This is a genomic window from Microbacterium sp. AK031 (genome assembly GCF_024807145.1).
Lineage (GTDB): Bacteria > Actinomycetota > Actinomycetes > Actinomycetales > Microbacteriaceae > Microbacterium.
In genome coordinates this window covers 452,187-506,702 of the sequence record NZ_JANUCA010000002.1, presented here as the reverse complement: position 1 = coordinate 506,702, position 54,516 = coordinate 452,187, and the positions used below count along the sequence as shown (strand labels likewise).

General features: G+C 67.5%; 60 protein-coding genes and 1 pseudogene (2 of these 61 running past the window's edge). 24 read left to right on the top strand and 37 right to left on the bottom strand.

Translation table 11 applies throughout. The annotated features are described in order from the left end of the window. A protein-coding gene (locus HDC95_RS07765) for an ATP-dependent Clp protease ATP-binding subunit (RefSeq protein WP_259062760.1) crosses the window boundary here: on the top strand, positions 1-1,032 show its final stretch. Its footprint begins 1,122 nt before the window's first position; 1,032 of the gene's 2,154 nt are visible here — the last part of the coding sequence; the start codon falls outside the window, past its left edge; the stop codon is at positions 1,030-1,032. A 9-nt stretch (positions 1,033-1,041) separates the two neighbouring features. On the opposite strand, the gene HDC95_RS07760 is transcribed toward HDC95_RS07765, so the two are convergent. After that, the gene (locus tag HDC95_RS07760) at positions 1,042-1,830 is read right to left on the bottom strand and encodes an alpha/beta fold hydrolase (protein WP_259062758.1); all 789 of its coding nucleotides are present in this window, start codon (positions 1,828-1,830) and stop codon (positions 1,042-1,044) included. Then, positions 1,827-2,114, bottom strand: coding sequence for a DUF1905 domain-containing protein (locus HDC95_RS07755; RefSeq protein ID WP_259062756.1), 288 nt, complete (start codon positions 2,112-2,114; stop codon positions 1,827-1,829). The genes HDC95_RS07760 and HDC95_RS07755 overlap by 4 nt, the downstream gene beginning before the upstream one ends. A gap of 55 nt (positions 2,115-2,169) precedes the next feature. Here HDC95_RS07755 and HDC95_RS07750 point away from each other — a divergent pair, with 55 nt between their 5' ends. The 4 genes from HDC95_RS07750 (at position 2,170) to HDC95_RS07735 (ending at position 6,491) form a co-directional block, all read left to right on the top strand. Continuing rightward, on the top strand, positions 2,170-2,835 hold the full coding sequence (locus tag HDC95_RS07750) for a TetR/AcrR family transcriptional regulator (protein WP_259062754.1): 666 nt from the start codon (positions 2,170-2,172) through the stop codon (positions 2,833-2,835). Positions 2,836-3,002: 167 nt separating this feature from the next. Next, a complete protein-coding gene (locus tag HDC95_RS07745; RefSeq protein ID WP_259062752.1) occupies positions 3,003-4,574 on the top strand; it encodes a Re/Si-specific NAD(P)(+) transhydrogenase subunit alpha in 1,572 nt (523 codons plus the stop codon). After that, positions 4,571-5,983, top strand: coding sequence for a Re/Si-specific NAD(P)(+) transhydrogenase subunit beta (pntB, locus tag HDC95_RS07740; RefSeq protein ID WP_259062751.1), 1,413 nt, complete (start codon positions 4,571-4,573; stop codon positions 5,981-5,983). The genes HDC95_RS07745 and pntB overlap by 4 nt, the downstream gene beginning before the upstream one ends. A gap of 28 nt (positions 5,984-6,011) precedes the next feature. After that, complete coding sequence (locus HDC95_RS07735) at positions 6,012-6,491, top strand: hypothetical protein (RefSeq protein WP_259062750.1); 480 nt, start codon at positions 6,012-6,014, stop codon at positions 6,489-6,491. On the opposite strand, the gene HDC95_RS07730 is transcribed toward HDC95_RS07735, so the two are convergent. The 13 genes from HDC95_RS07730 to HDC95_RS07670 all read right to left on the bottom strand — a co-directional run bounded on the left by HDC95_RS07730 (position 6,478) and on the right by HDC95_RS07670 (position 18,164). After that, complete coding sequence (locus HDC95_RS07730) at positions 6,478-7,248, bottom strand: enoyl-CoA hydratase/isomerase family protein (RefSeq protein WP_259062749.1); 771 nt, start codon at positions 7,246-7,248, stop codon at positions 6,478-6,480. The genes HDC95_RS07735 and HDC95_RS07730 overlap by 14 nt on opposite strands. Positions 7,249-7,269: 21 nt before the next feature. Further along, on the bottom strand, positions 7,270-8,370 hold the full coding sequence (gene paaE / locus HDC95_RS07725; RefSeq protein ID WP_259062748.1) for a 1,2-phenylacetyl-CoA epoxidase subunit PaaE: 1,101 nt from the start codon (positions 8,368-8,370) through the stop codon (positions 7,270-7,272). Continuing rightward, entirely contained in the window at positions 8,370-8,870 is a 501-nt protein-coding gene (gene paaD, locus HDC95_RS07720) for a 1,2-phenylacetyl-CoA epoxidase subunit PaaD (protein ID WP_259062747.1), read from the bottom strand. The genes paaE and paaD overlap by 1 nt, the downstream gene beginning before the upstream one ends. Continuing rightward, positions 8,864-9,688, bottom strand: coding sequence for a 1,2-phenylacetyl-CoA epoxidase subunit PaaC (gene paaC / locus HDC95_RS07715; RefSeq protein WP_259062746.1), 825 nt, complete (start codon positions 9,686-9,688; stop codon positions 8,864-8,866). The genes paaD and paaC overlap by 7 nt, the downstream gene beginning before the upstream one ends. Next, positions 9,685-9,987 (bottom strand): 1,2-phenylacetyl-CoA epoxidase subunit PaaB, encoded by a 303-nt coding sequence (gene paaB / locus HDC95_RS07710; RefSeq protein WP_259062745.1) that lies wholly within the window; start codon positions 9,985-9,987, stop codon positions 9,685-9,687. Before paaB ends, paaC begins: the two co-directional genes overlap by 4 nt. Continuing rightward, complete coding sequence (paaA, locus tag HDC95_RS07705; protein WP_259062744.1) at positions 9,987-10,964, bottom strand: 1,2-phenylacetyl-CoA epoxidase subunit PaaA; 978 nt, start codon at positions 10,962-10,964, stop codon at positions 9,987-9,989. Before paaA ends, paaB begins: the two co-directional genes overlap by 1 nt. Before the next feature lie 99 nt (positions 10,965-11,063). Beyond that, a complete protein-coding gene (locus HDC95_RS07700; protein ID WP_259062743.1) occupies positions 11,064-12,524 on the bottom strand; it encodes an HNH endonuclease signature motif containing protein in 1,461 nt (486 codons plus the stop codon). Positions 12,525-12,900: 376 nt separating this feature from the next. Continuing rightward, positions 12,901-14,328 carry a PepSY domain-containing protein gene (locus tag HDC95_RS07695; protein ID WP_259062742.1) on the bottom strand — a complete coding sequence of 476 codons (1,428 nt, stop codon included), beginning with the start codon at positions 14,326-14,328 and terminating at the stop codon, positions 12,901-12,903. A 9-nt stretch (positions 14,329-14,337) separates the two neighbouring features. Continuing rightward, the gene (locus HDC95_RS07690) at positions 14,338-15,567 is read right to left on the bottom strand and encodes a Dyp-type peroxidase (protein WP_259062741.1); all 1,230 of its coding nucleotides are present in this window, start codon (positions 15,565-15,567) and stop codon (positions 14,338-14,340) included. Beyond that, complete coding sequence (locus tag HDC95_RS07685; protein WP_259062740.1) at positions 15,567-16,097, bottom strand: copper chaperone PCu(A)C; 531 nt, start codon at positions 16,095-16,097, stop codon at positions 15,567-15,569. Before HDC95_RS07685 ends, HDC95_RS07690 begins: the two co-directional genes overlap by 1 nt. A gap of 13 nt (positions 16,098-16,110) precedes the next feature. Next, entirely contained in the window at positions 16,111-16,725 is a 615-nt protein-coding gene (locus HDC95_RS07680; protein ID WP_259062739.1) for a copper resistance CopC family protein, read from the bottom strand. Positions 16,726-16,838: 113 nt separating this feature from the next. Next, on the bottom strand, positions 16,839-17,444 hold the full coding sequence (locus tag HDC95_RS07675; RefSeq protein ID WP_259062738.1) for a hypothetical protein: 606 nt from the start codon (positions 17,442-17,444) through the stop codon (positions 16,839-16,841). 294 nt (positions 17,445-17,738) lie between these two features. Then, complete coding sequence (locus HDC95_RS07670; RefSeq protein ID WP_259062737.1) at positions 17,739-18,164, bottom strand: pilus assembly protein CpaE; 426 nt, start codon at positions 18,162-18,164, stop codon at positions 17,739-17,741. A gap of 91 nt (positions 18,165-18,255) precedes the next feature. On the opposite strand from HDC95_RS07670, the gene HDC95_RS07665 reads away from it, so the two are divergent. After that, the gene (locus HDC95_RS07665) at positions 18,256-20,379 is read left to right on the top strand and encodes an ATP-dependent DNA helicase RecQ (RefSeq protein WP_259062735.1); all 2,124 of its coding nucleotides are present in this window, start codon (positions 18,256-18,258) and stop codon (positions 20,377-20,379) included. Here the strand turns inward: HDC95_RS07665 and paaZ are convergent. From paaZ to HDC95_RS07650, 3 genes are read right to left on the bottom strand one after another with little or no spacing between them, the layout of a single operon-like run. Further along, positions 20,368-22,443 (bottom strand): phenylacetic acid degradation bifunctional protein PaaZ, encoded by a 2,076-nt coding sequence (gene paaZ, locus HDC95_RS07660; RefSeq protein WP_396652678.1) that lies wholly within the window; start codon positions 22,441-22,443, stop codon positions 20,368-20,370. The two genes, HDC95_RS07665 and paaZ, sit on opposite strands and share 12 nt — an antisense overlap. Further along, entirely contained in the window at positions 22,428-23,285 is an 858-nt protein-coding gene (locus tag HDC95_RS07655; RefSeq protein ID WP_259062733.1) for a 3-hydroxyacyl-CoA dehydrogenase family protein, read from the bottom strand. Before HDC95_RS07655 ends, paaZ begins: the two co-directional genes overlap by 16 nt. After that, positions 23,282-24,025: an enoyl-CoA hydratase/isomerase family protein gene (locus HDC95_RS07650; protein WP_259062731.1), complete on the bottom strand. Its 744-nt coding sequence runs from the start codon at positions 24,023-24,025 to the stop codon at positions 23,282-23,284. Before HDC95_RS07650 ends, HDC95_RS07655 begins: the two co-directional genes overlap by 4 nt. 120 nt (positions 24,026-24,145) lie before the next feature. Between HDC95_RS07650 and HDC95_RS07645 the strand changes: the two genes are divergently transcribed. Beyond that, on the top strand, positions 24,146-24,766 hold the full coding sequence (locus tag HDC95_RS07645) for a TetR/AcrR family transcriptional regulator (RefSeq protein WP_259062844.1): 621 nt from the start codon (positions 24,146-24,148) through the stop codon (positions 24,764-24,766). A gap of 51 nt (positions 24,767-24,817) precedes the next feature. Here HDC95_RS07645 and HDC95_RS07640 read toward each other — a convergent pair whose 3' ends face one another. From HDC95_RS07640 to HDC95_RS07625, 4 genes are all read right to left on the bottom strand, one after another. Further along, complete coding sequence (locus tag HDC95_RS07640) at positions 24,818-25,405, bottom strand: nitroreductase family protein (protein ID WP_259062729.1); 588 nt, start codon at positions 25,403-25,405, stop codon at positions 24,818-24,820. Between the two features lie 161 nt (positions 25,406-25,566). Continuing rightward, positions 25,567-26,664: an ABC transporter permease gene (locus tag HDC95_RS07635; protein ID WP_259062728.1), complete on the bottom strand. Its 1,098-nt coding sequence runs from the start codon at positions 26,662-26,664 to the stop codon at positions 25,567-25,569. Further along, entirely contained in the window at positions 26,661-27,557 is an 897-nt protein-coding gene (locus HDC95_RS07630; protein ID WP_259062727.1) for an ABC transporter ATP-binding protein, read from the bottom strand. Before HDC95_RS07630 ends, HDC95_RS07635 begins: the two co-directional genes overlap by 4 nt. A 59-nt stretch (positions 27,558-27,616) precedes the next feature. Continuing rightward, entirely contained in the window at positions 27,617-28,807 is a 1,191-nt protein-coding gene (locus HDC95_RS07625) for a benzoate/H(+) symporter BenE family transporter (RefSeq protein WP_259062726.1), read from the bottom strand. 135 nt (positions 28,808-28,942) lie between these two features. On the opposite strand from HDC95_RS07625, the gene HDC95_RS07620 reads away from it, so the two are divergent. Further along, positions 28,943-29,515 carry an NADPH-dependent FMN reductase gene (locus HDC95_RS07620; protein ID WP_259062725.1) on the top strand — a complete coding sequence of 191 codons (573 nt, stop codon included), beginning with the start codon at positions 28,943-28,945 and terminating at the stop codon, positions 29,513-29,515. A gap of 109 nt (positions 29,516-29,624) precedes the next feature. Here the strand turns inward: HDC95_RS07620 and HDC95_RS07615 are convergent, their stop codons facing one another. Continuing rightward, positions 29,625-30,293 (bottom strand): response regulator transcription factor, encoded by a 669-nt coding sequence (locus HDC95_RS07615; RefSeq protein ID WP_259062724.1) that lies wholly within the window; start codon positions 30,291-30,293, stop codon positions 29,625-29,627. After that, the gene (locus HDC95_RS07610) at positions 30,290-31,552 is read right to left on the bottom strand and encodes a sensor histidine kinase (RefSeq protein WP_259062723.1); all 1,263 of its coding nucleotides are present in this window, start codon (positions 31,550-31,552) and stop codon (positions 30,290-30,292) included. The genes HDC95_RS07615 and HDC95_RS07610 overlap by 4 nt, the downstream gene beginning before the upstream one ends. Between HDC95_RS07610 and HDC95_RS07605 the strand changes: the two genes are divergently transcribed. Both HDC95_RS07605 and HDC95_RS07600 read left to right on the top strand, forming a co-directional pair. After that, a complete protein-coding gene (locus tag HDC95_RS07605) occupies positions 31,551-31,817 on the top strand; it encodes a hypothetical protein (protein WP_259062722.1) in 267 nt (88 codons plus the stop codon). The genes HDC95_RS07610 and HDC95_RS07605 overlap by 2 nt on opposite strands. Then, the gene (locus HDC95_RS07600) at positions 31,814-32,437 is read left to right on the top strand and encodes a dihydrofolate reductase family protein (protein WP_259062721.1); all 624 of its coding nucleotides are present in this window, start codon (positions 31,814-31,816) and stop codon (positions 32,435-32,437) included. Before HDC95_RS07605 ends, HDC95_RS07600 begins: the two co-directional genes overlap by 4 nt. 244 nt (positions 32,438-32,681) lie before the next feature. On the opposite strand, the gene HDC95_RS07595 is transcribed toward HDC95_RS07600, so the two are convergent. Both HDC95_RS07595 and HDC95_RS07590 read right to left on the bottom strand, forming a co-directional pair. Continuing rightward, positions 32,682-33,491, bottom strand: a complete 810-nt coding sequence (locus HDC95_RS07595) for an HAD family hydrolase (protein ID WP_259062720.1) — start codon at positions 33,489-33,491, stop codon at positions 32,682-32,684. A gap of 62 nt (positions 33,492-33,553) precedes the next feature. After that, on the bottom strand, positions 33,554-34,399 hold the full coding sequence (locus tag HDC95_RS07590) for an exodeoxyribonuclease III (RefSeq protein ID WP_259062719.1): 846 nt from the start codon (positions 34,397-34,399) through the stop codon (positions 33,554-33,556). A gap of 67 nt (positions 34,400-34,466) precedes the next feature. Between HDC95_RS07590 and pyrE the strand changes: the two genes are divergently transcribed. The 3 genes from pyrE to HDC95_RS07575 all read left to right on the top strand — a co-directional run bounded on the left by pyrE (position 34,467) and on the right by HDC95_RS07575 (position 37,169). After that, positions 34,467-35,027: an orotate phosphoribosyltransferase gene (gene pyrE / locus HDC95_RS07585; RefSeq protein WP_259062718.1), complete on the top strand. Its 561-nt coding sequence runs from the start codon at positions 34,467-34,469 to the stop codon at positions 35,025-35,027. A 10-nt stretch (positions 35,028-35,037) separates the two neighbouring features. Next, positions 35,038-35,940, top strand: coding sequence for an ROK family protein (locus tag HDC95_RS07580; protein WP_259062717.1), 903 nt, complete (start codon positions 35,038-35,040; stop codon positions 35,938-35,940). A gap of 71 nt (positions 35,941-36,011) precedes the next feature. After that, positions 36,012-37,169 carry an anhydro-N-acetylmuramic acid kinase gene (locus tag HDC95_RS07575; RefSeq protein WP_259062716.1) on the top strand — a complete coding sequence of 386 codons (1,158 nt, stop codon included), beginning with the start codon at positions 36,012-36,014 and terminating at the stop codon, positions 37,167-37,169. 2 nt (positions 37,170-37,171) lie between these two features. Here the strand turns inward: HDC95_RS07575 and HDC95_RS07570 are convergent, their stop codons facing one another. From HDC95_RS07570 to HDC95_RS07560, 3 genes are read right to left on the bottom strand one after another with little or no spacing between them, the layout of a single operon-like run. Then, positions 37,172-37,336, bottom strand: a complete 165-nt coding sequence (locus HDC95_RS07570; RefSeq protein WP_259062715.1) for a hypothetical protein — start codon at positions 37,334-37,336, stop codon at positions 37,172-37,174. A 4-nt stretch (positions 37,337-37,340) separates the two neighbouring features. Continuing rightward, positions 37,341-38,132: an HAD-IIA family hydrolase gene (locus tag HDC95_RS07565; RefSeq protein ID WP_259062713.1), complete on the bottom strand. Its 792-nt coding sequence runs from the start codon at positions 38,130-38,132 to the stop codon at positions 37,341-37,343. A gap of 25 nt (positions 38,133-38,157) precedes the next feature. After that, positions 38,158-38,763 (bottom strand): bifunctional 4-hydroxy-2-oxoglutarate aldolase/2-dehydro-3-deoxy-phosphogluconate aldolase, encoded by a 606-nt coding sequence (locus tag HDC95_RS07560; RefSeq protein ID WP_259062711.1) that lies wholly within the window; start codon positions 38,761-38,763, stop codon positions 38,158-38,160. Between the two features lie 149 nt (positions 38,764-38,912). Here HDC95_RS07560 and HDC95_RS07555 point away from each other — a divergent pair, with 149 nt between their 5' ends. The 6 genes from HDC95_RS07555 to HDC95_RS07530 all read left to right on the top strand — a co-directional run bounded on the left by HDC95_RS07555 (position 38,913) and on the right by HDC95_RS07530 (position 45,242). Further along, positions 38,913-40,190: an alanine racemase gene (locus tag HDC95_RS07555; RefSeq protein WP_259062709.1), complete on the top strand. Its 1,278-nt coding sequence runs from the start codon at positions 38,913-38,915 to the stop codon at positions 40,188-40,190. Next, complete coding sequence (locus tag HDC95_RS07550; protein WP_259062708.1) at positions 40,190-41,803, top strand: amidohydrolase family protein; 1,614 nt, start codon at positions 40,190-40,192, stop codon at positions 41,801-41,803. Before HDC95_RS07555 ends, HDC95_RS07550 begins: the two co-directional genes overlap by 1 nt. Next, positions 41,804-42,535 (top strand): IclR family transcriptional regulator, encoded by a 732-nt coding sequence (locus HDC95_RS07545; RefSeq protein WP_259062707.1) that lies wholly within the window; start codon positions 41,804-41,806, stop codon positions 42,533-42,535. 44 nt (positions 42,536-42,579) lie between these two features. Further along, positions 42,580-42,960 (top strand): RidA family protein, encoded by a 381-nt coding sequence (locus tag HDC95_RS07540; RefSeq protein ID WP_259062706.1) that lies wholly within the window; start codon positions 42,580-42,582, stop codon positions 42,958-42,960. 117 nt (positions 42,961-43,077) lie between these two features. Further along, positions 43,078-43,776: a transcriptional regulator gene (locus tag HDC95_RS07535; RefSeq protein ID WP_259062705.1), complete on the top strand. Its 699-nt coding sequence runs from the start codon at positions 43,078-43,080 to the stop codon at positions 43,774-43,776. A gap of 143 nt (positions 43,777-43,919) precedes the next feature. Continuing rightward, on the top strand, positions 43,920-45,242 hold the full coding sequence (locus tag HDC95_RS07530; protein WP_259062704.1) for an MFS transporter: 1,323 nt from the start codon (positions 43,920-43,922) through the stop codon (positions 45,240-45,242). Positions 45,243-45,346: 104 nt separating this feature from the next. Here HDC95_RS07530 and HDC95_RS16900 read toward each other — a convergent pair whose 3' ends face one another. Together HDC95_RS16900 and HDC95_RS16895 are read right to left on the bottom strand one after the other, a co-directional pair. Then, positions 45,347-45,511 carry a hypothetical protein gene (locus tag HDC95_RS16900; RefSeq protein WP_396652683.1) on the bottom strand — a complete coding sequence of 55 codons (165 nt, stop codon included), beginning with the start codon at positions 45,509-45,511 and terminating at the stop codon, positions 45,347-45,349. Between the two features lie 158 nt (positions 45,512-45,669). After that, positions 45,670-45,978, bottom strand: a pseudogene (locus HDC95_RS16895) (metal-dependent transcriptional regulator); the annotation flags it as partial. Between the two features lie 22 nt (positions 45,979-46,000). Here HDC95_RS16895 and HDC95_RS07520 point away from each other — a divergent pair. Then, positions 46,001-46,618 (top strand): TrmH family RNA methyltransferase, encoded by a 618-nt coding sequence (locus HDC95_RS07520; RefSeq protein WP_259062703.1) that lies wholly within the window; start codon positions 46,001-46,003, stop codon positions 46,616-46,618. Here HDC95_RS07520 and HDC95_RS07515 read toward each other — a convergent pair. From HDC95_RS07515 to HDC95_RS07505, 3 genes are all read right to left on the bottom strand, one after another. Continuing rightward, positions 46,584-47,129 (bottom strand): hypothetical protein, encoded by a 546-nt coding sequence (locus HDC95_RS07515; protein WP_259062702.1) that lies wholly within the window; start codon positions 47,127-47,129, stop codon positions 46,584-46,586. The two genes, HDC95_RS07520 and HDC95_RS07515, sit on opposite strands and share 35 nt — an antisense overlap. Positions 47,130-47,159: 30 nt before the next feature. Then, entirely contained in the window at positions 47,160-47,351 is a 192-nt protein-coding gene (locus HDC95_RS07510) for a hypothetical protein (RefSeq protein WP_259062701.1), read from the bottom strand. A 114-nt stretch (positions 47,352-47,465) separates the two neighbouring features. Further along, positions 47,466-48,788, bottom strand: coding sequence for an MATE family efflux transporter (locus tag HDC95_RS07505; protein ID WP_259062700.1), 1,323 nt, complete (start codon positions 48,786-48,788; stop codon positions 47,466-47,468). Between the two features lie 241 nt (positions 48,789-49,029). Here HDC95_RS07505 and HDC95_RS07500 point away from each other — a divergent pair, with 241 nt between their 5' ends. The 3 genes from HDC95_RS07500 (at position 49,030) to HDC95_RS07490 (ending at position 52,651) form a co-directional block, all read left to right on the top strand. Next, complete coding sequence (locus HDC95_RS07500) at positions 49,030-49,611, top strand: DUF1992 domain-containing protein (RefSeq protein ID WP_259062699.1); 582 nt, start codon at positions 49,030-49,032, stop codon at positions 49,609-49,611. Between the two features lie 38 nt (positions 49,612-49,649). Next, positions 49,650-51,632 (top strand): M13 family metallopeptidase, encoded by a 1,983-nt coding sequence (locus tag HDC95_RS07495; protein WP_259062698.1) that lies wholly within the window; start codon positions 49,650-49,652, stop codon positions 51,630-51,632. 101 nt (positions 51,633-51,733) lie between these two features. Beyond that, positions 51,734-52,651 carry a serine hydrolase gene (locus tag HDC95_RS07490; protein ID WP_396652677.1) on the top strand — a complete coding sequence of 306 codons (918 nt, stop codon included), beginning with the start codon at positions 51,734-51,736 and terminating at the stop codon, positions 52,649-52,651. Positions 52,652-52,666: 15 nt separating this feature from the next. Here the strand turns inward: HDC95_RS07490 and HDC95_RS07485 are convergent, their stop codons facing one another. After that, the gene (locus HDC95_RS07485) at positions 52,667-52,789 is read right to left on the bottom strand and encodes a hypothetical protein (protein ID WP_259062697.1); all 123 of its coding nucleotides are present in this window, start codon (positions 52,787-52,789) and stop codon (positions 52,667-52,669) included. A gap of 77 nt (positions 52,790-52,866) precedes the next feature. Then, the gene (locus tag HDC95_RS07480) at positions 52,867-53,340 is read right to left on the bottom strand and encodes a MarR family winged helix-turn-helix transcriptional regulator (protein WP_259062696.1); all 474 of its coding nucleotides are present in this window, start codon (positions 53,338-53,340) and stop codon (positions 52,867-52,869) included. A 52-nt stretch (positions 53,341-53,392) separates the two neighbouring features. Here HDC95_RS07480 and HDC95_RS07475 point away from each other — a divergent pair, with 52 nt between their 5' ends. Next, a complete protein-coding gene (locus HDC95_RS07475) occupies positions 53,393-53,785 on the top strand; it encodes a hypothetical protein (protein ID WP_259062695.1) in 393 nt (130 codons plus the stop codon). Positions 53,786-53,818: 33 nt separating this feature from the next. On the opposite strand, the gene HDC95_RS07470 is transcribed toward HDC95_RS07475, so the two are convergent. Beyond that, positions 53,819-54,516 carry the final stretch of an MFS transporter gene (locus HDC95_RS07470; RefSeq protein ID WP_259062694.1) on the bottom strand. The gene runs 745 nt beyond the window's last position, so 698 of the gene's 1,443 nt are visible here — the last part of the coding sequence; its start codon lies off the right edge, out of view; it ends in the stop codon at positions 53,819-53,821.

Genomic DNA, 54,516 nt, shown 5'->3' with positions numbered 1-54,516 from the left:
GAGGAATCCGAAGACGGCGAAGGCCGCATGGTGGGTGACCAGGTGACCGAAGAGGACATCGCCGGTGTCATCGCCGCGTGGACCGGCATCCCTGTCGGGCGCCTGCTCCAGGGCGAGACCGAGAAGCTCCTGCACCTGGAGGCCGAACTCGGCAAGCGCCTGATCGGTCAGAAGGATGCTGTGCAGGCCGTGTCGGATGCTGTGCGCCGCTCGCGTGCGGGCATCAGTGACCCAGGGCGCCCGACCGGATCGTTCCTGTTCCTCGGGCCGACCGGTGTGGGCAAGACCGAGCTCGCCAAAGCCCTCGCCGAGTTCCTGTTCGACGACGAGCACGCCATGGTGCGCATCGACATGTCGGAGTACGGCGAGAAGCACACCGTGTCGCGGCTGGTCGGCGCCCCTCCCGGCTACGTCGGCTACGAGCAGGGCGGACAGCTCACCGAGGCCGTCCGACGCCGTCCGTACAGCGTCGTGCTGCTGGACGAGATCGAGAAGGCGCATCCCGAGGTCTTCGACGTGCTGCTGCAGGTCATGGACGACGGTCGCCTGACGGATGGGCAGGGACGCACGGTCGACTTCTCGAACGTCATCCTGATCCTCACCTCGAACCTCGGCTCGCCGATCCTCATCGATCCGATGCTGTCGATCGACGAGAAGCGCGACAGCGTCATGACGCTCGTGCGTCAGTCGTTCAAGCCGGAGTTCGTGAACCGCCTCGACGACATCGTGATCTTCCAGGCGCTCACGGAGGACGACCTGGCCCAGATCGTCGAGCTCGCGATCGATCAGTTGCACACCCGACTGCGTGAACGGCGGCTCACCCTCGCCGTCACGCCCGATGCGCGTTCGTGGCTCGCCGAGCGCGGGTACGACCCCGTGTACGGGGCGCGTCCGCTGCGCAGGCTCATCACGAACGAGGTGCAGAACAAGCTCGCCACCGCGCTGCTCTCGGGTGGGGTGCGCGACGGGGATTCGGTTCGAGTGGACATGGCTGCGGACGGCTCGGGGTTGGTGCTCACCAGCGAGTCGTGATGGCGTGCGTCAGGGCCTGAGCGCCTCGTGCACTGCGCGCGCGAGGCGCTCGGCCATGGCGTCCGGATCCCAGGAATGCCCTGAGCCGAGCAGCTGCTCGGCAGAGCCCTGTGCTGCCGAGTCGGCTATCTCCGCAGCGGTCTCCCGCATGCCGGGGAAGGTCTCGCTGCCGGTGAGGGCCAGCACCGGAGCGGATACTTCGGCGAGCGTCGCACGGCTTCCTCTCTGCTCCACGAGCGCCAGGGCCTCGCCGTCGGGCACCCAGCCGAGAACGATCTCCGGATAGGCGGGGGATGCCTTCAGCTCCTCGAGCCATTCGGGCGGCATCCCGACCATGTACCGCTCGACAGCCGTCTCGAGCGCGCCCTGGGCGATGGCGGTGCTGACGCCGCTCCACCACGCCGGGGCGCCCTCGGGGAAGAGTCCCAACGGAGCCTCCCACAGCACCAGGCCGACGAGATCAGGCACCCGATGTGCCGCGAGCATCGCGATCGCGCATCCCGAGGAGTGGCCGACGAGGATGACACCGGCCCGCGCAGTCGCGGCGAGCTCCACGATCGCGTCGAGCTGGGCGCCGAGCCCGATCTCGCCGGCCGAAGTGCTCTCGCCTCGGCCCAGTCGATCAGCGAAGAGCGAGCGCACACCGAGAGGTGCGAGCTTCTCGGCGGTGTCGAGGGTGATCGGATCCTCCGCGCGCGCGGGACCGGCGCCGCTGATGAACACGACGCTCGGTGCGCCGGCCGGTCCGAGGTCGTCGTACGCGATTCGGTCGCCGCGGGTGGTCGCGAGGATCGTCACGATGCCGCCTCGTTCCGCGCCGCCTCGATCCGCACGATGACGCGGTCGCCCGCACCCTTTCCGAGCAGCTTGCGGGTGGCGGCCTTGACGGGGCCGAAATGGTGTCCACGACCAGACGGCAGCAGTGTGAGGGCGATGGGGATGTCGTCGAGTGTGCCGACGACCCGCACGGGTTTGCCGGTGCCGAACGCCTCGACGGATCCAGGTGCCTCGAAGACGGTCCAACCGGCGGCTTCTTGAGGATGCAGGAGATCGGCTTCGAACTGCATGACGGGGGTGGCCATTGTCATCTCGTTTCAAGACTCGTCGGTATGATTTCTCTAAACTAGACTGCTGAGTATGAAGACGTCAAGCGGGGAGCGCGTACTGCGGCCGAGCTCCGTCGCCAAACGTGAGGCCATCCTCGATGCCGCGCAGGCCGCGTTCCTCGCGAACGGCTACGACGCTGTCACGATGGACACCATCGCCCGCGACTCCGAAGTCGCGAAGCAAACCCTCTACGGCCATTTCGGCAGCAAGGAGGCGCTCTTCTTGGAACTGGTCCGCTCGCAGACGCGGGCGGCGAGCGAGCGGGTGCTCAGCGAGCCGCCGGCGATCGTGCGCGGCACCGACGCCCGTTCCATGCTCGGCCCCGTGCTCAGAGAGCAACTGGCGATAGTGCTGGCTCCGAACCTGCTGGCGCTGAGGCGCCTGGTGATCGGCCTTCTCCCGCAGTTCCCCGATCTCGCGCGCGAGCTTTACGAGCATGGCGCTCAGCGTGCCATCCGGTCGCTCGCCGAAGTGATCGGCCGCCTTGACGCAGCTGATCTGCTCAGCGTGGCCGATGCGGAACTCGCCGCGACCCAGCTCAACTGGCTCGTGATGGGTGAGCCGGTCAACCGCGCCATGCTGCTCGGCGATGCGGCGGCGCGGGATGGGCTCGACATCGCTGCGCACGTCGACGCGGCTCTCGACGTCTTCCTCGCCGCCTACAGGCGTCCCGCTGGGGCGACGCCACCGGAGTGAGGTTGCATCGGTCGACCGTCTTCGCGAGTTGACAAGAAGCAGAGTTCTTTCCATCTGATCGAACGAAACATCGTCTTGCGCTTCGGGTTGCCGTCGATAGAGTCTCGTCTCATGCACGTCGATGGCTGACCGTTCCGTCTGTCGCCGGCGCGAGAGGGGAGCAGTGGATGATGCGCATCGGCATCGTGCGTGAGCAGGACGGCGAGGCGCGGGTCGCCGCGACGCCGCAGACAGTCGGAGCCCTGCGCAAGCTCGGGTACGAGATCGCCGTGGAGACGGGCGCGGGTACGGCCTCTGCCTACCCCGATGATGCGTTCGCAGCCGCGGGCGCCGCGATCGTCTCCGCCGATGAGGCGTGGTCGTCGCCGATCGTGCTGAAGGTGAACGCACCGACGGATGCGGAGATCGCGAGGATCGCGGACGGCGCGACGCTGATCGCGCTGTTGAGCCCGAATCTGCGCCCGGAGCTGCGGCAGGCGCTGGCGACGCGCGGTATCACCGCACTGGCGCTGGATGCCGTGCCACGCATCTCGCGCGCGCAGTCGATGGATGTGCTGAGCTCGATGTCGAACATCTCCGGCTACCGCGCGGTCGTCGAGGCGGCGAACGAGTTCGGCCGGTTCTTCACCGGTCAGGTGACGGCCGCGGGCAAGGTGCCGCCGGCGAAGGTGCTCGTCGCGGGTGCCGGTGTCGCCGGTCTTGCGGCGATCGGCGCCGCGTCGAGCCTCGGTGCGATCGTGCGGGCGACCGATCCGCGCCCAGAGGTCGCCGACCAGGTGAAGTCGATCGGCGGCAGCTACCTCGAGGTGATCGTTCCCGAGGAGCAGAAGCAGGTCTCGAGCGATGGCTACGCCAAAGCCACCAGTGAGGCGTACGATCGCCGCGCCGCGGAGCTCTACTCCGAACAGGCCGCCGATGTCGACATCATCATCACCACCGCTCTTATCCCGGGCCGTGCCGCCCCGCGCCTCATCACGGCGGCTGATGTCGCCAGCATGAAGCCGGGCAGTGTCATCGTCGACATGGCCGCAGCCCAGGGCGGCAACGTCGAGGGCTCGGTCGCCGACGAGCGTGTCGTCACCGACAACGGCGTGATCATCCTCGGCTACACGGATCTCGCGGGGCGCCTGCCCACCCAGGCGTCGCAGCTGTACGGCACGAACCTCGTCAATCTGCTGAAGCTGCTGACGCCTGCCAAAGACGGCCGGCTCACGCTCGACTTCGACGATGTGGTGCAGCGATCGGTGACGGTCGTGCGCGACGGTGAGGAGACTTGGCCGCCACCTCCGGTGCAGGTCTCGGCGGCGCCGGTGGCGATGACGCCGGATGCCGCCCCCGCAGAACCCGAGAAGAAGAAGGGCCTCTCCGCCGGCCGAAAGGTCGCGCTGATCGCGGCCGGCATCGCCGCGCTGTTCCTCATCAACGTCTTCGCTCCGGCACCGCTGCCGCAGCACTTCACTGTGCTGATGCTGTCGGTCGTGGTCGGCTTCTACGTCATCGGCAAGGTGTCGCACGCGCTGCACACCCCGCTGATGAGCGTCACCAACGCCATCTCGGGAATCATCATCGTCGGTGCGATCGTGCAGATCACGACCCAGAACATCGTGGTTCAGATCCTGTCCGCGGTCGCCGTGCTCGTGGCATCCGTCAATATCTTCGGAGGCTTCGCGGTCACTCGCCGCATGCTGAAGATGTTCTCGAAGGGCTCCATCTCCGCCGAGAAGGAGGCGCGCCGATGAGCGCCGTGGAACTCTCCGCATCTGTCGCGGGAGCGGCGTACATCGTCGCCGCGCTGCTGTTCATCATGAGCCTCGCAGGGCTCAGCCGACACGAGTCGTCGCGCGCTGGTGTCACGTACGGCATGGTCGGCATGGCGATCGCGCTGGTCGCCACGATCTGGGTCACGCTGCAGGGAGCCTGGGGGCAGCCGCAGGCGATCGTCGGGCTCGTTCTGCTGCTCGTCGCGATGCTCGTCGGTGCCGTGATCGGCCTGTGGCGCGCACGCAGCGTCGAGATGACCGGCATTCCGGAACTCATCGCCCTGCTGCACAGCTTCGTCGGTCTCGCCGCCGTGCTCGTCGGCTGGAACGGCCACCTGCACGCGCCCGGGCTCACCGGTGCGCTCGCCGACATCCACCATGCCGAGGTCTTCATCGGCATCTTCATCGGTGGAGTGACCTTCACCGGATCGATCGTCGCGTTCCTGAAACTCTCGGGTCGCATGTCGTCGAAGCCGCTCATGCTGCCGGGCAAGAACGTGCTGAATCTCGGCGCGATCGTCGGGTTCGTGGCGCTGACGGTCTGGTACGTGATCGCGCCGTCGCTCGTACTGCTGATCGTGGTGACGCTGCTCGCGCTGGCGCTCGGCTGGCACCTCGTCGCCTCGATCGGCGGCGGCGACATGCCCGTCGTCGTCTCGATGCTCAACAGCTACTCGGGCTGGGCTGCCGCCGCGGCGGGTTTCCTGCTGAACAACGATCTGCTGATCGTGACCGGCGCCCTGGTCGGATCGTCCGGTGCGTACCTGTCGTACATCATGTGCAAGGCCATGAACCGCTCGTTCATCTCGGTGATCGCCGGCGGCTTCGGTATCGCGGCACCCGCGAAGGATGCTGTGGACCACGGTGAACATCGCGAGATCGACGCCGCGTCGGTGGCCGACATGCTCGCCGGCGCGTCGACCGTCGTGATCACGCCCGGGTACGGCATGGCCGTGGCACAGGCGCAGTACCCGGTCGCCGAGTTGACCCAGAAGCTGCGCGATCGCGGCGTGGACGTCCGTTTCGGCATCCACCCCGTCGCCGGTCGCCTGCCAGGCCACATGAACGTGCTTCTCGCCGAGGCGAAGGTGCCGTACGACATCGTGCTCGAGATGGACGAGATCAACGACGACCTGGCATCCACCGAAGTCGTGCTCGTCATCGGGGCGAACGACACTGTGAACCCCGCGGCCGCCGAGGACCCGTCGAGCCCCATCGCAGGGATGCCGGTGCTGCGTGTCTGGGAGGCCGAGAACGTCATCGTGTTCAAGCGCTCGATGGCGTCCGGCTACGCGGGTGTGCAGAACCCGCTGTTCTTCCGCGAGAACGCGCAGATGCTGTTCGGCGATGCGAAGGAGCGGGTGGACGACATCCTCCGCGCGCTCTGAGCGGTCGGCATCCGCTACTCTCGAGGCCATGAGACTCTCCGGTCGGTTCGTGCGCGTCTTCCACTGGATCGCCCCGGTGCTGCTGCCGGCGCTGGTGGTGTTCGGACGAGGGCTCCTCGGTGCGCCGCTGGGGTGGATGATGCTGGTCGCCATGATCATCGGCCCACTCGTCGTCATAGCGATGTACATCGCCCCGATCATCGTCCTCTTCGACCGCGACGCGAAGGCGGCCCGCAGTACCCGGCTGCTCTACGACGTCGCGAGCTGGGTGACCTGGGGTGCGCTGCTGGTGATGATGTTCACGCTCGTCGACGGTGGGGATTCGCCGCCGTTCGGTTCGGTGCTCTCGACCTGGGGCGTCATGAGCAGCGACGCGTCATCGAACATCTTCGCCGTCGCCCTGATCATCGCCATCATCGGCTGGGCCGGGACTCTCGCCACCGCGATCGTCGGGGTGGTGCAGTCGCGCAGCACCGGCCGGGCGGCGCAGACGCTCAGCGCCCCGTGAACTCGGGCCTGCGCTTCTGCTGGAACGCCGCGAAACCTTCGCGGTAGTCGGCGGTGTCGCGCAGCGACGCCTGATTCGCGTTCTCCTCTGCCACGGCATCCCACAGCGCGAGACGCTCGTCGCGCAGTCGGGCGATAAGGCGCTTGCTCGCGAGGAACGCCTGCGTCGCGCCGGTGGCGGCGCGGGATGCTGCGGCATCCGTCGCCGCGACGACCTCGCCGGCAGGGAACACCTGCGAGAACAGACCGGACTGCACGGCCTCGGCGCCGCTCATGAGGCGTCCGGTGTAGATCAGGTCGAGCGTCTTGTGCGCGCCGAGCCGTTCGAAGAACAGCGCGTGACCACCGGAGTCGAGCGTCGCGCCGAGTGCGGCGAATGGCGACCCGACCTTCGCGGTGTCGGCGATGTAGACGACATCCGTGGCGATCAGCAGGCCGAGTCCGACGCCGAGGCACGCGCCGTGCGCCGCGGCGAACGTCGGCGCGGGAAACGACGACATCTTCTGCAGCAGCGGGGTGACGCGGCTGTCGAGATAGTCGGTCACATCATCGGTGGACGGGTCGACGCCGGCGATGTCGCGCCCGGCGCAGAATCCGGCGCCCTCGCCGCGCAATATGAGTGCGCGGACACCTGCGGCTTCGGCGGCGTCGTACGCGTCACCGAGGTCGGTCAACGCTTCGACGTCGAGCGCGTTGCGCTTCTCGGGAGCGTTCAGGACCACGTGGGCGACCCCGTCGGCGATGGTCAGATCGATCATGAGGCTCCTTCGTCGGGATGATCAGGTGTCGTAGTCGACGACGACCCGCTCGGTCGTCGGGTGGGACTGGCAGGTCAGAACATATCCGCGCTCGATCTCGTCGGGCTCGAGCGCGAAGTTCTGCGTCATGCGCACCTCGCCCTCCATCAGCCGCGCGCGGCACGTGCCGCAGACCCCACCGGCACACGCGAACGGCACATCGCCGCGCACGCGCAGCGCGGCATCCAGGATCGCCTCGTTCGCCGGAACCGGAGACTCCACCGTCGATGACAGGCCATCGAGGGTGAATTCGATCGTTCGCACCTCGTCGCCCTCATTGATGGCGACGGGTCGTCCTCGATCGATGCGCGGGCCGTCGGCGTCGCTCGTGAACAGTTCGAATCGGATGCTGTCATGCCGCACCCCACGGCGCTCGAGCGTCTCGCGGCAGAGGGCGACGAGGTCGAACGGTCCGCACAGGAACCACTCGGTCACTGTGCTCGGCGGCAGCAGGCCGTCGAGGATCGCATTCAGCTTCTCTGCGTCGATGCGCCCGGACAGCAGCGGCGCAGTGCGCTGCTCGCGGGAGAGCACGTGGTGCAGCGCCAGCCGCGCCGGGTAGCGGTCCTTGAGGTCGGCGAGGTCGTCGAGGAACATGACGTCCTGCGTAGCGCGGTTCGTGTAGACCAGGCTGAACTGCGCGGTCGGCGACGATGCCAGCACATGGGAGGCAAGTGCCATCATGGGCGTGACACCGGACCCCGCGGCGATCCCGGCGATGTGCGCATGGTCGAGGTCGGGCAGGTTCGTGGTGAAGGTGCCCTCCGGGCTCATCACCTCGATACGGTCGCCGGGCTTCAGGTTCTCGTGCGCCCAGACCGAGAACAGTCCGCCTCGGTCGCGCTTGATGCCGACGCTGATGCTGCCGGCGACCGGTGAACGGCAGATCGAGTAGCTGCGCCTGACCTCATGTCCTTCGACGTGCGCGCGCAGCGCGACGTACTGCCCAGGAAGATAGTCGTACTCTCCCTGCAGCTCGGGAGGAACAGCGAACGTGACCTCGATGCTCTCCGCCGTCAGTGGGCGCACATCGGAGACGGTGAGTTCGTGAAAGCGTCCTCGGCGGCGCGTTGCGGTTCTCATCACAGCACTTTGAAGTGGTCGAAGGGCTCGAGGCATGCGCGGCATTCGAACAGCGCCTTGCACGACGTCGAGCCGAAGCGGGCGATCTCGCGGGTGTCGAGCGACCCGCAGCGCGGGCACTTCACCGCGAGGCGCAGTCTGATCGGTCCTTGGCCGAGTGAGGTACGAGCGTGCGGCGGGGCGATGCCGTAGTCGCGGAGCTTCTGCTTTCCGGCATCCGTCATCCAATCCGTCGTCCACGCCGGCGACAGCGTGGTGCGCACCTCGACGTCGTCGAAGCCTGCCGCGGTGAGCGCGAGGATCACGTCGTCACGCATCGCATCGAGCGCGGGGCAGCCGCTGTATGTCGGAGTCAGTGTCACGATCACCTTCCGCTGATCGAGCGTCACGTTGCGGAGAACTCCGAGGTCTTCGATCGTGAGGACCGGGATCTCGGGGTCGGTCACGGTGGCTGCGACCGCCCAGGCGTGTTCGCGCCGGGTAGGCGTGATGGTCACCATGATGCCCCCGGATGCTGCCTGGCCAAGACCTGCATCTCGGCAAGGAGGTGCCCCATGGCAGGGAAGTGGCTGCCGCGTCGCCCGCCACCCGATGAGGCGTGCACATCGGGGGTCTCGAGTTCTGTCTCGGCGAAGACCGCGGCGATCACGGCGTCGAACCCCGCGCGCAGCGTCGACGGACGCACGGCGATGCCGTCGAGCTCATCGACGAGCGGCTCGTCACGGAAGAGCTCGTCCACGTACGGCCAGATGTCGCGGAGAGCGCGGATCATTCGCCGCCGCGACTCTTCGGTGCCGCCTGCGAGTCGCAGCGTCCACTGCACGGCGTGGTCGCGGTGGTAGTCGACTTCCTTCAGCGCCTTCTCGGCGACCGCGGCGAGCGTCGCGTCCTTCGACGCGCGAAGAGCCGAGTAGAGCTCGAACATGTAGGCGGACGCTGCGAGCTGCCGCGCGATCGTCTGGGCGAAGTCTCCGTTGGGCTGCTCGAAGAGCCAGGCGCTGCGGAACTCCGGCTCATCGCGGAAGTACGCCAGGTCGTCTTCGCTGCGGCCGTCGGCGGTGCCCGCATAGTGAAGCAGCGACCGTGCATGGCCGAGCAGGTCGAGCGCGATGTTGCCGAGCGCCACGTCTTCTTCGAGCTCCGGAGCGTGCGCGATCCAGCCGCCGAGCTGCTGCGCCAGGATGAGGGCATCGTCGCCGAGCCACAGGGCGTACTCGGCGACGGCCTTCGTCGCGGTGGCGTCGGTGTCGCCCGCGAGCTCGGCGGCGAGTTCGAGTTCGTCGACCGTGACATGCGGGAGCGGGCGGGAGCCGGTCATAGGTGCGGCACCCCCTCGGATGCGGTGTAGTACACCGCGTGACGATAGTTCTTGCCCGCCGGGCTCTCGAAGAACGAGCCCTTGGCGTCAGGGTCGCTCGTGGTGATGGCATCCGCCGGCACGACCCAGATCGAGGTGCCCTCTCCACGGCGTGTGTAGAGGTCGCGGGCGTTGCGCACCGCGAGCTCGGCATCCGGCGCGTGCAGGGACCCGGCGTGCACGTGGCTCATCCCGCGGTTCGCGCGGACGAACACCTCCCACAGCGGCCAGGTCTCCGGCGAGGTCTCTGTGCTGACCATCACGCAGCCTCCTTCGCGTTGCGCGCAGCCTGCTTGCGCGCATACTCCACCGCTGCCTCGCGCACCCAGGCGCCTTCCTCGTGCGCTTCGCGCCGCGCCCGCAGGCGCTCGGCGTTCATCGGTCCGTTGCCGCCGAGCACCTCGAAGAACTCGGTCCAGTCGATCTCGCCGCCGAGGTACTGTCCGCTCTCCTCATCGAAGTGCAGCTCGGGGTCCGGGAGAGTGATGCCGAGCGCCTCGGCCTGTGGCACCAACATCCCGATGAATCGCTGGCGCAGTTCGTCGTTCGAGAACCGCTTGATGTTCCAGGCCATCGACTGCGCTGAGTTGGGGGAGTCGCCGTCGGGCGGACCGAACATCATCAGGCTCGGCCAGTACCAGCGGTCGACGGCATCCTGCGCCATTCTGCGCTGCGCATCCGTTCCCTGCATCAGGGCGAGGAGGATCTCGAACCCCTGCCGCTGATGGAACGACTCCTCTTTGCAGATGCGCACCATCGCGCGCCCGTACGGTCCGTAGGACGCCCGGCACAGCGGGACCTGGTTGCAGATCGCGGCGCCGTCGACGAGCCACCCGATCGCGCCCATGTCGGCCCAGGTCGGAGTGGGGTAGTTGAAGATCGACGAATACTTCGCCTTGCCCTCGATGAGCTGGGTCGTCATCTCGTCGCGCGTGATGCCGAGGGTCTGCGCGGCCGCATACAGGTACAGACCGTGGCCGGCCTCATCCTGCACCTTCGCCATCAGGATGGCTTTGCGCTTGAGGCTCGGGGCGCGGGTGATCCAGTTGCCCTCCGGCTGCATGCCGATGATCTCGGAGTGTGCGTGCTGCCCGATCTGCCGGATCAGCGCGCGGCGGTATGCATCCGGCATCCAATCGCGCGGCTCGATGCGCGAATCGGCGGCGATGATCTCGTCGAACTTTCGCTGCTCTTCGCTGATCGTGTCCGGTTGGGGGGTTTCCGGTGCGGTGGTCATCCCGACTCCTTCGTCGCGGCGCGTCATTACTGACCGTACGTTCAGTAATTGTCTCACAAGGTCGCGGCGCGCGCATCATCGGGGAGTAGGGTTCGATCGTCACCCTGCGCGTTCTCGAGCGCGCGGGCTCGGGATTCCGGCCGGATGCCATCTCTGCTCGCGATCCCACCACAGTGGTCCCCTGATCTCGGGGACGCCGCGATTCATGCGGATCCGCCACTCCGAGAGGTGGAGATTGCGGTGGTGCCACCAGCACAGCAGCACACCATTGTCGGTATGGGTGGGACCGCCGTCGGCGTACTCGATCACGTGATGGACCTCGCACCAGGATGCCGGCACCGTGCAGCCAGGGATCACGCAGCCGCCGTCACGAAGGGTGATCGCCCGGCGCTGCAGGGCGTTGAAGATGCGCGCGGAAGTGCCGAGGGTGGCGATCCGACCGTTCTCATCGAACAGCACGCGCTGGATGCCGCCGGAGCACCCGGTCTGCGCGGCCACGCGCGATGGGATTCGGTCGCCGGTGTTCAGCACCGTTGCCCACCCGCTGCCCGCTGCGTAGTCTTCAGCGGTGACGGTGACCACGAGGGTCGGCGACGCCCCACCGATCTGCGGGAACTCGCCCGCACGCGCAGCGCCGTTGATGATCATCGCGAAGGCATCGTGCATCTTCTGCGTTCTGGTCCGCTGGTCGAGGTACATCGAGTCGGTATGCGGATCGCCGTTCGGCGTCGTCTCTTCGTCGGCGCTCTCGGTGAAGTGCACTCCGGTCGTCGGATCATCTGGCCCATCGACTCGAGGATTGAGGATGCTGTCCAGCAGCAATTTCAATTGACCGGCTACTTCGGGGAGAAGATTTCCGCGCAGAGGCACGCTGCCGTCGCGCTCCCGTCCGAGCGTAAGACTCCGGGCGCGCGCGCCGATCTCGTCGGATGGCTCTGCACCATCAGGATCGAGGTAGGCGGCGAGCACTTGCGAGAGTATCCGCAGGTCTTCCGGTGTGGGCAACGGGCCGATGCTCACACCGCCGTCTGCGCTGCGGCTGATCCCGCGAGCGACGTCGGCGAGCTGCCTGTCGGCCTCCAGCCGTTCGTCGTCGAGGATTCGGCGGCGGGATTGCTCCAGCGGCTCCATCGCCGCGAGCAGACCGGCAACGCCGACCGATCCTGTCGCCATCGCCTCGCGCAGTGCGGGGTAACGGGCGGGAAGGAACTCGCCGTTCGAAATCCCCCGAGCCCGGCTCAACAACCTGGCGACCTTCATCACGCGATTCGCGTCGCGTGTCTCACTGCGTGTCAGCACCCGCACGAGGTCGACCGGCCGTGACCATCCGTACTTCGCCGTGAGCTTGTCGTCGCGCATCGGTGCAGACCGTTCGAGCACCTGGACGGCCGCCTCAACCTGCAGACCCTCGATTCGTTTCTGGATGCTGCCGCTCAGTTCAAGAAGCGCGGCGATCTCGGCATCCGCAAGATCGGGAATCTCTTCGCGACCGAACGCGTCACGACTCGCCTCAGCGAGAGACCTGTCGAGGTCTTCGAGGTGAGTGACAACGCTGTTCATAACTCCTATTCAACCGATGGCCACCGACATTCCGAGCCGAAAAACGGGCTGATCAGAAAACTTTTCTGAAGAACTTTGTTCGCGCTCCAGGAAGCGGCATCCGTTGCAGCTTTCGACGCCTACTCCACAATGAAGCCATGGATCAAGCATTCGCCGAGCACGACGAATCCGACTGCAATTTGAGTCACGGGTAGCCCGCGGAAACGATCGTTTACGGCGGGCCGCGGCTAAGCCAGTTTCGAGGCCTGCCGGAAACCCGAGCCACTTCTCGAGCGGTTTCGCGGCGTGAGGAAGCGGCAGGGGGTTTCGGCGGACGCCGTAGCGTCGTCTTCTCCGGGCCCCTTGTTCACGGCAAGGGGCTCGGAGAAGAGGAGTGTTAGCGAGTGCGTGACCCTCGCCGGGCGGTGACGCCGATGACGGTGTCGAGGACGAGGAATGCGAGGAGTGTCCAGCCGACGAGGGGGAGCCACAGCCCGATAAGTAGAGCAGCCGCCCCGGCGGTGGCGATGCCCCACCATGGTGCGTCGCGAAGAGCGCGGCGCGGCGGATTACCCATGAGTTGGCTGGTGTCGCGTGCGGGGCGGCGTTTCCACCACATCAGGTAGCCGAGTATCACCATCGTTGCGAGGCCGATGGCGACGAGGAACAGGACGATCTGGTTGAGGAGTCCGAACATGACTCCCATGTGGATGTTGATGCCCCAGCTGGCGAGTTTCGCGGGTAGGGAGAGGTTGGCGAAGTCGATGCGGTCGACGACCTGCATGGTGGTGCCGTCGATCGCGAGGGAGTCGCCTTCGGCGGGGAAGGTGCTCTTGATCTCCCGGATCGTCCAGGCGGTGCCCGGTTCGGCGGGGGGGTTGATCTCGACCTGACCGGTGTTCACGTTCTCGCGTTTCGCGATGGCGAGGATGGCGTCGAACGTTGCCGGGTTCGCCGCGCCCGTGGGTGCGGTCTCCGCCCCGTGATGGTGGGCGTGGTCGTCCGCTGCCGGTGTTTCGCCACCAAGTGCGGTGTTGATCGAGGGGGTGCCCCAGTCGAGCGCGGCCCGCAGGTTGCTCACGTTTGTGCCGGCGTACTGAGACCAGGTGATGCCGGTGGCCGAGAGGAACAGAGCGCCGAGGATCACCCAGATTCCGATGCTCGTATGCCACCCGAACAGACCGCGGTAGCCCTTGTGGGCGCGGTTCGGGCGAACGAAGTCCTTCTTCGCGCGCGCTTTGCGGATGCGGATGATCCACAGTGCGAGGCCGGCGACGGCAACGATGCCGAGCCAGGAGGCGGCGAGTTCGCTGTAGAGGCGTCCGGCGTCCCCGAGGTGGAGGTTGCGGTGCAGGTTGCTGATCCAGGTGCGCAGCGGTGTGGAGCCGCTGGTGCCGTAAACGACGAGGTCGCCGCGGATCTCGCCGGTCCCGGGGTCGACGAACACGGCCCGTGACTCGCTCGCGCCGAGGCCCTCTTCGGCATACATGATGCGGGTGGTGTCGCCGGGTTCGGGTGCGGGACGCACCGCGAACAGGCCCGAGGCGTCGCCGCGGTAGGCGTCGGCAGCCTCGATCTGCTGTGCGAGGGTCAGGGACGTGTCGGACTTGGGTGCGTGGAGCTGCTCGGCGTAGATGGCCTGCTCGAGCTGCGGGGTGAGGGCGTAGAGGGCGCCGCTGATGGCGGCGATGAGGATGAACGGGCCGACGAGGATGCCTGCGTAGAAGTGCAGGCGGAGCAGCAGCGGGCCGAGCCAGCCCTTCTTCCGGTTGCTGGCTGGGGTAGGTGGAGCGTGCGGGGTTGTTTCGGATGTCGTGAGAGTCATTGTGTGCTTTCAGGAGAGGAGGGTGTCGCCGATGAAGCCGTTCTCGGCGCAGCCGGGAGGGATTGCGAAGACGGCGGAGCCGATGGGCGTGGTCCATTCGTTGAGCAGGTCGAGCTCATCGAGCCGTCGTTGCATCGGGATGAACTGGCGTTCGATGTCGGCCTGATAGGAGACGAAGATGAGCCCCGAGTCGGAGACCTCGGCCCCGAGGGGGCGTTCGTCGTAGTTGAAGGCGCGGCGGAAGATGCGTTCGCTGTCGTCGCCGCGTGCGCGTCGAATGTGCGCGAACTGCGGGATCACCGGGAACCCGATGGCGGTCTTCGCTTCGAAGTCCGGTTCGTCGAACTCGTTGGTTCCGGTCAACGGTGCGCCGTTGGCCATCGTGCGGCCGACGGACGCATCGCGTCCGCTCCGGTCGAGGCGGTCCCATTTGTCGAGATCCATGCGGATGCGGCGGATCACTGCTCCGGTGCCGCCGGCAAGCCACCCGTCTTCTGCCCAGACGACCTGGTCGAAGTCTTTCGTCCCCGGTTGCGGGTTGGTCGTGCCGTCGACCTGGCCGAAGAGGTTGCGCATCGTGGTCCCCGGTCGCACGGTGCTGTGTGCCCGGCGGAACCCTTGCTGTGTCCACCGGATCGTCGTGAATCCGCGTGCGTCTTTCAGGAGCATGCGCGTCGCGTGCGCGACTGTCAGCGGATCGTCACCGTTGACCTGCAGCAGAAGGTCCCCGTCCGAGAACTCCGGCTGCAGCCGGTCGATCCCGAAGGCGGGTAGGGGGGTGAGCCAGGCCGGCCCCGTGCTGCCAGCGCGAGAGACGAGCCCCGGCCCGAACCCGAAGGTGACCGTGAGTCGAGCGGGTGACAGGGCGAGTTCCGGTTCCGAGTCGGCCAACGCGGGTGTCCCCTGGGTGAGGCGAGCCGCATCATCTGTGAGGATCCGCATCAGACGCACGAGAGCTGCCGCATTGACACCGTCGTTCAGATCCAGCGCGACGAAGACCCCGTGCGCCTGAGCCGCCGTGTCGATGCCGGCCTGGTGTGCTCCGAAGAAGGGGACCTTCTCGTCGCCGTTCATCGGCGTTGAGGGCGTGGTGGTCTCGTCCGTGTTGGGACGGTTGAGTGCGAAGTCCGCGCCGATCGCTGCAGCCGCGCCGATCCCGGCGACAGCCCCTCCGAGGAGGAACTGCCGCCGGGTCGAGCGACCGGGACCGGTGGACGCGCCCTCAGCGGGCGCCGGCATCAGTGATCCATGCCTTCGTGCTCGTCGCTCTCCTCGTAGTTCTCATTCGCACCCGAGTAGTCCTTCACCGGAGCAGTGAACTCGTACGTCGAATCGTCGGAGAACGTGAGGGTGAACGTTGCCTCATCGCCCGCGACGAGAGGGTTGGCGAGGCCCATGAGCATGATGTGGTTTGCACCCGGTTCCAGCGCGAGCTCACCCCCGGCTGGGATCACGAATCCCCCCTCGATCTCGCGCATCACCATCTCTCCGGCTTCGTTTTCCACTGTCTCGTGCAGTTCCATCATCGGCGAGACATCTGATTCGACGGAGACGACTGTCACGTCCTCGTCGCCGGTGTTCTCGAGCATCCCGAAGGCGGCGGACATGCCGTCCGGTGCAGCCTTCACCCACGCGTCCTCAATGGTCACGACATCGCCGGCGGGCTTCGGCTCCTCGGCCGGGGCGGCTGTGGCCGCACACCCGGTCAGCGCGAGGAGCGAAACAGCGAGCAGTGCCGCGGCGCGAGGGAGGGTCTTGGAAGTGTTCATCGTGTAGTGCCTTTCAAATGGTTTCTGCCGCGTGATCGCCGGATGCCGGCGGGGCGGCTGTCGCCCGGGAGCAACGAAGGAATCGATAGAGGGCGAAACCGGCTGCAGCGATCGCTGCGCCGCCTGCCCCGATGAGCAGCACCCGAACGGGGCTGCTCGATTCGTCTGCGATCTGATCTTCCGAACCCGCTGCGTTTTGATCTGTGGCGGTATCGCCGGTCGAGGCCGTGACCATGGGCGCGGCGTCGCCGATCGTGAACGGGATCACACCCGAGATGGGGTGTCCGTCCTCGGAGACGACCTGCCATCGCACCTGGTAGCCGGCGACTGGCATTCCGGGCGTGAGCTGCGCGGTTACCCGGTTGCTCTCGACGGTGATTTCTCCGCTCACCCAATCTCGCCCTGCCTCATCGACGACCATCACCACAGCACCCGCCATAGATGAATCAAGGACGATGAGGTCCCCCGAGAACGTCATGGCGATCTCTTCCGGAGCGGTCGCCAATGCTTCACCGTCACTGGGTGTGCTGGAGGTCAGCTGGTCGTGGGCGGACGCCGGGACCGCGATCGCCAGGACAGCGATCAAGGCCAGCGCCAGCCCCGCACCGATACGGCGCAGTGCATGCATGAGAAAGCCTCTCGTCAGGCGCCGCCGAGCGGCGCCAACGGTTGTTCAGAATGCCCGGGGCGCGCAGATGCGCCCGGGCGGGAACACCGGCGACAGACGAGAGCCGGTGCGGATCAGATCGCGCGGACTGCAGGTGGCGCGCGTCCCCGAAGGGTCGCCAGTACCCGAGACTCAAGAGGACGGCTCCGGTCCCACACCTCGCGGAGCCCCCGGAGGTTGAGCACCTCTAGCAGCACCAGCACGGCCTCCACGCGACGGCGCACCCAGACGACAATCTGGACGGCGATCTCACGCAGCCCGAGCAGCATCCGCTCACCACGGTGCGCGATCACAACGGTGACGACCGCGGCCAGAAGGTGACCTGCCCACATCGTGCCATCAGCAACGACGGCCTCAGCCATCCCGGTGCTCGCAGGCAAGACCACGGGAGCGCCGTGAACATGCCCGCCCGTGTGCCCAGAGGGTTCGATCGTGCCGAGAACGAACAGCACGTGGAACAGGATCTGACTGATCGCTACCGAGATGCTCAGACGGATTACCGAGAGCTTCCGCCCCGCGAGCAGCACGCACACCATGAAGGAGAAAATCCACGGAACCAGGATTCCGAGTACGCCCGGCATCTGACCCCCGCCCGTAACGTGCCCCGCGAGAGCAGCGAACGTTGCGAGAGACGCCGCCGCGAAGCCGCGCAGAATGGCAGGCTTCCTCGACGGGGTCATGCCACCATCCTCCCATTCTCCCGGCAACGAAATCGAACGTCGCCGCGCCGACCTGCCTCCACGTCGATTCGATGCCTCGCCAGGTTGTAGGTTTCCTCAATCGACCGAAACTGATCGTTTCTGGCAGGCCTGCGGACACCGCAGACCAGGTGCTCGACACGCCGAAGACGATCCGCCGAAATCGCCCACCGAAACCCATTCGCGCCGAAACGCCGACAGCCCGTTTTCGGCAGGCGCACGCAGTCGGGTGCAGACGGCTCCCAAGCGCGAGCGGAATCCCGGCGCCGCGGAGCATCAGCGGGAGCGGGAGACGAGCTCCAGGAGCGCACGACCGTACGCCTCGGAAGGATCGGGATGCTCGAAGCGCAGCGTCTCACCGCTGATCTCGATCTCCACCAGGAACGAATCCTCCAGGCGCACCAGCCTGCGGAACGTGCCGCGCAACAGGTCACGCAGTTGATCCTCGCGGGGCAGCCACACGGCGTCTGCCAGCTCGACCGCATCCAATGCCCACTCCGTCGTGCCGTTGAACGCGAGGTCGGTGCCGCGCGGCGACTGGCGCGCCTCGATGGTCATCTCGCTGACAGTGAAGATCTCGGCCTCGACATCGAGCTCGAGCTCGACCTCGTCGGGAAGGTCGAGCTGGAAACGGTCGCCGCTCTGGGGGAGCCACACGAGGCCGGCCTGCCGCAGCGCGACCGCGAGTTCGCGGGTGATCACCTTTCCACGCTAGACGATCGGGCGGAGCATGCGGGCGGTCCGCTTCCCGATGCTCGGCCGCTGTGTCGGTCGCCTAAGGCAGAGTGGGGGTATGACCTCTCTGTCTGCCGTCGACACCCGTGCCGCCGCCCTCGCCGCGCTGCGCGAACTCGTCGGACGCCCTGACGCCGACTTCCACGAGGGGCAGTACGAAGCGATCGAGGCGCTGGTCGCCCAGCGTCGGCGGGCGCTCGTGGTGCAGCGCACCGGCTGGGGCAAGTCTGCCGTCTACTTCGTCGCGACCCTGCTCTTGCGTCGGCAGGGCGCCGGACCCACGGTGCTCGTCTCGCCGCTGCTGGCACTGATGCGCGACCAGATCGCGGCGGCCGAACGCGCCGGCGTGCGCGCGGTGGCGATCAACTCGACGAACGCGCACGAATGGGGCGACGTGCTCGCACGGCTCGACCGCGACGAGGTCGACGTGCTGCTGGTGTCGCCGGAGAGGCTGAACAACCCCGCCTTCCGCGAGCAGCAACTACCCGCGCTCGTGCGCCGCATCGGCATGCTCGTCGTCGACGAGGCGCACTGCATCAGCGACTGGGGTCACGACTTCCGCCCTGATTACCGGCGCCTGCGCGACCTCATCACGCAGATGCCGGCGGAGGTGCCGGTGCTCGCCACGACCGCGACGGCGAACAGCCGGGTCGTCGCCGACGTCGAAGAGCAGCTCGGAGTCGCAGGCGCGAGGGGCGATATGGCCGGCGAGGGTGCGCTCACGATCCGCGGCCCGCTCGCCCGCGCATCCCTGCGACTCGGCGTGCTGCGCCTTCCCGATGCGGCCAGCCGGCTGGCCTGGCTGCTCAGCCATGTCGATGACCTGCCCGGATCGGGCATCATCTACACGCTCACCGTCGCCGCGGCCGTCGACACCGCCCGGCTGCTGCGCGAGCGCGGACATGAGGTGCGCGCGTACACAGGGCAGACCGACACCGATGAGCGTGAGGAGTCGGAGGGCATGCTCAGACGCAACGAGGTGAAGGCGCTCGTCGCGACGAGCGCGCTCGGCATGGGCTTCGACAAGCCCGACCTCGGGTTCGTGCTGCACCTCGGAGCGCCGTCGTCGCCGGTGGCCTACTACCAGCAGGTGGGGCGCGCGGGGCGCGCGAGCGAGAGCGCGGACGTTCTGCTGCTGCCCGGGGTGGAGGACCGCGACATCTGGCACTATTTCGCCACGGCATCCATGCCCGATCAGGAGCGCGCCGAGCGTGTGATCGCCGCCCTCGGCGACGTACCGATCTCGACCCCTGCACTCGAGGCGATGGTCGACATCCGTCGCACCCCGCTCGAGCTGCTGCTCAAGGTGCTCGATGTGGACGGCGCCGTACGGCGCGTGCAGGGCGGGTGGGTCGCCACCGGCGAGAGCTGGGTCTACGACCGGGACCGTTACGCGCGCATCGCCGCCGAACGCGTCGCCGAGCAGCAGCACATGCTCGATTACGAGCAGACCGACGGATGCCGCATGGAGTTCCTGCAGCGTGCGCTCGATGACGATACGGCCGCGCCGTGCGGGCGGTGCGACAACTGTGCCGGCGCGTGGTTCCCCCGCGAGATCGGGCACGCGGCGACGTCAGCGGCATCTGAGTCCCTCGACCGGGTCGGCGTCGCGATCGACCCGCGCCGCATGTGGCCCACGGGTGCCGACCGGCTCGGGGTTCCGGCGAAGGGGCGCATTCCTGCGGGCGAGCAGGCCGGCAGCGGACGAGCGCTGGCCCGACTCACCGACCTCGGCTGGGGCGGCACGCTGCGTACGCTGTTCGCAGCGGGTGCGCCTGATGCACAGGTGACCCCGCAGGTGCTCGCCGGCTGCGTGCGGGTCCTCGCAGGGTGGGGATGGGCCGAGCGACCCGTCGCGGTCGTCGCGATGCCGTCGCGATCGCGTCCCCTGCTCGTCGATTCGCTCGCGCACGGGATCGCCGAGATCGGCAAGCTGCCCTTCATCGGCGCACTGACGCCCGTCGATGGCGGGCCCACCGGGCAGCCGGGTGGCAACAGCGCGTTCCGGCTCGCCGGCCTTTGGGAGCGTTTCAGCGCCGACGGACTCGAGATTCCCGACGGGCCGGTGCTGCTCGTCGATGACCAGGCCGACAGTCGCTGGACCCTCACCGTCGCCGCCCGTGCCCTTCGACTGGCGGGAGCGAGCGAAGTGCTCCCGTTCGTGCTCGCGCTACGCGGCTGAGCGCTCCTTCTCCACCAGCGTCAGCACGTCGTAGGTCGCGACCGTGTCGTCGTTCTGGTTGCGGATCACGGCATCCCACCGCACCTCGCCGTACTCGTCGGTCTCGCGCGGCGTGATCTGCTTGGCCGTCAGGTCGACGCGGATGCTGTCGCCGGGTGACACCGGAGTGATGAAGCGCAGGTTCTCCAGCCCGTAGTTGGCGAGCACTGGTCCAGGCTCCGGGTCCACAAACAGGCCCGCGGCCCAGGAGACGAGCAGGTATCCGTGCGCGACGCGTCCGGGGAAGAACGGGTTGGCGGCGGCGGCCTGCTCATCCATATGCGCATAGAAGGTGTCGCCGGTGAAGTGCGCGAAGGTCTCGATGTCGTCGAGAGTGACTTCGCGAGACGCGGAAGCGATGCGGTCACCGATCTGCAGCTGCGCGAGCGACTTCCGGAACGGATGGATGCCGTCGTCGCGAGCGGTCGCCCCAGCATGCCAGACGCCGGTGAGTGCCGTGAGCATGTCGGGCGAGCCCTGCACCGCCGTGCGCTGCATGTGGTGCAGCACTGCCCTGATGCCACCGAGCTCTTCGCCGCCACCGGCACGGCCGGGGCCGCCGTGCACGAGGCCCGGCATTGGCGAACCGTGGCCGGTCGAGGAGCGTGCGTCGTCGCGGTCGAGGAACAGCACGCGGCCGTTCGATGCGGCGATGCCGCCCATCAGCTCTGCCGCGAACGCCCGGTCGTGCGTCGCGACGCTGGTCACGAGCGATCCGCCGCCGCGGGCGACGAGTGCCGCCGCCTCGGAGGGCGTCGAGTACGTCAGCAGCGATGCAACGGGGCCGAACGCCTCGACCTCGTGCACGGCATCCGCATCCGCATCATCGAAGCGCAGCAGCATCGGCGCGATGAAGGCGCCGTCCGTCGACCCCATGGAGTCGTCGGCGCCGCGAGCTGCCGGGACGTCCGGGGAGCCGATCACGATCCGCCCGCCGGCGTCCTGCAGTGCGCGCACCTGCCGCAGCACTTCGTCGCGCTGCGCGAGCGAGACGAGCGGGCCCATCGTCACGCCCTCCGCACGCGGATCGCCGAGCACGACCTTCGCGTCGATACGTGCGCGCACGGCGTCGACCACGGCATCGGCGGATGCAGCCGGCACGATGGCGCGTCGGATCGCCGTGCACTTCTGCCCGGCCTTCGTCGTCATTTCCGTGACGAGCTGGCGCACATAGGCGTCGAACTCGGGAGTGCCGTCGGTCGCATCAGGCCCGAGCACCGAGGCGTTGATCGAGTCGGTCTCGGCGGTGAAGCGCACTCCGGACGGCGTCCGTGACCGCAGCCCGGCCGCGGTCGACGCGCTGCCGGTGAACCCGACGATGTCGCCGAGGCGCAGTTCGTCGAAAAGGGTGGGCACGCTGCCGCTGACCAGCTGCAGTGACCCATCGGGCAGCAGATCCGACTCGACCAGGATGCGCACGAAGGCCTCAGCGAGATAGCCGGTCGGCGTCGCCGGCTTCACAAGGGTCGGCATGCCGGCGAGGAATGCGGGCGCGAACTTCTCGAGAGCTCCCCACACCGGGAAGTTGAACGCATTGATCTGCACCGCAACGCCAGGCAGACGGGTGAAGACGTGGCGGCCGAGGAATGAGCCGTCCTTCGAGAGCGGCTCGACCGGGCCGTCGACGTACACCTGGCTGTTGGGAAGCTCGCGCCGTCCCTTGCCCGAATATGCGAACAGCACTCCGATGCCGCCATCGATGTCGACCCAGGAGTCGGCCTTGGTGGCTCCGGTACGCGCCGAGATCGCGTAGAGCTCGTCCTTGCGCTGCGTGAGCGCGAGCGCGAACTGCTTGAGCAGCACGGCACGCTGGTGGAACGTCAGCGCACCGAGCGATGCGTGACCGACGGTGCGGGCGTACTCGAGTGCGCCCGCGAGATCGAGGCCGTCACTGCTGACGCGGGTGACCTCCTCGCCGGTCGATGCATCGCGGACGATGAGCGCACCGGCACCGGCATCCGATTCCGGCGTCCACCATGCGCCCTGCACGTAGCTGGGCAGAACCTCGGTCATGCGTCGTCCCATCTGTAGAAGCCTTCGCCGCTCTTGCGGCCGAGTCTGCCGTCCGCGACCATCTGCCTGAGCAGCGCGGGTGGTGCGAAGCGCTCGCCGAGAGTCGCGTACAGCTCTTCGGCAATGCCGAGCCGTACGTCGAGTCCGACGACATCGGTCGTGCGCAACGGACCCATCGGATGCCGATAGCCGAGCTCCATTGCCCGATCGATGTCCTCCGCCGAGGCGACTCCGGCATCCAGCATCCTGATCGCCTCGAGTGCGAGAACGAGGCCCAGCCGGCTGGACGCGAACCCGGGGGCATCGCGCACGACGATCGGAGTCTTTCCCAGTGCCTCGACCCAGCCGCGCGCCCGTTCGATGAGTGCGGGATCGGTTGCCGAACCGCTCACGACCTCGACCAGCGACGACGACGGCACCGGGTTGAAGAAGTGCAGCCCGAGGAAGTTCTGCGGACGCATGAGCGACGCGGCCAAGGCCTCGATCGAGATCGAGGAGGTGTTCGAGGCGAGCGCCGCGTCTTCGGACAGCACGCTCTCCACCAGCGCGAGCGCCTCTGACTTGAGCGCACGGTCCTCTGGAACGGCCTCGATCACGAGATCGCAGTCGGCGAAGTCCTGGATATCGGTACTCGCCCGCAGCGTGCTGATCGCTTCTTCGAGACTGCCGTCGATGACACCCCGGTCGATCGAACGCGAGAGGCTCTCGCGAATGCGCTGTGCCGCAGCATCCCTCAGCTCCTCGTCGCGCTCCACGACGACCACATCATGGCGGGATGCCGCATCGGGCGACGTCAGGAACGCATGTGCGATCCCCGCGCCCATGCGGCCTCCGCCGAGAATCCCGACCTTCATCGCCGCCCTCGCCTCTCCAAGAACTCGGTCATCCGCCGCATCTTCTCCGGGCTCTCGAACAGCTCCGCCTGCAGTTCCCCGTCGATGTCAGGGTGCGCCGCGCGGGGTGCGCGCATCGCCCGCTTGGTGTGCTGAGTCGCGAGTGGGTCGTTCGCCGCGATCCGGTCCGCGATCGCATGCGTAGCCGTCATCAGTTCGGGTGCCGGGTGGATGCCGGAGACGAGGCCGGCGCTCAGCGCCTCGTCCGCGGTGAGCAGGCGCCCGGTGAGCAGCATGTCGCTCGCCAGGCCGTCGCCGACGATCTCGCGCAGTCGCCAGGTGCCTCCGGCTGCGGCCATGATGCCGAGTCCCGTCTCCGGGTTGCCGATCTTCAGTGCAGGGGTCGCGATGCGGATGTCTGCCGCATAGGCGAGCTCGGCGCCTCCGCCGAGTGCATAGCCGTCGATCGCGGCGATCACGGGCATCGGCAGGTCGTGGATGCGGATGAATGCCGCGGCGTTGATGCCGCGGCGCGCGTCTTCGGCGCGGCGGGCACGCAGCTGGGTGATGTCGGCGCCGGCGGCGAACACGCCTTCGGCGCCGGTGAGGATCAGGGTGCGCGGCTCGGCTTCGAGTTCGGCGCACAGTGCGTGCAGGGCGTCGACCATCTGGCGGTCGATCGCGTTGCGCTTCTCGGGGCGGTTCAGTCGGGCGACGACGCGGTCGGGGCTGCGATCGATGACGAGAGGTTCCTCGCTCATCTGACCTCCTGACTGCGTCGTCCGGCTCGATCAGCAGTTTCTGACCGATCGTTCAGTAATTCATTATGCCAAGGATCGACTGGGTCGGCAATCGCTGATGTCAGACTGGGACGCGTGTCAGTGTCATCGTCTGAAGAAGCCGCGTCGGCCGTGCCCGCTGCGCGCCGCGGACGCCCCGGCTACGACCAGCGGCAGATCCTCGAGATCGCCGTGCAGGTGTTCATCGAGCACGGGTATGACGCGACATCGGTGTCGTCGCTGGCCGAGCGCCTCGGCCTCTCGAAGTCCGCTCTCTACCACCACTACGCGTCGAAGGAGCGGCTGCTCGAACTCGCCCTCGACGAGGCGATGGGGTCGTTGGAAGCCGTACTGCGCGAGCCCGGCGCCGCTGCCGGACCGGCGGGGGAGCGGCTCGAGCATGTGCTTCGCGGTGCAGTGCGAGTGCTCATCGACAAGCTCGCATACGTGACGCTGCTGCTGCGAGTGCGGGGCAACAGCGACATCGAGCGCGCGGCGCTCGAGCGGCGGCGTGCCTTCGACGACCAGGTCGCCGTGCTGGTGCGAGCCGCACAGGTCGAGGGCACTGTGCGCGGCGACGTCGAGGCGGCTGTCGCAACGCGGCTGCTGTTCGGCATGGTCAACTCGATCGTCGAGTGGTACCGGCCGACCGGACCCGAGGGCGCTTCCGAGTTGGCCGACGACGTGCTCGCTGTCGCCCTGGACGGACTCCGCACGAGTTGACCTTCTGTGCCGGTCGGTTTCGAGAGGCCAGGGCCTCCGCGGGACACTCGATCAGGCGCTGGCGATGACCGTCTCTGCGACAGCACGCCGTGTGCGCGGCGCGGACTCGCGCTGCTGCAGCTTCTCTGAGAGAGTCGATGGGTCGCCGAGCTCGCCGAGGGCGATCACCGAAACCGGGGCGAAGCGCTCTTCGACGCCGGGGAGTGCGGCGAGCTGGTCGCGCTCGACACCTCCCATCTGATGCACGAAGAGCCCGTCGGAGTGCGCCTGCACCGAGAGGTGAGCCACGGCCTGCCCGAGGTCGTACTGCGCCCATGGTCGGGTATTGCCCTCAGCATCCGACTGCTCCGCGAATGCGGCGATCAGCACGGCGGCGTTGCCGGCCCACTCGCGATTGAAGCCCAGGAGCGCAGCCACGATCCGCGCGTGCAGCTCGGTGCCCCGTCGTGCCACGACGAAGCGCCACGGCTGCGTGTTGCTCGCGGATGGTGACCAACGGGCGGCTTCGAGTGCCGCGGCGAGCTTCGCCTCGTCGATCGGCGTGACGCTGTCGTAGGCGCGGGGGCTCCAGCGCTTTGCGAGGACGCCCAACACCGGGACGGCGGTCTGCGCGGTGCGGTCGAGAAGCGGAGTGCTCATGATGCCTTTCGGGGTCGGGATCTGTGCCGACCCCGTCGTCCGCGTTGCTCTTGCACGCTAGAACATTTCCATGCGTGCGCATATTCCGGATGAAGCAGAATGACGATCGCCCTATGCGCCGTGCGTCATCGCGCAAGGCGCGGCGGGCGCGCGGCCCGGTCTCAGCCGCGCAGCGCCTCGCGCAGCTTGACGCGAGCGCCCATCTTCAACAGGGAGTTCTCGTAGATCTTGGCGCCGATCAGCACCACGATGACACAGGCCACGAGCATGATCGCGAGCGATGCGAGCGGCTCCCACCATGCCGCCTCATTGAAGAACAGACGGATCGGCATCCCGACCGGGGCCGAGAACGGCACGTACGAGAGCACGGTCATGACCACGGGGTTGTCGCCGAAGAAGATCACCAGGAAGTACGGGATCATCGTGAGGTACATCACCGGAGTCATGGTCGCGCCGACGTCCTCCTGGCGCGAGACCAGAGAACCGGCCGCAGCGAACATGGCCGCGAGCAGGATGAAGCCGAAGAAGAAGAACACGGCGAACCAGGCGATCGGCCCGCCGATGCCCTGCAGCACAGCCGTCTGCCCCGACACCATGAGGCCGATCGCGCCGACGACCACCAGAAGCAGGATCTGCGAGATCGCGAGCAGGGTGTTCCCGAGCACCTTGCCGGCGAGCAGTATCCGCGCTGGGATCGCCGAGAGCAGGATCTCGATCACGCGGGTCTGCTTCTCCTCGACGACACTCGTCGCGATCGGCGAACCGAACGTGATCGCGGCCATCATGAAGACGAGGCCGAAGGCGATGCCGAGTATGTAGCGCAGCCCGCCGCCGGCGGCATCCGGGTTGAGAAGTTCCACGGTCGGCGACTCGGAGAGCATGAGCAGCAGGGACTGCGGAGCTTCCTTGTCGGCGATGATGACCGTGCCGGTCGGCGAGGAGTCGTCGTCGATCACTGCGGCCTCGACCGTGCCGTCGGCGACGAGCTTCTCGGCCTCGGCCCGGTCGGCGACATCGGTGATCTCGTAGCCCTCCGCGCCCTGGAGAACCGAGGCTGCCGTACTCGTCGCCGCGATCTGCGTCGTGCTGGGGGTGGCGCTGGCGATGCCGGCCCAGATCACGCCGGCGAGTGCCATCAGCAGCAGGATGCCGGTGGAGATGAGATAGGCCTTGCTGCGCAGCTTCGTGCTGAGCTCACGCTCGGCGACGAGCCAGACGCCTTGCACCGGCGAGAGCGAGGTTCCGGTCGAAACGGTCACTGGATGACCTCCTTGAAGATCTGCGAGAGCGATGGATGCTGCGGAGTGAAGCGCGAGACCTCCGCGCCGTCGAGGGCGCGGCGGAGAACCCGCTGTGCTGTCGAAGGGGCATCGACGTCGAACACGGCGCTGCCGCCGTCGAAGTCGACGACGCTCACACCCGGCTCCTCACGCAACCAGCCGACGTCTCCGCTGCTCTCCAATTCCCACCGAGGGGCGGAATACTGTTCGCGCAGCTGCTCGCGCGGTCCGGCGGCGCGAATGGTGCCGCCCGCGATGATGACGAGGTCGTCGCACAGACGCTCGACGACGTCGAGCTGATGCGAGGAGAACAGCACCGAGACGCCGCGCGCCGCGCGCTCCTGCAGCACGCCCGCGACGGTCTCGACGGCGAGTGGATCCAGGCCGGAGAAGGGTTCGTCGAGGATGAGGACCTCCGGGTCGTGCACGAGGGATGCCGCGATCTGCGCCCGCTGCTGATTGCCGAGCGACAGCGCCTCGAGGTTGTCGTTCAGCCGTTCGCCGAGACCGAGTTCCTCCAGCAGCGCGGTCGCCCGCGTCGTGGCATCCGTCTTGGAGAAGCCATGCAGACGCGCGAGGTACACGACCTGCTCGAGCACCTTCATCTTCGGATACAGTCCGCGTTCTTCAGGCATGTAGCCGAACTGGCGACGCGCGTCCGGCGTCAGCTCGGCGCCGCCGAGCGTGACCGAACCGCCGTCGGAGGCGAGCAGCCCGAGCACGATCCGCATCGTGGTGGTCTTGCCGGCGCCGTTGCCGCCGACGAAGCCGGTCAGGTGGCCGGCCGCGACGGGGAAGGTGACGTCGTCGAGCACCCGGCGCGTGCCGTAACTCTTGGTGATGCCGGTCAACTGCAGGGTTGCTGAGGTCATGCCTCAACGCTACGGAGCGCGTCCATCCACGGCATCCCCCGTGCGGCGGACACTCCCCGTCAGCCTGCGGGCGGACGGGTGGTGGCGCGGGTGAGGATGAGGTGCACCAGGAGTCCGGCGATCAGCGCCCAGAAGGCCGCGCTGATGCCCGCGAGGGAGATGCCGGATGCTGCGATGAGGAAGGTCACGACGGCCGGCATCCGCTCACTCGGTTCGGCGACTGCCTGCTGGACGGCAGAGCCGAACGCAGCGAAGAGCGCGAGGCCGGCGACAGCGGGGATCACCGCTGCGGGTGCGAGGACGACGAGCGCGGAGAAGGCCGCGGCGAAGCCGCCGAGCACGATGTAGGAGACGCCCGTCGAAAGCCCGGCCACCCAGCGTCGCTTCGGGTCAGGGTCCGCCTCAGGGGACGCCGCCAGGGCGGCGCTGATCGCGGCGAGGTTGATTCCGTGTGCGCCGGCAGGTGCACCGATCGCCGTGCCGATGCCGGTCACGAGCATGGCCGGGCGCCACGGCACGTCATACCCGTAGCTGCGCATGATCGCGACGCCGGGGATGTTCTGCGACGCCATGGTCACCACGAACAGCGGCAGGGCGATGCCGATGAGCGCACCGACGGTGAATGTCGGTGCGACGAACTCGATGCGGGGGATGAGGATGCTCGCATCCATCGAGGTACCGCCCCGCACCAACTCCACCCCGACCACGGTCGCGGCGGCGACGAACGCCAGCGGCACGGCCCAACGCGGCGCTATCCGAGCGAAGATCAGCCAGGTCAACACGACGGGGATCACGCCCCACGGGTTCTCGGCGATCCCTGTCACGGGAGCGAGGCAGAGCGGAAGCAGGACTCCTGCGAGCATCGCCTGGGCGATGGATGCCGGAATCCGGGCGATGAGCTGGCCGAAGCCGGGCCATGCTCCGGCCAGCAGGGTGAGTGCGGCCACGACGAGGAATGCCCCCGTTGCCGCAGACCAGCCGCCGTCGACGACTCCTGTCGCGGCGAGCAGCGCGGCCCCGGGCGTCGACCAGGCCGCCGTGATCGGCATCCGATAACGCGAGGCGAGGATGGCGCAGGCGAGGCCCATCGTGATGCTGAGGATCAGCAGGCCGCTCGCGGCCTGCGTGGGCGATGCTCCGACGGCGGAGAGTCCGGTGAGAACCACGGCGAACGAGCTGGTGAAGCCAACAAGCGCCGTGACGACGCCCGCGAGAATCGGCCTGGACAGCGGAGCGGGCGCGTCGGTCATAGGGGTGAGATTAGCGCGAGAGATCCGTACACAGAGAACTCATTGTATGCAGAGGAATAGAATCTGGATGGCGGTCGTTGACCCCTGAAGACAGTCAAAGGCTCACGCTGAGCCCGAAGAAGAGAAGGAAACCCTGTGACTCGCACCATCGGCTACATCGTCGGCAGCATCTCCAGCACGTCCATCAATCGCCGTCTGGCCCGCGTGCTGGCGAACCTCGCACCCCAGGGCACCGAGCTCGTCGAGATCCCGATCAAGGACCTTCCCTTCTACTCGCCCGACTTCGACGGCGACTTCCCTCAGGTGGCGATCGACTTCAAGAAGGCCATCGCCGACGTGGACGGTGTCGTCATCGTCACACCCGAGTACAGCCGTTCCATCCCCGGTGTGCTCAAGAACGCCCTCGACTGGTCGACTCGCCCGTACGGTGAGATGTCGTTCTTCGGCAAGCCCGTCGCAGTGATCGGCGCCTCGGGATCCGGCGTTGCGACCGCCGCAGCGCAGCAGCACCTGCGTGCGATCCTCGGCCACTTCAGCGCGATCACCATGGGTCAGCCAGAGGGCTTCATCCAGGACCGCCCCGGTCTCTTCACCGAAGACGGCCAGGTCACCGACGAGAGCACCGCCGGCTTCCTGGTCGGATACCTCGAGGCGTTCAACGGCCTCATCTCGCGCGTGCAGCACTCCGCGGAGCTCGTGAACGCGTAGTCGCTCAGCGCATCGATGGGAGGAAATCGCACCTCGCCGCGCGAGTTCCGATGCGTTTTCCTCCCATCGACGCAATCACGCCCGCGTCATCGGTGCAGTCGCGCCCGCGTCATCGCGCCAGTCCGTAGCGGTGGGCCAGCACCACGGCCTGCACGCGGTCGCGGGCTCCGAGTTTCTGCAGCACGCGTGAGACATGCGTCTTCACCGTGGCCTCGCCGATGAACAGTCGGGCCGCGATCTCCGCGTTGCTCATCGCCTCGGCCACGAGCGCGAGTACTTCCGCTTCGCGATCGGTGAGGCGCTCGGCGAATTCGAGCGACGGGGTGGACGTCGCCGCCTCGGGCGCCGTCGTGGCATACCGCTGCACGACACGGCGGGTGACCTCGGGCGCCAGCATCCCGTCGCCGGCGGCGAGCACCCGCACTGCGGCGATCAGATCTTCCGGCCCGCTGTTCTTGAGCAGGAAGCCTCCCGCACCGGCATCCAGGGCCGTGAAAAGATAGTCGTCGCGATCGAACGTCGTCACGATCGCGATCGCGGCCTGCACGTCGCCGTCGGCGACGATCCGTCTCGTCGCCTCTATACCGTCCATGTCCGGCATCTGCACGTCCATGGTGATCACATCGGGTCTGAGTGCGGATGCTGCTGCCACCGCCTCCGCACCCGTGGATGCCTCTCCGACGACCGTGATGTCGGGCTGGATGTCGAGGATGGTGCGGAATCCGGCACGCAGCATCGCGTGATCGTCGGCGAGGAGGACGCGGATCGGATCGCTCATGCGGTCGCTCCTGCCAGTGCGGCAGGCGCGGAGAGCGGAACCCGCACTCGCACGCGCCAACCTCCGCGCTCGCGCGGCGCCGACTCGATCGTCCCGCCCGACGCGAGTGCACGTTCGCGCATACCCAGCTGCCCCATTCCCGGTCGTGGGGCGAGCGCCGCACGCCCGGTGTTCACGATCTCGATCTCGATGCCCTCATCCAGATAGCGCAGGCGCACGTCGGCGGTGGCCTCCGGGCCGGCGTGACGGCGGGCGTTCGTGAGCGACTCCTGTGCGATCCGGTAGAGATTCACCTGCGTCACAGACGGCACCGGCCTCGGATCACCAATCACCGTGAACTCGGTCGGCACGCCGGCGGAGTCCGACGCATCAACGAGCTGTGCGATGTCGGCGAGCGTGACGGTGGATGCGGTGTCGTCCGCTTCGGCATCGGATGATCGCAACGTCTCCAGCAGGTGCCGCAGCTCGCTGATTGCTTCACGTGCCGAGTCTTCGACGTCGGCGAGGATCTCTTTCGCCGTGCCGGCATCCTGGTCGATCACCATTCGCGCCGCCCCTGCCTGCACGCCCATCACCGAGACATGGTGGGCGACGACATCGTGCAGTTCACGGGCTATGTGCACGCGATCCAGCGCGACGGCCTGCGCGGCCGTGACCTCGCGCTCACGCTCCAGATCGACCGTGCGTCGTTCGAGCGCCTGACGCTGCATGGCAGCCCGCCACGCGTGCTCGCCGAAGTAGTACGCGCCGCCGAAGTAGAGCACATTCACCAGTAGCTGCAACATCATGAATGCGAGATAGGGCGACATGGCACCGGCGATGACGTCCTCCTCGCGGGCGGTGTCGATCGCGTCGCGGTACATCGTGATCATCAGCCAGGCGAACATCCCGGCGATGATCGCGGCCCGAACGATCATCGCTGCACGGCGGTTCGCCATCCACGCACCGACCGTGTACAAGGCGATGAACATCGCGACATTGCCCGCGTAGAGCTCGGGAACGCGCAGGGTGACGGCGACGAAGTAGGCGAGTGACACGATGATCGCGACCTGCGCGGGCCAGACGCGTCGGACTGCCAGGGGTGCGGCCAGGAACACGAGATAGACCAGCGCCTGCCATAGTGGCGCCTGTTCGTCGCCGTAGATCTCGGACACGGCCGACAGCGCGGCGCTGATCACGCCGGCGATGAAGACGACGGCGGCCAGCAGCGCGTCGGATCGGCGTTGGCTCGCGGTGAGCGCGCGGAATGATGCGGACATGCCTCAACGCTACGGGGGTGCAGATGCTGCGGCATCCGCCGCGCCGCCTGCCCCACCGGTGGGGGCACGGATGCCAGACGGCGAACCGGATGCCGTGCTCGTCGCAGGACCCGGCATCCGCCGTCTCATCGGGGGTGAGATCACGCCCACCGAGGCGATCGCACAGGACGTTGTCGCGGTCGTCCGCGGCGAGGAGTCGTTCTTGGACTCCTTCGCCTCGACTTTCCATATCGCTTCTTTCGAATTGCAGGGTGTCACATCATGACTGGCCGCATCATCATCGATCTGTTCACCACTCTCGACGGCGTCGCCCAGGCGCCCGGTGGCCCGGAGGAGGACACCACAGACAGCTTCCCCTTCGGCGGCTGGCAGGCAGGGGTTCCCGACGAGGCCGTGGGGAAGTGGGTCATGGACGGAATGTCGACGCTCGACGCGCTGCTGCTCGGCCGCCATACCTACGAGGTCTTCGCTTCGTACTGGCCACATCACACGACGGGTCCGGAGGGCTCGATCGGGCGGTTGTTCGATCGGGTTCCGAAGTACGTCGCCTCTCGCGATGCCGGCCTCGATCTCGACTGGCAGGGCAGCTCGCGCGTCGGCGCAGACCTTCCGGCCGAGATCGCTCAGCTGCGCTCGCAGCATGAGGACGTCCATGTGATCGGCAGTGTCGACCTCGTGCAGACCCTGCTTGCAGAGCAGCTGTTCGACGAGCTGCAGCTCTGGGTTTACCCCGTCGTGCTGGGCCAGGGCAAGAAGGTGTTCCCCGACGGCGCCGCCGCTGCGAACCTCAGACTGCTCGGTGCCGAGGTCGGCGAGAACGGCGCCGTGAGCCTGCGCTACGCACCCGAGCCAGGGCCGGTGCGCACCGGGACGATTGGGGAGTGACTCCTGCGGATCGTTCATCGACAGGGTGATCAGTCATCGGTCTCGATAGCGAGGGTGTTTCCGTCTGGATCTTCCACCCAGGCGATGCGGCCACCACCCACACGCGGGCCGATCCCACGATCATCTTGATCGAAACCTTGGTAGCGGACGAGTTCAGCCCCGCCGCGGTCAACTCGACGACAATCGATGGCGACGGGGCGCCGGTCAGGGCTGTCGCGTTTCTGGACGATGGTGTGCGACTCCGTCAGCCCAGCATCCGCTCGAGCACCTGCGCGACGCCATCCTGGTCATTCGATGCGGCGACCTCGTCGGCGGCATCCAGAACGAGACGATCCGCCCCGGCCATCGCGACGCCGCGCCCCGCCCATCGGAGCATCTCGACGTCGTTGAGCGCATCGCCGAACGCGACCACGTCGGCCCGCTCGACCTCGAGGTGCTCGCACAGCCGTGCCAGCCCGGTGGCCTTGGTCACGCCCGCAGCCATCACCTCGACGAAGGGCGCGCCCGAGAGCGTCGCCTCGAATCCCGTGAGCCCGAGGTCCCGCAGGATGTTGAACAGAATCGGGGGTGCGAGTTCCGGATGACGGATGACGAGCTTCAGGCTGGGCGCAGCCAGTACCTGGTCGAGGGGAACGCCGCCCATCGTGCGCGGATCGCGCTTGTGATCGGAGAGCTTCGCGATCTGTGAGTAGCCGTGCTGGGCCACGAATGTCTCTCCGCCGTCACGCACGCTCGCGAACAGCAGATCGGGGACGCACGCGCGCAGCGCCTCCGTGAGCGTGCGGAGCGTCTCGGACGGGAGCTCCTCTGCGAACAGCATTCGCCCGTCTGCCAGGTGCGTCGCATACGCACCGTTGCCGCACAGCGCCCAGTCGTCGAACGCCGCCTCGGCTGCGATCATGCGCAGGCCGATCGGCTGACGAGCCGTGACCGGGATGACGTGGATGCCTCGGGAGCGTGCTGCGTCGAGTGCTCGACGCGTGCGCGGTGACACGGCGGATGCCGAGTCCAAGAGAGTCCCATCGAGATCGGTCGCTATCAGGCGGGGTGTCATGGGCAGATGAGCCGATCCGTCCCTGAATCTGCCGGTCACTGGGCTTGTCGGCGCTCCGCGTGTCAGGCGAAGATCATCGGCATGTCGTCGTCATCGTCGGTGCCACCGAAATCGAGGTCGACGACCACCGGGACATGATCGCTGGGCTGCTCGCCCTTGCGCTCATTGCGGTGGATGGACGCACCGGTGACGGCGCCGGCGAGCGCGGGGGAACCGAGCACGAAATCGATGCGGATGCCCTCGTTGCGGGGGAACTTCAGTCGCTGGTAGTCCCAGTACGTGTACCCCTCGGGCAGCAGCGGACGCACGACGTCGGTCATGCCCGCATCCTGGAAGGCGAAGAACGCGGCGCGCTCGGCGGGGGAGACGTGGGTCGAGACGCCCTCAACGATGTCCGGATCGCCATTGTCGGAATCGAAAGGGATGATGTTGAAGTCACCGACGAGGGCCAGCGGCAGGTCGGGGTTCTTCTGCAGAGCGGATGCCGCGTGCTGACGCAGCTCGGCGAGCCAGTGCAGCTTGTACGCGTAGTGCGGGTCGTCCAGAGCGCGACCGTTCGGCACGTACAGGCTCCAGATCTGCACGCCGTCGACCGTCACGCCCAGCGCGCGCGCCTCGAGCGGAGCATCCGGCCCCTCATGGCCCTTGGCGAAGCCCGGCATCCCGTCGAAGGCCGTCGATACGTCCGTCATCGGCAGGCGACTCGCGATGGCGACGCCGTTCCATTGATTCAGGCCGTGCACCTCGACCTGGTACCCGGCCTCTTCGAACTCTGCATAGGGGAACTGCTCCGGCTTGCACTTGATCTCCTGCATCGCGAGCACGTCGATGTCTTCGCGCACCGCGAATTCGACGGTGCGGCGCACGCGGGTGCGGATGGAGTTGACGTTCCAGGTGGCCAGGCGCATGCATCCAGCCTAAGGGCGACGACAGACACATCTGGAGGGCGACGCCGGCGGCTCTAAGCTGGATGCCGTGACCGCACTCGACGCAGACCGACAGTCCCTCCTCGCTCTCATCAAGGACGAGGCCGTGTTCCACGGTGACTTCACCCTCTCCAGCGGCAAGCAGGCGACGTATTACGTCGACATGCGCCGCCTCACCCTCGACCATCGCGCCGCTCCGGCGATCGGCCGCATCATGCTCGACCTGATCGGCGACCTCGATGTCGAAGCCGTCGGCGGGCTGACCCTCGGCGCCGACCCGATCGCGAACTCGGTGCTGCACGCGTCGGTCGGCACCGACCACCCGCTGGATGCGTTCGTCGTCCGCAAGGAGCCCAAGGACCACGGCCGCGGCCGTCAGATCGAAGGCGCCGACATCGCAGGCAAGCGCGTCGTCGTGCTCGAAGACACCTCCACCACAGGCCAGTCCGCGCTCAAGGCCGTCGAGGTGCTGCGGCGCGAGGGCGCCGAGGTCGTCGCCGTCGCCGTGATCGTCGACCGCAAGACCGGCGCACAGACCGCGATCGAAGCGGAGGGGCTGCAGTGGCTGGCGGCGTTCGACCTTGACGACCTCGGCCTCGACCCGCAGTGACCCGCGGCGCATGACTCGCTACGCACTGGCCGTCGACGTCGGCGGCACGAAGCTGGAAGCCGCGCTCGTCGGCGACGACGGGATGCTGGTCGCAGGCAGCCGCAGCAGGCAGGCCACCGGCCGCACCGCGACGCCTGAATCGTTGGATGCCGCCGTCGAGACCGTCATCGCGCATGCACTCGCACAGCTGCCGGAAGGCGCCGAGATCGTGGGCGCGGGCGTCGGCAGCGCCGGCCCGATCGATCTCACGACAGGTTCGATCGTGCCGGTCAACATGCCTCAGGCCCGCGGCTACGGCCTCGCCGCCGCGGTGCGGGGCGCAGCATCCGCTGTTCTCGGCCGTGACGTGAACACTGTCTTCGGGCATGACGGCGGCGCACTCGCGCTCGCCGAAGCCTGGCTCGGAGCGACGTGTGAAGCCCGATCATCGCTGTCTATCGTCGTGTCGACCGGGGTCGGTGGCGGGTTCGTCGTAGGCGGCCGGTACATCTCCGGAGCGTCTGGCAACGCCGGTCACCTCGGGCAGGTGCGCCGCGAGGGCGGGCTGACACTCGAGGAGATCGCCTCCGGTCCGGCCAGCGCCGCATGGGCGCAGACTCAGGGGTGGACGGGCGCCACCGGCGAGGATCTTGCTCGCGACGCGGCATCCGGCGATCAGGTCGCGCGCGCGGCGATCGAACGCTCGGCCCGCGCAGTGGGCGAGGCACTGGCGGACGCCGCAACCCTCGTCGACCTCGACATGATCGCGATCGGCGGAGGCTTCTCCCGGGTGTCCGACGACTATATCGACCTCGTTCAGCAGGCGCTCACCGCGAGCGCCGCGCACGACTACTCCCGCCGCGCGCGCGTGGTGCGCTCGGGGTTGGGAGACGAGGGTCCGCTGATCGGCGCTGCCGCACTCGCCCTCAGATAGTCCGGGCCGATACGCACACACGCCTAACAAATCCGTCGTACGCTCGAGGGAGGGCGACGGAAGGACCACGGATGCTCGTACTCGGCCTGCTCTCGGGCACCTCGCACGATGGGATCGACGTGACGGTCGTCGACTTCAGCGAGGTGGATGGTGCCGTGCACGGCACGGTACTGCACGAAGGCAGCGTGCCGTACGACTCTGCGCTGCGCGCACGGCTCGTGGCGGCGCTGCCCCCTGCGCAGACGACTCTCGCCGAGGTGTGCGAACTCGACACCTTGATCGGTCAGGCGTTCGCCGACGTGGCGGCGGATGCTGCGGCATCCGTCGGCGGCGTCGATGCCGTCTGCACACACGGGCAAACGGTCTACCACTGGGTCGACGACGGTCATGCCCGCGGCACATTGCAGATCGGTCAGCCGGCCTGGATCGCGGAACGCGTCGGCACCCCGGTGGTCTCGGATGTGCGCATCCGTGACATCACGGCCGGCGGGCACGGCGCGCCGCTGGTGTCGTTCCTCGACGAGTTGCTGCTCCGGGGGCGCGCCGGAACCTCGGCGGCGTTGAATCTGGGCGGCATCGCGAACATGACCGTCGTCGCAGATGGAGCGATCTCGGCCTACGACGTCGGGCCGGCCAACGCGCTCGTCGATGCCGTGATCGCGAAGTACGGGCTGAATCCGCTCGGCTACGACGAAGATGCGCGCGTCGCGCTCTCCGGCGACGTCGACGACGAACTGCTCGCGTCGTTGCTCGCCGATCCTTATTACGCACTGGCCGCACCCAAGAGCACGGGCAAGGAGCACTTCCACCTCGACTACGTGCGCGGGCACGCGTCTGCGCTGGGCCGCGACGTGCGCGTCACCGATCTCGTGCGCACGCTCACCGAGCTGACGGTGCGGACCGTCGCGGACGATGTGCGGGCCGCCGGCGTCGGCTTCCTCGCGGTGTCAGGCGGCGGATGCCACAATCCGCTGATCATGGACGGTCTCCGTGCCGCCCTGCCCGACACCGAGGTCGTGTTCGCCGATGAGCTGGGAGCATCCGCCGACAACAAGGAGGCGATCCTGTTCGCGCTGATCGGCTGGTGCACGATGCACGGTGTGCCTGCCGTCATTCCTGGCGGAACGGGTGCGCGTGAGCCGCGCATCCTCGGCACGATCACACCAGGGTCCGGGCCGCTGCGGATGCCGGAGCCCGTGGCGTCCGTCCGCAGCCTGACGCTGAGCTGACGTCACTTCTTCCGGTCGTCGTCCCAGGGGCCTTCCCACCAGTTGCCGCCGCGGTCATCGTCGCCGGGGCCTCGCCGACGGGAGCGGACGAACTGCACGATGATGATCGTCAGGGTGCTGACCCCGATCAGGATCATCACGAGGAAGAGCAGGTCGCGCTGGTCCATGGCGTCAGCCTTCCGATGGCCCTGACGGCAGCAGATCGGCGACCGAGTTCACGATCTCGTCAGGGCGGAACGGATATCTCTCGATCTCGGCCTGGTCGCTGATGCCGGTCAGGACGAGCACCGTGTGCAGACCGGCCTCGATGCCGGCGACGACGTCGGTGTCCATGCGGTCGCCGATCATGCCGGTGCGCTTCGAGTGCGCCCCGATCTTGTTCAGCGCCGAGCGGAACATCATCGGGTTCGGCTTACCGACCACGTAGGGCTCGCGTCCGGTCGCCTTGGTGATCAACGCCGCGACGGCACCGGTCGCGGGCAATGGCCCCTCGACGCTCGGACCGGTGGCATCAGGGTTTGTGATGATGAAGCGCGCGCCCCGGTTGATCAGGCGGATCGCCTTCGTGATCGCCTCGAAGGAGTAGGTGCGGGTTTCGCCGACGACGACGAAGTCGGGGTTGGTCTCGGTCATGACGAACCCGGCGTCGTGCAGGGCGGTGAGGATGCCGGCCTCGCCGATGACGAATGCCGACCCGCCAGGAACCTGCTGCTGCAGGAATGCGGCGGTGGCGAGAGCCGAGGTCCAGATCCGGTCTTCCGGCACGTTCAGACCGCTGGAGCGCAGCCGTGCCGAGAGGTCGCGTGCGGTGAAGATCGAGTTGTTGGTCAGCACCAGATACGGGATCCCTTCGGCCTCCCACCCGGCGAGCAGCTCGGAGGCGCCGGGTATGGCGTCGTTCTCATGGACGAGCACGCCGTCCATGTCGGTGAGCCAGCATTCGATCTCAGAGCGTTCAGCCATGTGCTCAGCCTATTGGTCGCGGATGCTACGCGCGGAGCAGGCTCGCGAGCGCCGGAAGCTGTGCCGGGTCCTCCAGCGCGGAGCCGACGGCGACGACACGCACACCCGCGTCGAGGAATTGCGCGGCATTCGTCGAGTCCATGCCCCCGGTCGCCACGAAGTGCGCCTGCGGGAACGGCCCGGACATGGCCTTGAACCAGGCGGGAGTCAGCAGGGACGCGGGGAAGGCCTTGAGCCACGTGAGGCCTGACTTCATCGCGATCTGCACGTCCGTCGCAGTGGCGACGCCCGGCAGCGCCGGCATCCCTGCGTCGTGCGAGGCCTGGACGACCTCGAGGTCGAACCCGGGGCTGACTGTGAAAGAGGCGCCGGCCTCGGCAGCCTGACGCACGTGCTCGACGGAGACGACCGTTCCCGCGCCGACCGTCAGGCCGCGCTCCTTGGCAGCCTCAGCCAGCACGCGCAGCGCCTCGACGTCCGCCGACGTCTGCACCGGCACCTCGACACTCGTGATGCCGAGATCCCAGGCGGCGCTCGCGACGGCGAGGGTGCGCTCCGCGCCCATCCCGCGCAGGATCGCCATCAGGGGGACATCGCCGAAAAGTGTGGAGAGCGAGGAGTTGTCGAGCACGAGGTGTCGCCTTTCAGAGAGCGCTGTCGTGGAGGGCACGGACGAGACGCGGCAGGAGCGCGACTACACTTCGAGTGTGACCTGAGTGAGCGTCACCTGCAATTCACGTTGCAACATACGCACACTATGAACAATGCGGAGGATGAGGGATGAACGAGCTCGCAGAGATCCGGTTGACGGCACGGCACAAGGGGATACCCGAACGAGCGATCGGGATGACGACGGCGGAGTTCCTGGCATCCGGCCCGCGACTGTCGGAGTTCTGGACGCCGCTGGTGGTGCTCGATGACGCCGCGATGCGTCACAACGTCGAGACCATGGCGACCTGGTGCGCGGAGCGCGGGCTCGAACTCATGCCGCACGGCAAGACCACGATGGCTCCCGTGCTCTGGCAGCGACAGCTGGATGCGGGCTCGCTCGGCATCACGCTCGCCACCATGGGGCAAGTACGCACCGCCCGCACATTCGGCGTCTCCTCGATCATGCTGGCCAACGCCGCTGTCGATGAGCGCTCGCTGCGCTACCTCGCCGGTGAACTCGCCGACACCGAGTTCCGCTTCGTGTGCTGGGCTGACTCCATCGCCACGGTCGAGGCGATGGAGGCGCCGTTGCGAGGTGCGCCGCGGAAGCTCGATGTGCTGGTCGAACTCGGAGGCGAAGGCGGCCGCACTGGCGCCCGCACGATCGACGAGGCGATCGCGATCGCCGAGCGCATCGCGGCATCTGATGTACTGCGCCTCGCCGGCGTCGCCGGCTACGAGGGATCTCTCGCGCACGACCGCAGCGTCCACGCGATCGACGCGGTCGAGACCTACCTGCGCCGGCAGATCGAGCTGCACGAGCGCATCGGCCATCTCTACGACGACGGCGATGTGTACGTCACCGCGGGTGGCAGCGCCTACTTCGATCTCGTCGCCCAGGTGTACGCCGAGGCGGGCGCGAGTGCGAACGCCGCCGAGCGGCCAGGCGGAGGCCGCACGCTGTTCACTCTGCGCTCCGGCGCCTACATCGTTCACGACGACGGTTTCTACCGCGGCATCTCACCGTTCGACGAGGGGCGAGCGAGCGACGATGAGCCCCGCTTCATTCCTGGCATGTTCGGTGTCGGCCGCGTCGTCTCGCATCCCGAGCCCGGACTGGCGCTGATCGACGGCGGCAAGCGGGACTTCCCGTTCGACGAGGGTCTACCGATCCCTCGTGCGATGAGCGCACAGCTCGGTGCCGTGTGGCAGCCTCTGCCCGCAGCATCCGTCTCGGCGATGAACGACCAGCACACGTACGTGCGCGGTGGCGATCTCGCGATCGGTGACCTCGTGCGTCTGGGGCTGTCGCACCCCTGCACCGCCTTCGACAAGTGGACGGTGCTGCCGGTCGTCGAGTCGTTGGAATCCGACGTCGTCGTCGACCTGATCCACACCTTCTTCTGATGGCGGAGGCACCGAGCTCTCGGATCGTCCTCCGGGGAGGCTCCGTCGTCGGCTCTGACGCGGTCACGCTCGCCGATGTGCTCGTCGTCGGCGGGCACATCGCTGAGGTCGGCGAGGTCACCGCACGACCCGACGACCAGATCATCGACTGCACCGATCGACTGATCATGCCCGGGTTCATCGACGCGCACTCCCATGCAGACGGTCTGCTCACGGGCGGCGGAGACGACGCCGGTGTGCAGCGCGCACTGTTGCGCCAGGGCGTCACCACGATCATCGCCGGACAAGACGGCGTCTCATACGCGCCGGGCGACGGCGCGTACGCGTCGGAGTACTTCGGCGCGATCAACGGGCCGTTCACCGGATATGCCGGCGACGGCATCGAGGGTTACCTCTCGGCAATCGACGGCGCTTCCCGGCTCAATGCGGCCGTCCTCGTTCCGGCGGGGACCGTGCGCTGGGAGGTGTGCGGTCGTTCACAGGAGCCGGCGGATGCGGCGCAGCTCGCCGCGATGACCGACCTTGTCGCGCAGGGCATGGCGGACGGCGCAGTGGGGCTGTCGACCGGTCTCGACTACGTGCCCGGCATGTTTCAGGACGCGGATGAGCTCGCGGCGCTCTGCGTACCTGTCGCCCGCGCCGGAGGCGTCTACGTCAGCCATATGCGCGGCGGCTACGAGCGCAACGCCGCCGCAGGCATCGACGAGATCGCCACGATCGCGGATGGCGCGGGCGCGGCATCCGGTGCCCCGCTCGCCGTGCACGTCTCGCACTTCCATGCCGACGCTGACATCGTCATCGGCCAGATGGACGCACTCGCCGCACGGGGTTTGGAAGCCACCTTCGATGCGTATCCGTACATCCGCGGCTGCTCGCTCATGAGCATGCCGCTCCTCCCTCCCGAACTCACTGCGCAGCCCGTCGCCGATGTGATCACCGCCCTCGCAGACCCTGAGGAGCGTGAGCGCCTGCGCCGGGATTGGTTTCCCAGGATCGACGGCAACCCGAGCCTCGGACCAGACTGGCCGACCATGCTCACGCTCGCGCATGTGCCTGCCGATGAATACCACTGGACGCACGGGCTGACGATCGCCGCCGCAGCCGAGAAGGCAGGCACTGACCCGATCTCGTTCGCGCTCGATGTGCTGCGGGCGACCCGCCTGCAGGCCAACGTCGTGATGGCCGTGGCGCACGAGCGGCCGGCATCCGAACTCGCCAGGATCTTCGCCCACCCGGCCCACGTCGCAGGCTCAGACGGCATCTTCATCGGTGCCCACCCGCATCCGCGCGCCCGCGGCACGTTCGGCTGCTACCTGCGTGAATACGTGCACGAACTCGGCACCTGGAGCTGGACGGATGCCGCGACCCACCTCTCGCGCACGGCAGCCGAGCGCTTCGGCCTCGGCCGACGCGGTGTCGTGGAGCAGGGCGCAGTGGCCGACCTCGTCGTCGTCGATCCGCGCACCGTCACCGATCAGGCGACGTATGAAGAGCCGCTGCGGGACGCAGTCGGCATACACGACGTCCTCGTCGCCGGAGTTCCCGTGCTCGCAGACGGCGAGCTGACCGCAGCCCTTCCCGGACGCGGCCTGCGTCGAGCGGACGTGATCTAGATGTCGCAGAGCGTCGAGCGCGCCGCCGCCATTCTGGACTCCCTTGCCGAGGAGCCCAAGGCCGTCTCGCCCCTCGCCGTGGAGTTCGGCATCCATCGCTCGACGATGTTCCGTGAGCTGCAGACGCTGCAGAAGGTCGGCTTCGTGCGCCGACGCGATGACGGCACCTATGCGGTCGCGTTCCGCCTCGCGGTGCTCGGCGCCGCCGCGCTGGAGAATGTCGCATTGAAAGAGGCGGCGCACGTGCCCGCACGACAGCTGCATCGTGTGGTGGGCAACACCGTGCACGTCGCGGGGCTTGTCGGGGACGAGATCTTCTACGTCGACAAGGTCGAGGATCCGCGCCGGGTGCGGCTGTACTCCCGGGTCGGGTCGCCGGTGCATCCGAATCGCAGCGCCGTGGGCAAAGCGATTCTCGCAGCGCTCCCGCAGAAGCGCCGGGACGACGTTCTCGCCGGCGCCGACTGGACACGCCACACGGCGCAGACGCTGACCACCAGAGCCGAGCTCGACACCGAGCTGGAGAAGACGTCCGCCCGGGGATGGGCTGTCGACCAGGGAGAGTTCGAAGAGATCGTGAACTGCGTCGCCGTGCCCATCACGACCCCTGCGGGCGTCGTGGGTGCCGTGTCGATCACGGCTCTGCGGATGGTCCACGACCTCACCCATTTGGAGGGGCACGTTCCGCTCCTCCGACAGTCGGCCGATCAGATCGCACACGCGCTGCGCTGATCGACCGATCGATCCACAAGACCGCCAACAGGAAGGAAGAGAAGATGGCCAAGCAGGGCATCCAGATCACCAACGCACCGCAGCCCGTCGGTGCCTACAGCCAGGGAATCGTGGCCAATGGCTTCCTCTACACCGCGGGCTTCGGCCCGCAGGATCCCGCCACCGGAGAGGTGCCGGAGGGCGCGGCCGCGCAGACCCGCCAGGTGCTGAAGAACATTAGCGCCGTGCTCGCCGAGCACGGCTTGACGCTCGACGACTGCGTGAAGACGACCGTCCACCTGCAGGACCTCGCCGACTTCGCCGAATTCAACGCCGCCTATGCCGAGTCGTTCACGCAGCCCTACCCGGTGCGCACGACCGTCGGCTCGCAGCTGGCGAACATTCTCGTCGAGATCGACGTCGTCGCGGCACTGCCCGCAGCGTGATGGCTTCGTGAGCCGTCCGCGCGCCTGCAGTCGGCGCATGGACGGCTCACGCATCGCACCGTGGGGAAGCCCCGCGTAGACTCGCAGGCATCTGATGATGCCCGATGTCGATGGGACGTGCGCGCCGTGGAAGAGCAGTTCGGCCTGGCGGTGGACAAAGGGCGCTTCGCGAGCATCGAAGACGCCTACGCCGTACTCGGTCCCGTCATGCATGCCATCGCGGGTGCGGTGGGCGATCACTGCGAGGTGGTGCTGCACGACCTCAGCCAGCGCGACATGAACCATTCGATCTACGCGATCGTCAACGGTCATGTCACCGGCCGGGAGATCGGCGGCCCGTCCACGAACCTCGGTCTCGAGGTGATGAAGAACGAGGCGGCAGAGCACGACGAGTTCGGCTACCCGGGACGCACGGCCGACGGCCGCGAACTGCATTGCTCGTCGGTGTACTACCGGGATGCGGGGGGACGCATCATCGCGTCGCTGTGCATCAACATCGATCTGACGCCTCTTCAGACCATCCAGAACGTGCTGAGCGCTGTGCTGCCGACTTCGGTTGCACCCCACCGCGAGCGCGAGTTCCATGCGCGCGACATCGCGACCCTGCTCGACACGATGATCGCCGACGCCATCTCCGCCGTCGGGCGCCCTGTCGCGCTGATGGACAAGGCCGACCGGATGGCGGCGCTTAGGATGCTGGACGAACTGGGCGCTTTCCATGTGAAGCGCGGAGTCGAGACCGTCGCCAAGCGACTGGGCATCTCAAAGGTCACGGCCTACGCCTATCTGGACCAGGTGCGCTCCGAGCGTGAGTGAACGCTCCAGACGGATTTACATTAACGAAATGTTCGCGTCATAGAAGAACTGTTCAGATGCGGCTATGTTGTCTGTAGCCGATCGAAGCTGCCCGGAAGCCGATCGGTCTCAGGAACTCTCATCTGGATGACCCGGAGGTAACTATGGTCGCGGCAACGACAGCCACGCCGACGCTGAGCAAGACGCAGAAGCGCACGATCGCAGGTGGTGCGATCGGAACTCTCATGGAGTACTACGACTACTACCTCTACGGCCTCGCGGCGGCAGCGGTGTTCCCGGTCGTGTTCTTCGCCGGGGGCGATCCGATCATCGCCCAGCTGCAGTCGTTCGCGACCTTCGCGGTCGGGTTCTTCCTGCGTCCGGTCGGCGGTCTCGTCTTCGGTCACATCGGCGACCGCGTCGGTCGCAAGATGACGCTGATGATCACGGTCGTCGGCATGGGAATCGCCACGGCAGGCATCGGGCTCATCCCGCCGACGGCGGCGATCGGACTCCTCGCCCCGCTCCTGCTGGTGTTCTTCCGGATGTGTCAGGGTTTCTTCGTCGGCGGAGAGATGGGCGGAGCGGCGACCATGGTCGTCGAGCACGCGCCCAAGGGCAAGCGCGGAATGTACGGCGCGTTCCTCATCAGCGGTGCCGGTATCGCGAACGTGGCCTCCGCAGGCCTCATGGCCGGGCTCGGCCTCGGCCCGGAATCCTGGTTCTTCGAGTGGGGCTGGCGCATTCCTTTCGTTCTCGGCATGGTGCTCGCGATCGTCGCGATCCTGCTGCGCAGCAAGCTCGAGGAGTCGGATGACTTCAAGGCGACCAAGGCGCGTCAGGAGAATTCCGGTGTCAAGACCACGCCGCTCATCGAGGTGTTCCGCCACCCGAAGAACGCGATCCTCGGCATCCTGATCGGGCTACCGCAGAGCATCGCCGGATACATCGTGCTGACATTCGGAATCTCCTACATGGTCAACCAGGAGAGCATCCCCGCATGGCAGGGGTTCGCCGGCACGATGATCGTCGGAGTCCTGCAGATCTTCGTCGCCCCGGCGTATGGTGCGCTCTCCGACCGGATCGGGCGCCGCAAGGTCTACATCACCGGATGCATCGCCTTCGCCGCGCTGGTGTGGCCGACATTCCTGCTCTACTCCACGGGCGACCTGTGGCTGATCTGGCTCGGCATGATCATCGGGTTCGTGATCCCCGGCGTCGCCATGCAGGCGACGCTGCAGACCATGCTGGTCGAGATGTTCGATCCAGAGGCGCGCACCACCGGTGTCAACATCGGCTACCAGCTCTCCAACACCTTCGGCGGCGGCCTCGCGCCACTCATCTGCACCGCGCTGATGGCGGCCGCAGGCGGCGGCATCTGGCCGGTCGTGATCTACGCTGCGGTGATCTGCATCGTCGGCGCGATCGCGACGGCCACCGCGACGTTCAGCACCGACGGCTCGCGCCTGCACGAGCTGAAGGTCTGATCCGCACCGCGACGGTCTGCACACGGCGGGGCCGGGGATTCGTCCTCGGCCCCGCCGTCGTGCGCGAGCCGGGCGATGTGCGTACGGGGCTTGTCCGACGGATGCTACGCGCTGAGCCAGACGACCTCGTCAGCGCCATCAGGCAGCTCGGCTGGAACCCCGTCGATCTCGACGCCGCCCTCGGTGACGCAGACGACGGATGACACCGACAGCCCCAGATCCTCCAGGGCGCACAGCAGATCCGGGTCGGTGTCGGAGACGCGCAGCACGCGGCCCTCGTGATGGACCGGGGCCTGTGCCAGCAGTAGGAACGGTTCGCGTGCGACATGCCCCGCGGCATCCGGAATCGCATCGCCGTGCGGGTCGAAGCGGGGCGTCCGAGGCGCTCGTCGATGCCTTCCAGCAGTCGGTCGCTGATGGTGTGCTCGAGGACCTCGGCCTCGTCGTGCACCTCGTGCCAGCCGTAGCCGAACTCGCTCACCAGCCAGGTCTCGACCAGGCGGTGGCGGCGCACCATCGACAACGCCCGTCGCTCGCCGGCGTCCGTCAGGCGCACGGCGCCGTACGGCACGTGCGAGACCAGCCCCGAGGCGGCGAGTTTCTTCACCATCTCGGTCACGCTCGACGGAGCGATGCCCAGCTTCGCGGCGAGCTGCGAGGGAGTGATCGGGGCATCCTGCCACTCGGTATGCGCATAGACGGTCTTCAGATAGTCGTCTGCTGCTGGGGATGCCACACCTCCAGACTACGCTGGCTGAGTGACCGACACCCCTGAGCGCACGACCCATGGACTCGGACCTTGGGAGGGTGAGTGGCCGGTGGGGGAGCAGTACGACCCGGAACTGCTCGAGAACGGCGACACCCGCAACGTCATCGATCGCTACCGTTACTGGCGCATGGAGGCGATCGTCGCAGACCTCGACACGCACCGGCATCCGTTCCACGTCGCGATCGAGAACTGGCAGCACGACATGAACATCGGCTCCATCGTGCGCAGCGCGAATGCGTTCCTCGCCGACACCGTGCACATCATCGGTCGCCGCCGCTGGAACAAGCGCGGCGCCATGGTCACCGACCGCTACCAGCACGTCGTGCATCACGACGATGTCGCCACCTTCGCGGCGTGGGCCGCAGCCGAGGGCATCCCGATCATCGCGGTCGACAACGTCGAGGGTGCTGTTCCGGTCGAGCGGGCAGACCTGCCGGAGCGCTGTGTGCTGCTGTTCGGCCAGGAGGGCCCCGGGCTCACGGACGAGGCGATCGCCGCGGCATCCGGTCACATCGAGATCACCCAGTACGGGTCGACACGCTCGATCAACGCGAGCGCGGCCGGAGCCGTGATCATGTACGAGTGGTGCCGCCGCTACGCGCAGTGATCGTGATTCTGGCGATCGCCATGACGGTGCTGCTGCCGGCCAGCCTCATCGCGGTCGTCGAGGCGCAGGCAATCCCCGATCCGTCTGGGACGAGCGAGTGAATACTCTCCGGGACACCCGGCACTGCGGGTTCGGCGGCAGTCGGCCACACGATCGGCATGTCGAACGCCTGCACGTCGACATCGAGCGGACTCCGCTCGATTCGCATCGGCCGGGCGGTGAACCGGAAGTTCCTCAGGATGCCGGGCGCGCGGGTGATGATCTCCGGTTCAGGCGGATCCGCTTCGGCTGCCTCCGACGGCACCGGCGGAGAATTCCAGCCGAAGGCGAGCCTCGTTCGGGTGGCATCCAGAGTGAGATGCTCGAGGTCGTGGCCGGAGAGGGAGGCCGCGACCTCGAGGTCATCGAGACTCTTCAGCTCGACTTCGCCGGAGTCACGCGCGGCGCGCCGGAGGGCGGATCGCACCCAACGCACGACTGTCGCGCTGTCGCCGGGCCAGGCGGAGGTCATACGAACATCTTGACCCACCGAAGACGGGTGTCAGTCGCGTTGAATCCCGAACCTGTGCCGCATCAGTGCGTTGACGGCGGCATCGAGGCGATCGAGACGATGATGGACGCCCTGGATCTCTGTGCGGATGATGCGCACGAACATAGTCGACATCAGCGTGATCATGCCGAACAGGCCCGCGGCGAGAACGCCGATCAGCGTCCACACCTGCGGCTCGTTCATCGTCAGCATCCTTCTATTGTCGTCGTGTCGAGACCACGATGCCAGAGGTACCAGCGCGCGCCCACGTTCGGTGGATAACCCCGATCCGGACGCACCGGTGGAGAACGAGTCGCGCTACACCGAAGCGCTCAACCACCCGCCGGTCTTCACCCGCCAGCCCAGCGTCGCGAAGCGGGCGAGCATGTAGACGCCGAAGAATGCCGCAGCCAGCCACGTCACCCCGGCGGTGCCGTCGACCCCGACGAGTGCGATGATCCACAGCGCAGGCAGGAACGGTACGAGATTGAGCCCACCGGCGATCGCCAGGTAGCGCACGTCGCCGGACCCCATCAGCACACCGTCGAGCACGAAGACGACGCCGGCGATCGGCTGCGCCACGGCCAGCACGATCAGCGCCGGCTGGATGAGGGCTGCGATGGCGGCGTCTCCGGTGAAGACGAGCCCGATCACGCCGGACAGGGCCGCGATCAGCCCGCCGACGATCACGCCGAACCACGCACCCCACGCGACCGTGCGCGCGAGCACTTGTCGTACGGCAGGGATATCGCGCGCCCCGAGGCCCTTGCCGATCAGCGCTTGTGCAGCGATGGCGAGAGCATCGAGGGCGAACGCGGCGGCGGAGAAGATCGTGAAGACCACCTGCCATCCGGCGAGCTCGGTGGTGCCGATGCCGGTCGCGATGCCGACGGTGACGAGCAGGGCGACGCGCAGGCTAACGGTGCGAAGGAACAACCAGCCGCCCGAACGCGCAGATCCCCGAACTCCGTCGCGCTGGGGTCGGACGGATGCCGAGTGGCGGCGGGTCAGGCGGCCGATGATGAGCACGTACGCCGCGACCATGCTCCACTGCGCGACGACGGTGCCTGCGGCGGATCCGGCGATGCCCCAGCCGAAGCCGTAGATGAACACCCAGTTCAACAGTGCGTTCGTGCCGAACCCCGCCCCGGCGATCCACAGCGGTGTCATGGTGTCCTGCATGCCGCGCAGCAGACCGGTCGCCGCGAAGACGATGAGCATGGCCGGCAGGCCCCACATCGAGATGGACAGGTAGACGTCGGCCTGCTCCGCGACCTCGGCGGACGCGCCGAACAGCGAGACCAGCCAGGGGGAGGAGAGCGCACCCGTGACGGCGAGCACCGCGCCGAGTCCCAGCGCCAGCCACATGCCGTCGATGCCGACGCTCACGGCATCCTTCTTGTCGCCCGCGCCGAACCGGCGCGCGACCGCCGGTGTCGTCGAATATGCGAGGAAGACCATGAGCCCGACGATCGTCTGCAGCACCGCGCCGGCGATGCCGAGGCCGGCGAGCGGTATGACGCCGAGGTGCCCGACGAGCGCAGCATCCACTATGAGGAACGCCGGCTCCGCGACCAGCGCGCCGAGAGCGGGGACCGCGAGTCGCAGGATCTCTCGATTGAGGGTCTGGCGCACGGTCACCTGACGAGCCTATGCCGTACCGGCGACAGCAGCGCTCACGACCGCCCTTCCCTCCTCCGTCGTCGCTCCTGACATCCGTTGCCGCGTCCGAAGCCGCGTCGAAAGGAGGTTCTCTCCGGTCAAAGCGCCGCTGAATAACCGACGAGAATCTCCCATCGACACCGGACCGACGGCGCATGGCACAGGAGCGACGCCGCCTGCGCCGTCGTAGGCTGGAGGAACCGGCATCCGGAGGTGGAAGATGACTGATCCTCGAGACGCAGCGGCCCGATACCGGGCGCGAGGCGACGGCGAGCCGGATGCTGAGACCGAACCCGAACCGATGCAGCTCACGGCCGAGAATCAGCACGAGTTCGTCGAAACGGCGATTCAGCTCGCCATCCGTCGCGGCGAGTTCGACGATCTGCCCGGTGCGGGTAAGCCGATCGAGGGGCTCGGCACGCACCACGACCCGGATTGGTGGATCCGGCGCAAGATCGAGACGGAGAACCTGTCCGGCCTCGGCCCTCCCGCGCTGCTGCTGCGCAACGAGGACCGCGAGCTCGATGCGAACCTCGACGCTCTCGCGCGAGAGAGCGACGTGCGCGAGGTGCTGGAGGACTTCAACAAGCGGGTGATCGCCGCCCGTCGCCAGCTGCAGGGCGGCCCGCCGGTCATCACGCGCACGCGCGACGTGGATGCTGAGATCGAGGCCTGGCGAGGGCGCCGAGCCGCGCGGCCCGCACCTGTCGCGGCGCCGGAACCTCCTCGGCGCCGGTTCGGTCGACGGAAGAAGGGGAACCCGGTTCAGGGCGACACAGAGGCCGGGAATTCCTTCTTCTGACGAGGTGCGTGCGGCACCGCGCGCATAGGGTGGACACCATGACTGATGCTCTCCCCACCGGCCTCGCCACCGCAGAATTCAGCTCCGACATCCGTCCGCAGGACGATCTCTACCGGTACGTGAACGGCTCGTGGCTCGAGCGCACGGAGATCCCTGGGGACAAGGCCAGGTGGGGCTCGTTCCATCTGCTCGCCGAGCAGGCAGAGAAGGACGTGCGCACGATCATCGAGGAGTCGCAGAACGCAGAGGAAGGCACGCTCGCGCGCAAGATCGGCGACATGTTCTCGAGCTTCATGGACACCGACCGCATCGACGCCGCCGGTGTCGCGCCGCTCACCGAGACCCTTGCGGAGATCGATCAGATCGACAGCATCCCCTCGCTCCTCGCGACGGTCGGCGCGTACGAGCGCGACGGTCGCGCCCACCTGATCGGCCTCTACGTCGACGGCGACCCTGGCAACCCCGAGCGCTACCTGCCGATTCTCGTGCAGTCCGGCCTCTCCCTGCCCGACGAGAGCTACTACCGACTCGAGAACTTCGAGGACACCTGCACCGCATATCGCGCTCACCTCGAGCGTCTGCTCGCGCTCGCCGGTCTCGCGGATGCCGCGGGCGACGCCGAGCGCTCGTTCGAGATCGAGAAGCAGATCGCCTCGCATCACTGGGACAACGTCGCCAGCCGCGACGCCGTCGCCACCTACAACCTCAAGACGTGGGACGAGCTGCAGAGCCTGATCGGCGTCGACCTCGCGCCGTGGCGAGACGGTGTCGTGCCCACGAATCCGGATGCCTTCGCCGAAGCCGTGGTCTCACAGCCCAGCGCGCTCGAGGGCCTCGGCACGCTGCTCACCGAAGAGCGACTCGACGAGTGGAAGTCGTGGCTGCGCGCGCATGTCGTGCATGCCGCAGCCCCGTACCTCACGGACGACATCGTGCAGGAGAACTTCTCGTTCTACGGCACCGAGATCTCCGGCGTCCCCACGATCCGCGAGCGCTGGAAGCGCGGTGTCTCCGTCACAGAGGGCGCACTCGGTGAGGCGATCGGCAAGGTCTACGTGGAGCGCCACTACCCGCCGACGGCGAAGGCCGCGATGGACGAGCTCGTGGCGAACCTCATCGAGGCGTACCGGCAGAGCATCACGACGCTGGAGTGGATGAGCCCGGAGACCCGTGAGCGGGCGCTCGCCAAGCTCGATGCGTTCACTCCGAAGATCGGCCATCCAGAGGAGTGGCGCGACTACTCGACCCTCGAGATCGATGCATCCGACATCTTCGGCAACGTGCGCCGGGCGAACATCTTCGAGCACGACCGCAACGTCGACAAGGTCGGGAAGCCCATCGATCGCAATGAATGGCACATGCCGCCGCAGATGGTCAACGCCTACTACAACCCCTCGATGAACGAGATCGTGTTCCCCGCGGCGATTCTGCAGTACCCGTTCTTCGACGCCTCCCGCGACGCCGCAGCCAACTACGGCGGGATCGGCGCCGTGATCGGTCATGAGATCGGTCACGGATTCGATGACCAGGGCAGCCGCTACGACGGCTCGGGCAAGCTCGACGACTGGTGGACGGATGCCGATCGCGCAGCCTTCGAGGAGCGCACGAAAGCTCTGATCGCACAGTACGACGCTCTGGTCCCGGTGGGCCTTGGTGAGGACAACCACGTCAACGGCGCCCTCACTATCGGCGAGAACATCGGCGACCTGGGTGGTCTCGGCATCGCGCTGAAGGCATACGAGCTGTCGCTAGGTCGTGATTCGAACGGCGACGCCGTCGAATCGCCAGTCATCGACGGCCTCACCGGGGTGCAGCGCCTGCTGCTGAGCTGGGCGCAGGTCTGGCAGCAGAAGAGCCGCGACGCCGAGACGATCCGGCTGCTCACGATCGACCCGCACTCGCCGAACGAGTTCCGCTGCAACCAGATCGTTCGCAACATCGATGCCTTCTACGAGGCATTCGATGTGACCGAGGCGGATGCGCTGCACCTTCCGCGCGAACAGCGTGTGACGATCTGGTGATCTTTTCCCGGAGGCAGTGACGCGGGGTTACGATAGCGAGTGCTGCTGGGGGGCATGCTCCCAGTAGCGTCCCCTGAAGACCTTCCTGGGAAGGAACACGCGTGGGCACTCCCTCCGAGCCTTCGCCGCCTGCGATGCTGCGCCGATCACATCGCAGCCATCGACGTGTCCCTCGCCGTGCCGCCGTGGGCCGCCGCTCGTTCGTGGCCACTCTGCGTGCGCTCGAGGAGCTGGCGGATGCCGGCGCCCAGGTGTCGGTGCACGTCACCGACCTCGACACCGGCGCAGAGGTGCTCGCCGGCGACGACCACGTCACGATGCCGATCGCCGGTCTCGGTGTGGTGCCGTTGCTGATCGAGGTGGCTGCAGGCTTCGAGTCGGGAACGCTGGATCCGCTCGAGATCGTCGAACAATCCTCGGTCGACGATGTGACCATGGCGGGGGTGTGGCGCAACCTGCGGGCACCGGCGCTGCCGCTCGTGGATCTCGCGGTGCTCGCTGCGGCGGCGGGTGATCCGATGGCGGTGAACGCCCTCTTGGCGCACGTTCGGGACGATCGCGTGAATGATCGTCTTCAGGCGCTCGGGCTCACGCAGACCGCGCTGCTCGACCGCTTCCGAGATGAGCGAGGACCGGATGACGCCCCGCATGTCGCGGTGGGCACGACGCGTGAGCTTGCCGGCCTGTTCTCCGCCCTGGTGAACTCCACGGCGGTGGACGTCGCAGTGAGCGCGCAGGTGTCGGAGTGGCTGAGCCTCAACCACGATCTGAGCCTGGTCGCGGCATCCACGGGACTCGACCCGTTCGCGCACGATCACGACGCTCATGGGCTGCTGTTCATCAACAAGACGGGTCGCGAACGGGGTGTGCGCGCCGAAGCCGGCGTGCTCGCGGGTCCCCGATCGGGGATCGCGTACGCGATGATCGTGTGCTTCGACGACCTCTCGATCACGCACCGGCTCCGCGCACATGATGCGTTCCGTGTGCTCGGGCTCGAGCTCATGGAGTACGCGCACTGAGAGCGACGCGAGCGGTTATGCCCGCCCGTACACGTATGCCCGCCCGCGCGCGATCAGACGCTTGCGCGCCGCGTTCGCGGCGATGTGGGCGTCAGTGCGGGGCAGGCTTCCGGCGGTGGTGGTGGCGATCGTGCTCATGATCGGATGTTATCCAGCGCGGTGCGATTCGACCGCCTCGCGTGACGAGGAATGACGACTCGTGCGTGCGCATGCGGTCAGAAGGGCCCGAATTTCTGTTGAGGTTCGAGAGCCTGCACGACCGGTTCGAGAGCATCTGCGAGGGCATCGAGCTGCGCGGGGGTGAGGCGATCGAGCACCAGCCGATGCGCGGTGGCGAAGTGGTCTGGCGCCGCGAACACGAGCCGGCGACGGCCCTGTCTGCTGAGTTTGAGCACCACGCTGAGTCGATCCTGCGTGCTCTCCTCCCTCTCCACCAGATCGCGCCGCTGGAGCCTGCTGACGACCTTCGAGCAGCGTGGGAGCGTCGCGTTGGTCGCTGCGGCCAGATCACTAAGACGCATCGGACCCCCGCGCTGCAGCGTGCTGAGCAGGATGAACTCGTAGCGGGTGAGGTCGGCGTCGCGCTGCAGCTGGGCATCGAGCGCGGACGGAAGGAGCTCGGCCGTGCTGATGAGGGCGAGCCAGGCGCGGGATTGCTCCGGCGTCATGCGGGGGAGGGGAGCGACCATGTTCCCGTTCTGCCCAGCAGTGAGACGGTGTGGCTGGGGGTACCCTCGTCGGATGGACGACTGGACCCCGCATCGCCGCGACGATGGCGAGCTGCTCGGGTGGATCCACCCCGGCGGCGACGACGAATGGGTCGCGGTCGACGTGCTCGGGCGCACGATCTCCGAGTCCATCGAATGGCTGGATGCGGAGGCGGCGCTGGAGGGGCACGGCCTGTCATGGCTCGCTGACCCGTGGATGCTGGACGGCGAGGCCGAACGTCCGCTTCGGGTGCGCATGGTCGAGGTCACGCCGGATCGCGGCGGCAGCCCAGGCCGCATCGTCGTGAAGGTCGACGACTATGGCGATATGACTCGCACGGCGGCGCAGCAGTTCGTGCTGCCGTGGCCGGTGCCCGAGCGGCTGCGGGCACCGCAGCCCGGCGATCCGGACGGCTTCACGCTATAACCGGCACTCGACCGTCTCGGCCGGGACGCCGTCTCAGCTCGGCAGCGACGGATGCCGTTCGATGGCGCGGCCCTCCGGGATGAACAGCGACAGCACCAGGGCGACGATTCCGGCGATGATCGCCAGCCAGAAGCAGACGTCGAACGCCTCGCGGGTCGGCACGGCCACTCCGTCGATCTCGACGCTCATCGCGGCCAGCACGCCGCCCATCACGGCGGATGCGCTGGATGTGCCGACAGAGCGGAAGAGTGCGTTGAGCCCGTTGGAGGCGCCGGTCTCGTTCGCTGGTACCGAGCGCATGATGATCATCGGCATGGCAGCGAACGTGAAGCCGATGCCGACGCCGATGATCGCGTTCGAGACGAGGATGTGCCACCACTCTGATGACCAGATCAGCACGTACACATACGCCAGCACGATCGCGGCGGCGCCGACGGTGAACAGAGGACGGGGCCCGACCGTGCGCTCGAGCCAGCCCGACAGGGGTGAGATCACCATCATGACGAGCCCGGCGGGCATGATGATGAATGCTGCAGTCAACATGTCCAGGCCGAAACCGGAGCCGCTCTCGACCGGGAGTTCGAGCATTTGCGGGAACGTGACGTTCGAGGAGAACAGTGCGAATCCCATGCCGATCGCGGCGATGTTCGTGAAGAGCACTGCGGGGCGCGCGGCGACGCGCAGGTCCAGCAGGGGGTCGTTCGTGCGCAGCTGATACCACCCCCAGATCA

Excerpts from the sequence above, each read along its gene's own strand:
- HDC95_RS07580 (WP_259062717.1), top strand. The coding sequence starts at position 35,038 with ATGACTCGCTACGCACTGGCCGTCGACGTCGGCGGCACGAAGCTGGAA.
- HDC95_RS07745 (WP_259062752.1), top strand. The coding sequence starts at position 3,003 with ATGATGCGCATCGGCATCGTGCGTGAGCAGGACGGCGAGGCGCGGGTC.
- HDC95_RS07480 (WP_259062696.1), bottom strand. The coding sequence starts at position 53,340 with ATGGTCGCTCCCCTCCCCCGCATGACGCCGGAGCAATCCCGCGCCTGG.
- HDC95_RS07590 (WP_259062719.1), bottom strand. The coding sequence starts at position 34,399 with ATGCGCCTGGCCACCTGGAACGTCAACTCCATCCGCACCCGCGTGCGC.
- pntB (WP_259062751.1), top strand. The coding sequence starts at position 4,571 with ATGAGCGCCGTGGAACTCTCCGCATCTGTCGCGGGAGCGGCGTACATC.
- HDC95_RS07700 (WP_259062743.1), bottom strand. The coding sequence starts at position 12,524 with ATGAACAGCGTTGTCACTCACCTCGAAGACCTCGACAGGTCTCTCGCT.
- HDC95_RS07565 (WP_259062713.1), bottom strand. The coding sequence starts at position 38,132 with ATGGCTGAACGCTCTGAGATCGAATGCTGGCTCACCGACATGGACGGC.
- HDC95_RS07625 (WP_259062726.1), bottom strand. The coding sequence starts at position 28,807 with ATGACCGACGCGCCCGCTCCGCTGTCCAGGCCGATTCTCGCGGGCGTC.
- paaC (WP_259062746.1), bottom strand. The coding sequence starts at position 9,688 with ATGACCGGCTCCCGCCCGCTCCCGCATGTCACGGTCGACGAACTCGAA.
- HDC95_RS07655 (WP_259062733.1), bottom strand. The coding sequence starts at position 23,285 with ATGAAGGTCGGGATTCTCGGCGGAGGCCGCATGGGCGCGGGGATCGCA.
- paaB (WP_259062745.1), bottom strand. The coding sequence starts at position 9,987 with ATGGTCAGCACAGAGACCTCGCCGGAGACCTGGCCGCTGTGGGAGGTG.
- HDC95_RS07515 (WP_259062702.1), bottom strand. The coding sequence starts at position 47,129 with ATGACCTCCGCCTGGCCCGGCGACAGCGCGACAGTCGTGCGTTGGGTG.
- HDC95_RS07680 (WP_259062739.1), bottom strand. The coding sequence starts at position 16,725 with ATGCATGCACTGCGCCGTATCGGTGCGGGGCTGGCGCTGGCCTTGATC.
- HDC95_RS07605 (WP_259062722.1), top strand. The coding sequence starts at position 31,551 with ATGCCTCAACGCTACGGGGGTGCAGATGCTGCGGCATCCGCCGCGCCG.
- HDC95_RS07610 (WP_259062723.1), bottom strand. The coding sequence starts at position 31,552 with ATGTCCGCATCATTCCGCGCGCTCACCGCGAGCCAACGCCGATCCGAC.
- HDC95_RS07595 (WP_259062720.1), bottom strand. The coding sequence starts at position 33,491 with ATGACACCCCGCCTGATAGCGACCGATCTCGATGGGACTCTCTTGGAC.
- HDC95_RS07690 (WP_259062741.1), bottom strand. The coding sequence starts at position 15,567 with ATGCCGGCGCCCGCTGAGGGCGCGTCCACCGGTCCCGGTCGCTCGACC.
- HDC95_RS07665 (WP_259062735.1), top strand. The coding sequence starts at position 18,256 with ATGACCTCTCTGTCTGCCGTCGACACCCGTGCCGCCGCCCTCGCCGCG.
- HDC95_RS07510 (WP_259062701.1), bottom strand. The coding sequence starts at position 47,351 with ATGAACGAGCCGCAGGTGTGGACGCTGATCGGCGTTCTCGCCGCGGGC.
- HDC95_RS07685 (WP_259062740.1), bottom strand. The coding sequence starts at position 16,097 with ATGAACACTTCCAAGACCCTCCCTCGCGCCGCGGCACTGCTCGCTGTT.
- paaD (WP_259062747.1), bottom strand. The coding sequence starts at position 8,870 with ATGGTGACCATCACGCCTACCCGGCGCGAACACGCCTGGGCGGTCGCA.
- HDC95_RS07540 (WP_259062706.1), top strand. The coding sequence starts at position 42,580 with ATGGCCAAGCAGGGCATCCAGATCACCAACGCACCGCAGCCCGTCGGT.
- HDC95_RS07555 (WP_259062709.1), top strand. The coding sequence starts at position 38,913 with ATGAACGAGCTCGCAGAGATCCGGTTGACGGCACGGCACAAGGGGATA.
- paaE (WP_259062748.1), bottom strand. The coding sequence starts at position 8,370 with ATGAGAACCGCAACGCGCCGCCGAGGACGCTTTCACGAACTCACCGTC.
- HDC95_RS07575 (WP_259062716.1), top strand. The coding sequence starts at position 36,012 with ATGCTCGTACTCGGCCTGCTCTCGGGCACCTCGCACGATGGGATCGAC.
- HDC95_RS07545 (WP_259062707.1), top strand. The coding sequence starts at position 41,804 with ATGTCGCAGAGCGTCGAGCGCGCCGCCGCCATTCTGGACTCCCTTGCC.
- HDC95_RS07500 (WP_259062699.1), top strand. The coding sequence starts at position 49,030 with ATGACTGATCCTCGAGACGCAGCGGCCCGATACCGGGCGCGAGGCGAC.
- HDC95_RS07650 (WP_259062731.1), bottom strand. The coding sequence starts at position 24,025 with ATGAGCGAGGAACCTCTCGTCATCGATCGCAGCCCCGACCGCGTCGTC.
- HDC95_RS07640 (WP_259062729.1), bottom strand. The coding sequence starts at position 25,405 with ATGAGCACTCCGCTTCTCGACCGCACCGCGCAGACCGCCGTCCCGGTG.
- HDC95_RS07615 (WP_259062724.1), bottom strand. The coding sequence starts at position 30,293 with ATGAGCGATCCGATCCGCGTCCTCCTCGCCGACGATCACGCGATGCTG.
- HDC95_RS07475 (WP_259062695.1), top strand. The coding sequence starts at position 53,393 with ATGGACGACTGGACCCCGCATCGCCGCGACGATGGCGAGCTGCTCGGG.
- HDC95_RS07730 (WP_259062749.1), bottom strand. The coding sequence starts at position 7,248 with ATGATCGATCTGACCATCGCCGACGGGGTCGCCCACGTGGTCCTGAAC.
- paaA (WP_259062744.1), bottom strand. The coding sequence starts at position 10,964 with ATGACCACCGCACCGGAAACCCCCCAACCGGACACGATCAGCGAAGAG.
- HDC95_RS07735 (WP_259062750.1), top strand. The coding sequence starts at position 6,012 with ATGAGACTCTCCGGTCGGTTCGTGCGCGTCTTCCACTGGATCGCCCCG.
- HDC95_RS07485 (WP_259062697.1), bottom strand. The coding sequence starts at position 52,789 with ATGAGCACGATCGCCACCACCACCGCCGGAAGCCTGCCCCGCACTGAC.
- HDC95_RS07495 (WP_259062698.1), top strand. The coding sequence starts at position 49,650 with ATGACTGATGCTCTCCCCACCGGCCTCGCCACCGCAGAATTCAGCTCC.
- HDC95_RS07755 (WP_259062756.1), bottom strand. The coding sequence starts at position 2,114 with ATGGCCACCCCCGTCATGCAGTTCGAAGCCGATCTCCTGCATCCTCAA.
- HDC95_RS07695 (WP_259062742.1), bottom strand. The coding sequence starts at position 14,328 with ATGACTCTCACGACATCCGAAACAACCCCGCACGCTCCACCTACCCCA.
- HDC95_RS07675 (WP_259062738.1), bottom strand. The coding sequence starts at position 17,444 with ATGACCCCGTCGAGGAAGCCTGCCATTCTGCGCGGCTTCGCGGCGGCG.
- HDC95_RS07600 (WP_259062721.1), top strand. The coding sequence starts at position 31,814 with ATGACTGGCCGCATCATCATCGATCTGTTCACCACTCTCGACGGCGTC.
- HDC95_RS07530 (WP_259062704.1), top strand. The coding sequence starts at position 43,920 with ATGGTCGCGGCAACGACAGCCACGCCGACGCTGAGCAAGACGCAGAAG.
- HDC95_RS07630 (WP_259062727.1), bottom strand. The coding sequence starts at position 27,557 with ATGACCTCAGCAACCCTGCAGTTGACCGGCATCACCAAGAGTTACGGC.
- HDC95_RS07750 (WP_259062754.1), top strand. The coding sequence starts at position 2,170 with ATGAAGACGTCAAGCGGGGAGCGCGTACTGCGGCCGAGCTCCGTCGCC.
- HDC95_RS07550 (WP_259062708.1), top strand. The coding sequence starts at position 40,190 with ATGGCGGAGGCACCGAGCTCTCGGATCGTCCTCCGGGGAGGCTCCGTC.
- paaZ (WP_396652678.1), bottom strand. The coding sequence starts at position 22,443 with ATGGGACGACGCATGACCGAGGTTCTGCCCAGCTACGTGCAGGGCGCA.
- HDC95_RS07570 (WP_259062715.1), bottom strand. The coding sequence starts at position 37,336 with ATGGACCAGCGCGACCTGCTCTTCCTCGTGATGATCCTGATCGGGGTC.